At 36.3% G+C, this 57671-nt stretch carries 53 protein-coding genes, 2 tRNA genes and 1 pseudogene (1 of these 56 running past the window's edge); 33 read left to right on the top strand and 23 right to left on the bottom strand.

Translation table 11 applies throughout. The features are described from left to right. Positions 1-275: the 3' portion of a M15 family metallopeptidase gene (locus ACYIAM_RS08880; protein WP_483748000.1), read on the top strand. The gene continues 475 nt to the left of window position 1, outside the view; 275 of the gene's 750 nt are visible here — the last part of the coding sequence; its start codon lies beyond the left edge, outside the window; the stop codon is at positions 273-275. 10 nt (positions 276-285) lie between these two features. Here the strand turns inward: ACYIAM_RS08880 and ACYIAM_RS08875 are convergent, their stop codons facing one another. After that, on the bottom strand, positions 286-1584 hold the full coding sequence (locus ACYIAM_RS08875; protein WP_174796473.1) for an ATP-binding protein: 1299 nt from the start codon (positions 1582-1584) through the stop codon (positions 286-288). Between the two features lie 19 nt (positions 1585-1603). Continuing rightward, on the bottom strand, positions 1604-2284 hold the full coding sequence (locus tag ACYIAM_RS08870; RefSeq protein ID WP_065638031.1) for a response regulator transcription factor: 681 nt from the start codon (positions 2282-2284) through the stop codon (positions 1604-1606). An 816-nt stretch (positions 2285-3100) separates the two neighbouring features. Here ACYIAM_RS08870 and ACYIAM_RS08865 point away from each other — a divergent pair. From ACYIAM_RS08865 to asd, 3 genes are all read left to right on the top strand, one after another. Beyond that, a tRNA-His gene (locus tag ACYIAM_RS08865) sits at positions 3101-3176 on the top strand. A gap of 25 nt (positions 3177-3201) precedes the next feature. Beyond that, a tRNA-Pro gene (locus ACYIAM_RS08860) sits at positions 3202-3278 on the top strand. 1020 nt (positions 3279-4298) lie between these two features. Beyond that, complete coding sequence (asd, locus tag ACYIAM_RS08855) at positions 4299-5402, top strand: aspartate-semialdehyde dehydrogenase (RefSeq protein WP_483747999.1); 1104 nt, start codon at positions 4299-4301, stop codon at positions 5400-5402. Positions 5403-5459: 57 nt separating this feature from the next. Here the strand turns inward: asd and ACYIAM_RS08850 are convergent, their stop codons facing one another. Genes ACYIAM_RS08850 through nagB form a run of 3 tightly spaced genes read right to left on the bottom strand, consistent with a single transcriptional unit; the run spans position 5460 to position 8685 of the window. Then, positions 5460-6689 carry an ROK family protein gene (locus tag ACYIAM_RS08850; protein WP_483747998.1) on the bottom strand — a complete coding sequence of 410 codons (1230 nt, stop codon included), beginning with the start codon at positions 6687-6689 and terminating at the stop codon, positions 5460-5462. A gap of 35 nt (positions 6690-6724) precedes the next feature. After that, the gene (nagA, locus tag ACYIAM_RS08845; RefSeq protein ID WP_483747997.1) at positions 6725-7867 is read right to left on the bottom strand and encodes an N-acetylglucosamine-6-phosphate deacetylase; all 1143 of its coding nucleotides are present in this window, start codon (positions 7865-7867) and stop codon (positions 6725-6727) included. Positions 7868-7878: 11 nt separating this feature from the next. Next, positions 7879-8685 carry a glucosamine-6-phosphate deaminase gene (nagB, locus tag ACYIAM_RS08840; RefSeq protein ID WP_065637948.1) on the bottom strand — a complete coding sequence of 269 codons (807 nt, stop codon included), beginning with the start codon at positions 8683-8685 and terminating at the stop codon, positions 7879-7881. Between the two features lie 248 nt (positions 8686-8933). Here nagB and nagE point away from each other — a divergent pair, with 248 nt between their 5' ends. Then, entirely contained in the window at positions 8934-10427 is a 1494-nt protein-coding gene (gene nagE, locus ACYIAM_RS08835; protein WP_174796477.1) for an N-acetylglucosamine-specific PTS transporter subunit IIBC, read from the top strand. Between the two features lie 264 nt (positions 10428-10691). Here nagE and tusC read toward each other — a convergent pair whose 3' ends face one another. The 3 genes from tusC to fkpA are packed head-to-tail and all read right to left on the bottom strand — an operon-like array spanning position 10692 to position 12251. Then, positions 10692-11045 carry a sulfurtransferase complex subunit TusC gene (tusC, locus tag ACYIAM_RS08830; protein WP_483747996.1) on the bottom strand — a complete coding sequence of 118 codons (354 nt, stop codon included), beginning with the start codon at positions 11043-11045 and terminating at the stop codon, positions 10692-10694. A 14-nt stretch (positions 11046-11059) separates the two neighbouring features. After that, positions 11060-11428: a sulfurtransferase complex subunit TusD gene (tusD, locus tag ACYIAM_RS08825; RefSeq protein WP_202984942.1), complete on the bottom strand. Its 369-nt coding sequence runs from the start codon at positions 11426-11428 to the stop codon at positions 11060-11062. A 1-nt stretch (position 11429) separates the two neighbouring features. Continuing rightward, the gene (gene fkpA, locus ACYIAM_RS08820; RefSeq protein WP_483747995.1) at positions 11430-12251 is read right to left on the bottom strand and encodes an FKBP-type peptidyl-prolyl cis-trans isomerase; all 822 of its coding nucleotides are present in this window, start codon (positions 12249-12251) and stop codon (positions 11430-11432) included. A 230-nt stretch (positions 12252-12481) separates the two neighbouring features. Between fkpA and fabZ the strand changes: the two genes are divergently transcribed. Genes fabZ through rnhB form a run of 4 tightly spaced genes read left to right on the top strand, consistent with a single transcriptional unit; the run spans position 12482 to position 15489 of the window. After that, the gene (gene fabZ / locus ACYIAM_RS08815; protein WP_065637944.1) at positions 12482-12928 is read left to right on the top strand and encodes a 3-hydroxyacyl-ACP dehydratase FabZ; all 447 of its coding nucleotides are present in this window, start codon (positions 12482-12484) and stop codon (positions 12926-12928) included. 43 nt (positions 12929-12971) lie between these two features. Continuing rightward, positions 12972-13751 (top strand): acyl-ACP--UDP-N-acetylglucosamine O-acyltransferase, encoded by a 780-nt coding sequence (gene lpxA / locus ACYIAM_RS08810; protein ID WP_483747994.1) that lies wholly within the window; start codon positions 12972-12974, stop codon positions 13749-13751. Next, positions 13751-14905 carry a lipid-A-disaccharide synthase gene (gene lpxB, locus ACYIAM_RS08805; RefSeq protein WP_483747993.1) on the top strand — a complete coding sequence of 385 codons (1155 nt, stop codon included), beginning with the start codon at positions 13751-13753 and terminating at the stop codon, positions 14903-14905. The genes lpxA and lpxB overlap by 1 nt, the downstream gene beginning before the upstream one ends. Further along, positions 14899-15489 carry a ribonuclease HII gene (gene rnhB / locus ACYIAM_RS08800; protein WP_483748007.1) on the top strand — a complete coding sequence of 197 codons (591 nt, stop codon included), beginning with the start codon at positions 14899-14901 and terminating at the stop codon, positions 15487-15489. Before lpxB ends, rnhB begins: the two co-directional genes overlap by 7 nt. A 1-nt stretch (position 15490) precedes the next feature. On the opposite strand, the pseudogene ACYIAM_RS08795 reads toward rnhB, so the two are convergent. Further along, positions 15491-15982: pseudogene (locus ACYIAM_RS08795) on the bottom strand (YiiX family permuted papain-like enzyme); the annotation flags it as partial. Between the two features lie 186 nt (positions 15983-16168). Then, positions 16169-17458: an NAD(P)/FAD-dependent oxidoreductase gene (locus ACYIAM_RS08790; protein ID WP_483747992.1), complete on the bottom strand. Its 1290-nt coding sequence runs from the start codon at positions 17456-17458 to the stop codon at positions 16169-16171. 349 nt (positions 17459-17807) lie between these two features. On the opposite strand from ACYIAM_RS08790, the gene ACYIAM_RS08785 reads away from it, so the two are divergent. The 4 genes from ACYIAM_RS08785 to rraA all read left to right on the top strand — a co-directional run bounded on the left by ACYIAM_RS08785 (position 17808) and on the right by rraA (position 21902). Next, positions 17808-18779 carry an HlyD family secretion protein gene (locus tag ACYIAM_RS08785; protein WP_174796484.1) on the top strand — a complete coding sequence of 324 codons (972 nt, stop codon included), beginning with the start codon at positions 17808-17810 and terminating at the stop codon, positions 18777-18779. Beyond that, positions 18761-19900 (top strand): ABC transporter permease, encoded by a 1140-nt coding sequence (locus tag ACYIAM_RS08780; RefSeq protein WP_483747991.1) that lies wholly within the window; start codon positions 18761-18763, stop codon positions 19898-19900. Before ACYIAM_RS08785 ends, ACYIAM_RS08780 begins: the two co-directional genes overlap by 19 nt. Before the next feature lie 15 nt (positions 19901-19915). After that, the gene (locus ACYIAM_RS08775) at positions 19916-21055 is read left to right on the top strand and encodes an ABC transporter permease (RefSeq protein WP_483747990.1); all 1140 of its coding nucleotides are present in this window, start codon (positions 19916-19918) and stop codon (positions 21053-21055) included. A gap of 355 nt (positions 21056-21410) precedes the next feature. Further along, complete coding sequence (rraA, locus tag ACYIAM_RS08770) at positions 21411-21902, top strand: ribonuclease E activity regulator RraA (protein WP_174796591.1); 492 nt, start codon at positions 21411-21413, stop codon at positions 21900-21902. An 89-nt stretch (positions 21903-21991) separates the two neighbouring features. Here the strand turns inward: rraA and dprA are convergent, their stop codons facing one another. Then, complete coding sequence (gene dprA, locus ACYIAM_RS08765) at positions 21992-23098, bottom strand: DNA-processing protein DprA (RefSeq protein ID WP_483747989.1); 1107 nt, start codon at positions 23096-23098, stop codon at positions 21992-21994. Between the two features lie 155 nt (positions 23099-23253). Here dprA and def point away from each other — a divergent pair, with 155 nt between their 5' ends. Then, positions 23254-23766: a peptide deformylase gene (gene def / locus ACYIAM_RS08760; protein ID WP_483747988.1), complete on the top strand. Its 513-nt coding sequence runs from the start codon at positions 23254-23256 to the stop codon at positions 23764-23766. A 44-nt stretch (positions 23767-23810) separates the two neighbouring features. On the opposite strand, the gene grpE is transcribed toward def, so the two are convergent. Further along, on the bottom strand, positions 23811-24395 hold the full coding sequence (gene grpE, locus ACYIAM_RS08755) for a nucleotide exchange factor GrpE (RefSeq protein WP_483560375.1): 585 nt from the start codon (positions 24393-24395) through the stop codon (positions 23811-23813). A gap of 157 nt (positions 24396-24552) precedes the next feature. Here grpE and nadK point away from each other — a divergent pair, with 157 nt between their 5' ends. Then, the gene (gene nadK, locus ACYIAM_RS08750; protein ID WP_174796490.1) at positions 24553-25431 is read left to right on the top strand and encodes an NAD(+) kinase; all 879 of its coding nucleotides are present in this window, start codon (positions 24553-24555) and stop codon (positions 25429-25431) included. A 55-nt stretch (positions 25432-25486) separates the two neighbouring features. On the opposite strand, the gene ACYIAM_RS08745 is transcribed toward nadK, so the two are convergent. Together ACYIAM_RS08745 and argF are read right to left on the bottom strand one after the other, a co-directional pair. Then, the gene (locus tag ACYIAM_RS08745; protein WP_483747987.1) at positions 25487-25984 is read right to left on the bottom strand and encodes a phosphatidylglycerophosphatase A family protein; all 498 of its coding nucleotides are present in this window, start codon (positions 25982-25984) and stop codon (positions 25487-25489) included. A gap of 98 nt (positions 25985-26082) precedes the next feature. Next, the gene (gene argF / locus ACYIAM_RS08740) at positions 26083-27093 is read right to left on the bottom strand and encodes an ornithine carbamoyltransferase (protein ID WP_483747986.1); all 1011 of its coding nucleotides are present in this window, start codon (positions 27091-27093) and stop codon (positions 26083-26085) included. 270 nt (positions 27094-27363) lie between these two features. Between argF and carA the strand changes: the two genes are divergently transcribed. From carA to cas6f, 9 genes are all read left to right on the top strand, one after another. Then, on the top strand, positions 27364-28521 hold the full coding sequence (carA, locus tag ACYIAM_RS08735; RefSeq protein ID WP_483747985.1) for a glutamine-hydrolyzing carbamoyl-phosphate synthase small subunit: 1158 nt from the start codon (positions 27364-27366) through the stop codon (positions 28519-28521). A gap of 2 nt (positions 28522-28523) precedes the next feature. Continuing rightward, positions 28524-31736: a carbamoyl-phosphate synthase large subunit gene (gene carB, locus ACYIAM_RS08730; protein ID WP_483747984.1), complete on the top strand. Its 3213-nt coding sequence runs from the start codon at positions 28524-28526 to the stop codon at positions 31734-31736. A gap of 169 nt (positions 31737-31905) precedes the next feature. After that, on the top strand, positions 31906-32859 hold the full coding sequence (gene cas1f / locus ACYIAM_RS08725) for a type I-F CRISPR-associated endonuclease Cas1f (RefSeq protein WP_065637930.1): 954 nt from the start codon (positions 31906-31908) through the stop codon (positions 32857-32859). Continuing rightward, positions 32856-36179, top strand: coding sequence for a type I-F CRISPR-associated helicase Cas3f (cas3f, locus tag ACYIAM_RS08720; RefSeq protein WP_483747983.1), 3324 nt, complete (start codon positions 32856-32858; stop codon positions 36177-36179). Before cas1f ends, cas3f begins: the two co-directional genes overlap by 4 nt. Positions 36180-36564: 385 nt before the next feature. After that, positions 36565-36888, top strand: coding sequence for a hypothetical protein (locus ACYIAM_RS08715; RefSeq protein ID WP_174787115.1), 324 nt, complete (start codon positions 36565-36567; stop codon positions 36886-36888). 68 nt (positions 36889-36956) lie between these two features. Then, positions 36957-38336 (top strand): type I-F CRISPR-associated protein Csy1, encoded by a 1380-nt coding sequence (csy1, locus tag ACYIAM_RS08710; RefSeq protein ID WP_174787114.1) that lies wholly within the window; start codon positions 36957-36959, stop codon positions 38334-38336. Continuing rightward, positions 38336-39259 (top strand): type I-F CRISPR-associated protein Csy2, encoded by a 924-nt coding sequence (gene csy2 / locus ACYIAM_RS08705; RefSeq protein WP_483747982.1) that lies wholly within the window; start codon positions 38336-38338, stop codon positions 39257-39259. The genes csy1 and csy2 overlap by 1 nt, the downstream gene beginning before the upstream one ends. A 35-nt stretch (positions 39260-39294) precedes the next feature. Further along, complete coding sequence (csy3, locus tag ACYIAM_RS08700; protein ID WP_483747981.1) at positions 39295-40305, top strand: type I-F CRISPR-associated protein Csy3; 1011 nt, start codon at positions 39295-39297, stop codon at positions 40303-40305. A gap of 5 nt (positions 40306-40310) precedes the next feature. After that, on the top strand, positions 40311-40880 hold the full coding sequence (gene cas6f, locus ACYIAM_RS08695) for a type I-F CRISPR-associated endoribonuclease Cas6/Csy4 (RefSeq protein ID WP_174796500.1): 570 nt from the start codon (positions 40311-40313) through the stop codon (positions 40878-40880). Between the two features lie 718 nt (positions 40881-41598). Here the strand turns inward: cas6f and flhA are convergent. From flhA to flgA, 5 genes are all read right to left on the bottom strand, one after another. Next, positions 41599-43686, bottom strand: coding sequence for a flagellar biosynthesis protein FlhA (flhA, locus tag ACYIAM_RS08690; protein ID WP_483747980.1), 2088 nt, complete (start codon positions 43684-43686; stop codon positions 41599-41601). Positions 43687-43703: 17 nt separating this feature from the next. Further along, on the bottom strand, positions 43704-44834 hold the full coding sequence (flhB, locus tag ACYIAM_RS08685) for a flagellar biosynthesis protein FlhB (RefSeq protein WP_174796502.1): 1131 nt from the start codon (positions 44832-44834) through the stop codon (positions 43704-43706). A gap of 143 nt (positions 44835-44977) precedes the next feature. Beyond that, the gene (locus tag ACYIAM_RS08680) at positions 44978-45412 is read right to left on the bottom strand and encodes a flagella synthesis protein FlgN (RefSeq protein ID WP_160431467.1); all 435 of its coding nucleotides are present in this window, start codon (positions 45410-45412) and stop codon (positions 44978-44980) included. Between the two features lie 28 nt (positions 45413-45440). After that, the gene (flgM, locus tag ACYIAM_RS08675; protein WP_483747979.1) at positions 45441-45734 is read right to left on the bottom strand and encodes a flagellar biosynthesis anti-sigma factor FlgM; all 294 of its coding nucleotides are present in this window, start codon (positions 45732-45734) and stop codon (positions 45441-45443) included. 78 nt (positions 45735-45812) lie between these two features. Then, positions 45813-46472 carry a flagellar basal body P-ring formation chaperone FlgA gene (flgA, locus tag ACYIAM_RS08670; protein ID WP_483747978.1) on the bottom strand — a complete coding sequence of 220 codons (660 nt, stop codon included), beginning with the start codon at positions 46470-46472 and terminating at the stop codon, positions 45813-45815. Positions 46473-46624: 152 nt separating this feature from the next. On the opposite strand from flgA, the gene flgB reads away from it, so the two are divergent. Genes flgB through flgJ form a run of 9 tightly spaced genes read left to right on the top strand, consistent with a single transcriptional unit; the run spans position 46625 to position 53856 of the window. After that, positions 46625-47035, top strand: a complete 411-nt coding sequence (gene flgB, locus ACYIAM_RS08665) for a flagellar basal body rod protein FlgB (RefSeq protein WP_160431465.1) — start codon at positions 46625-46627, stop codon at positions 47033-47035. 5 nt (positions 47036-47040) lie between these two features. Next, positions 47041-47445, top strand: coding sequence for a flagellar basal body rod protein FlgC (gene flgC, locus ACYIAM_RS08660; RefSeq protein ID WP_085247568.1), 405 nt, complete (start codon positions 47041-47043; stop codon positions 47443-47445). A 13-nt stretch (positions 47446-47458) separates the two neighbouring features. After that, on the top strand, positions 47459-48175 hold the full coding sequence (locus ACYIAM_RS08655) for a flagellar hook assembly protein FlgD (protein ID WP_085247567.1): 717 nt from the start codon (positions 47459-47461) through the stop codon (positions 48173-48175). A gap of 16 nt (positions 48176-48191) precedes the next feature. Beyond that, positions 48192-49403 (top strand): flagellar hook protein FlgE, encoded by a 1212-nt coding sequence (gene flgE, locus ACYIAM_RS08650; RefSeq protein WP_174796509.1) that lies wholly within the window; start codon positions 48192-48194, stop codon positions 49401-49403. A gap of 14 nt (positions 49404-49417) precedes the next feature. Continuing rightward, on the top strand, positions 49418-50176 hold the full coding sequence (locus ACYIAM_RS08645; protein ID WP_483747977.1) for a flagellar basal body rod protein FlgF: 759 nt from the start codon (positions 49418-49420) through the stop codon (positions 50174-50176). Positions 50177-50205: 29 nt separating this feature from the next. Next, positions 50206-50988: a flagellar basal-body rod protein FlgG gene (gene flgG / locus ACYIAM_RS08640; protein ID WP_174796511.1), complete on the top strand. Its 783-nt coding sequence runs from the start codon at positions 50206-50208 to the stop codon at positions 50986-50988. 10 nt (positions 50989-50998) lie between these two features. Further along, positions 50999-51688: a flagellar basal body L-ring protein FlgH gene (locus ACYIAM_RS08635; protein ID WP_174796512.1), complete on the top strand. Its 690-nt coding sequence runs from the start codon at positions 50999-51001 to the stop codon at positions 51686-51688. 14 nt (positions 51689-51702) lie between these two features. Next, positions 51703-52809 carry a flagellar basal body P-ring protein FlgI gene (locus ACYIAM_RS08630; RefSeq protein WP_483748006.1) on the top strand — a complete coding sequence of 369 codons (1107 nt, stop codon included), beginning with the start codon at positions 51703-51705 and terminating at the stop codon, positions 52807-52809. Between the two features lie 12 nt (positions 52810-52821). Then, a complete protein-coding gene (gene flgJ / locus ACYIAM_RS08625; RefSeq protein WP_483747976.1) occupies positions 52822-53856 on the top strand; it encodes a flagellar assembly peptidoglycan hydrolase FlgJ in 1035 nt (344 codons plus the stop codon). Between the two features lie 174 nt (positions 53857-54030). On the opposite strand, the gene ACYIAM_RS08620 is transcribed toward flgJ, so the two are convergent. The 4 genes from ACYIAM_RS08620 to ACYIAM_RS08605 form a co-directional block, all read right to left on the bottom strand. Continuing rightward, positions 54031-55112 (bottom strand): IS3 family transposase gene (locus ACYIAM_RS08620; RefSeq protein WP_483747975.1). Its coding sequence is split into 2 segments (ribosomal slippage): positions 54031-54872 and positions 54872-55112, totalling 1083 coding nucleotides; the frame shifts between segments, so codons are not numbered across the junction. A gap of 57 nt (positions 55113-55169) precedes the next feature. Beyond that, positions 55170-55334: a hypothetical protein gene (locus ACYIAM_RS08615; RefSeq protein WP_483747974.1), complete on the bottom strand. Its 165-nt coding sequence runs from the start codon at positions 55332-55334 to the stop codon at positions 55170-55172. 117 nt (positions 55335-55451) lie between these two features. Further along, positions 55452-56453 (bottom strand): hypothetical protein, encoded by a 1002-nt coding sequence (locus ACYIAM_RS08610; RefSeq protein ID WP_483747973.1) that lies wholly within the window; start codon positions 56451-56453, stop codon positions 55452-55454. Positions 56454-56490: 37 nt separating this feature from the next. Continuing rightward, a partial coding sequence (locus tag ACYIAM_RS08605) for a M23 family metallopeptidase (protein ID WP_483747972.1) occupies positions 56491-57671 on the bottom strand: 1181 nt, incomplete at its 5' end.

Raw genomic sequence — 57671 nt, 5'->3', positions numbered from 1 at the left:
AAGGCGTAATTCTTTATAAGTGGCTTCAAGAAAATCTTCCCAAATATGGATTTTGCCAAGCATTTAATGATGGAAGAAAAGGAGGATATCAACCTGAAGAATGGCATTGGTCATACAAATCGATCGCTAGCCAATATATCGCACAATATAAAGCTATATTAGAAAGCGATCCAAATGCTATCATGAAAGCCTTAACTTTTACAGGTCACGATAAAATCAAGTTAGAAAACCTAGTTAAAGAGTATGTGTTAACGGTTAATACTGATTGTTATTAACATGTTTTTATTATTGAAGTTTTCTCCAATATGGCAAACTTATTGTTACAATAAGACCACCACCATCGCGATTAGTTGCTTGGATAGTACCGTTATGCATAATGACAGTCTTTCTGGCTATTGCTAACCCTAACCCATAACCTTTGCCTAATTGCGGAGACTGAATACGAACAAACGGTTCAAAAATACTGGATAGTTTATTAGCTTCAACACCAGGTCCACGATCTTTTACTTCAATTTGCAAATACTTGCCTGTTTCTTTTAATGAAACTTCTACTGCTTGTCCTGCCTGTGAAAAGCGAATAGCATTACGGATAATATTTTCAATAGCACGGCGTATTTGTTCTGAATTGCCTTTAACAATTGAATGAGTAATTGGTGATGAAATAAAATGTACATCAATTAACTGGTGATTCGCCTCATAGTTAGCATCATTGATAACTACACTTATTAAATCTTTTAAGTCAAAATATTCATCGGTGCGATTATTCATTTCGGCTCGAGAATAATTTAGAATCTCACCAATTAGCTGATCTAATCGTTGTGATTCTAACTCTATCCTAGCCAAAGCCGTATCAATGTTTTGTTTATTTTGTTGAGCAAGCCCAATTGCTAGCTGTAAACGAGCAAGTGGCGTTCTGAGCTCATGAGAGACGTCATGAAGGAGAGATTGGCGATCAGATATCAATATATTAAGTTGTTCAACCATCATATCAAAATCTTTACCGAGTTCACTCAACTCATCGCGGCGAGGTTTTAATTTATTGAATAATCGGACAGAAAGATCGCCTTGAGAGACCCTGAAAAAACCTTGTCTTAATAGTCTCATAGGTCTGGTTAAATTCCATGCTAAAAAAAGACTAAAGACAAGTCCAACACATATTCCCATTAACACTATTGGCATTGGCATATTGAACAATGTTTTTTTAGTATGATCGTCCTTATCTTCTTTAAATGAAACAGAATAAAGCGTTCCGTCAGGCGCTGCTGCCATACGTTGATAAACATATGTTGGCGTTTCTAATTCATCAGTCAGTATATTGACTTGCTCATTTATTGGGGAAACTAATTTTATTGATAATAAAGCCCTTTCTTGTTCGGGCAAATGCGCTATAAAATTAAGTGTTTCATCTTCACCTGCCACATGCAATAACTGAGCAATCATATCGACTTTTGTCGGCATATGATTGAGGAATCTTTGATTTTTATTTTCTACATAAATCGAAAATGCAATCCAAGTTAATTGGAAGGTGAGATAAAAAATAACCCAAAATATAATGAGTATTTTCCAAAATAATCGACGATTCATACTAAAAGCCTATTGGTCGTTAACGGATACGGTAACCGACCGCTCTAATTGTTTCAATCGTTACATCATTTTGTGCTATTTGATGTAATTTTTGACGAATATTACTAATATGAACATCGACACTGCGGTCGTAAAGTTCTCGTGCTCGACCAAGCCCGATTTCCGATAACTCTTCTTTAGTCACCACTCGCTCACTATGTTTTACCAATAAGACTAATAAATTAAACTCGGTTGATGTCAAATCAATGACTTGTCCATTCCAAGTACATAAGCGTTGTGGTAGATCTAAAGTTAAACCATTAAAATGATATTTTTTATCATCAACCATTTCAACTGAACGTTCATCAAAACGACGTAAAACAGCACGTAATCTGGCTAATAATTCTCGAGGATAACATGGTTTAGGGATATAATCATCCGCCCCTAATTCTAACCCCAATACACGATCAATATTGTCGCCTTTGGCTGTTAACATAATAACTGGCATATTACATTGTTGTCGTATGCTTTTAAGAACATCAATGCCATTAATATCGGGTAACATGACATCTAAAATTGCGGCACGATATTTTCCTGATAATGCTTCATCAATACCATCTTTACCTAAATAAACACTTTTGATATTAAAACCTTCATTAGTCAAATATTCGCTAAGCATTTGTGATAGTTCAATATCATCATCAATTAATAAAATATTTATCATAATCGCAATCGCCATTGTTATTTAATTTAGATTTTTACATTATTGCAATAATAAAAAAAAAGTCAGGTTCTTTTACTAAAATATTACATATTTTGAACGATCCCTGATGTTTTAATTTACTGTTATTAATAATGTAAAAAAGTTTTAGGTTAGCTATATGTTGTAGCATATGTTCTAACCCAAGAATATAAGTAGAATTGATTGTTTATTCTGCAATTACATCATTCAATTCTCTGCTAAGGTATAATAAAGTAATATGTTAATGTTTCATCATCAAATATCTACTTTATGGATAGAATATGGAGATAAAAAATAAAACCACAAGTAATTAGGAAAGAATAAATTTGCTGAAGTTTGACGTCTTACAGGCTTTAGGATTGACAAAACCAATATTGTTGTCTTTTCTGCTTCTGTTACCGCCAAATAGCTAAAACTGACCATTAAAAAATGCTTATGTTTTCCTAATTTAATAAAAAAGCATGCCCATTATCTTTAGAATCTAAGGTATATGTGAACAGCCATAGCTTACAGGCGTAGTTACTGATGTGCTAATGTTGAACTTAAAGTACCAAAACATTATGCTAAAAAGGGATTGCTAGCAACTCATTGATTTGGGCGTGTTAAAATTGCTAACAATAATCGATCCAACAAAGAAATCAGTATTTCAGCCAAAAGTGCCTTTACTAAAGAGTGAATTGAAAGTTGTCAAATTTTATACTTTTAGCGCTTCTTATATAATCAATCAGTGAGTTTTTTTAAAATTCTGCTGGACAATGTTATTTTTTATGCGTAATATTTCGTCCTGCTTCTATGGTGGCTATAGCTCAGTTGGTAGAGCCCTGGATTGTGATTCCAGTTGTCGTGGGTTCGAATCCCATTAGCCACCCCATTTATAGAACGCAAAGAGCATCTAACGGCGAGTAGCGCAGCTTGGTAGCGCAACTGGTTTGGGACCAGTGGGTCGGAGGTTCGAATCCTCTCTCGCCGACCAAATTTCAATAAAAAAGCCTACTTATCCAAGTGGGCTTTTTTATTATCTTCTATCAAAAATTCAGATAGCCTCCTCTTTTCATCATTGGTGTTGCTTATTATTCATTTCCCTGACTGTTTCGGTTATCAGCTAGTTGCAATTCGCTTTGCCTTAGTTTTTTATGCTAACGTATGTTTTGCTCTCGACACACATTTTTGACCGTTTTGCTTTTATTTTAGTCTTCTGCTTGTAAAAATTATTCTGGATTCTATACCGTTTCATCTTATTGGAATCAGATGGCAACTTATTTCTCCTTGCCAAAAAGAGGAGAAAGATGATCGCTATAGTATAAATAAAAATCATAGCAGCACATATTGTTGTCAAAAAATTTAGTTGTGACTTTAAACAACAATTGGGGAATTATGCCTTAACCAATGCCATCTCTATTGGCTCATAAAAGTACGTTTAGGAGTCCCAAGTTTAGACCATGATATTCTTGATGAGGAATATGTTGTTTTAGAAAGAATAGTAAGTCGGTTGTTGAAGCACTAGCATTACGCAGTCAAGCTGCGCGTAAATTTAAATACAAAACATAGATCTCATCCTATATTTGGTGTATTTGCTAATTTAAAGATGATAGTTAATTCTGTCACCAAATTTTATAATAAATGGTTCTATAAATAATTTAATCAGCAATAATGCTTATATCTTCATGTGTAGGAATTACCCAACCAAGAAATACGTTAGGTACATATAAGTTGTTACAAATAAATCAACTAGTAACCAAATCATTTCAATAAATATAAAATGAATCAAGTTGTTAAAGTAGTGAATGTATTATCTAGAAGTGGTATTTGGTTGCAGATGATGATTCATTTTTTCTGTTAGTTATTGTAATTGTTTTCTCTTTCAATATATAACACCATGTTATTATATCCCTGCCTACAAAAATAATTCTTATCTGACTTGTTTTATGGTGATATTTTGTTTTAATAGATAAAAATATCTCTTTATATAACCTCTAGGTATTGGGAATAAATTATGAAAAATGTTGGTTTTGTAGGTTGGCGTGGAATGGTGGGGTCTGTTCTTATGCAACGTATGGTTGAAGAACATGATTTTGATTATATCAATCCTGTTTTCTTTTCTACCTCTCAAGCAGGTCAAGTAGCTCCCACTTTTGGCGGTAAAACAGGCACATTGCAAAGTGCAGATAATATTGATGCATTAAAAGCGTTAGATATTATTGTTACTTGCCAAGGTGGCGATTATACCTCCGAGATTTATTCAAAATTACGTGCAACGGGTTGGCAAGGTTATTGGATCGATGCGGCATCAACATTACGTATGGAAGATGATGCAATCATTGTGCTCGATCCTGTGAACAAAGCTAACATTCATGCTGCTTTAGATAAAGGTATTAAAACTTTTGTTGGTGGTAACTGTACTGTGAGCTTAATGTTAATGTCTCTTGGTGGTTTATTTGCTGAAAACCTTATTGATTGGGTTTCGGTTTCAACTTATCAAGCTGCTTCAGGTGGTGGTGCGCGCCATATGCGTGAACTGCTTACTCAAATGGGGATGCTAAATGCTGAGGTTGCCAAAGAGTTACAAAATCCGCATTCTTCTATTTTAGATATTGAGAGAAAAGTGACCCAAAAAATGCGTGATGGTAGCTTACCAATCGATAATTTTGGTGTACCGTTAGCAGGAAGTTTAATTCCTTGGATCGATAAGGCGCTTGATAATGGTCAAAGCAAAGAGGAATGGAAAGGACAAGCTGAGACCAACAAAATCTTAGGTACCAGCCAAATTATTCCAGTTGATGGACTTTGTGTTCGTATTGGTGCACTACGTTGTCATAGCCAAGCTTTTACTATTAAGTTGAAAAAAGATATCAGTGTGTCTGAAATTGAAAAACTGCTTGCTGCTCATAATGATTGGGTAAAAGTCGTGCAGAATGATCGTGATATTTCCATGCGAGAGCTGACACCAGCCGCAGTAACAGGTACCTTAACCACACCAGTTGGTCGATTACGTAAACTTAATATGGGTAAAGATTATTTATCTGCCTTTACTGTTGGTGACCAATTATTATGGGGCGCGGCTGAACCATTACGAAGAATGTTACGCATTTTAGCCTAAATTAAACATAAAATGGCAAAGCCCGATTGGTCGGGCTTTATTATTTATTATGATCGATTACTGTTCTTTATCGTCCAACAATGTCATTAATAATGAGCCATTAAATAAAGCTTGCTGTACTAATGCAAATGCGCCAATCGCTGATCTATCGTTAAGTGATGAGCAAGTAATAGTCAGATTTTTTCGTAAACCTTCTAAGCTTTGAGTATTTAATGCGCTATTGACTGCATTTAATAGTATTTCTGGTGACCTGGTGAGTTCACCGGCTAATACGATTCGTTGTGGATTGAAGATGTTAACCATAATTGCAACTGCCCTGCCAAGGTTTTCACCCGCATCTTTGACTAGTTTTATCGCTAGCTCATCTCCTTGATTAGCATATTGACAGATATGGTTAATATCGCAGTGATCTATTGTTAATCTTGATCTATAGCCTTGCTCAATCATCTGTTTCGCTCGGTTTTCAATAGCTTTATTGACTACACGGTTTTCTAAACAACCAAAGTTACCACAATGGCATCGTTCGCCTAATGCATCAACTTGAATGTGACCAACTTCGCAAGCGCTTTGATTGTGATTTGTCAGCAATTGTTGATTAACAATAACGCCAGAGCCTACACCACGGTGTACACGGATTAAAATGGAGTCATCAACATGCTGTGTCGTTCCAAAATAACTTTCAGCTAATGCTAAGCTTTGGATATCATTCCCAACAAAAATAGATACATTGAATTGTTTTTGTAGTACTTCAGCTAGAGCCCACTCTTTCACTTGAATATGCGGTGTATAGCGGACAATGCCATTGACCGAATCAATTAAGCCCGGAAGTACAATGGATATTGCAATTAACTGCTTTATTTTTTTTCTATTTTTCTCAATGAATTCTTCAATTAATGTGATTAAATATGCTTGTACTTGCTGTTCGGTAAAATGAGTCAAAGGATATCTTTTGGAGATTAGGCATTTAGATCCTAAGTCAAAAAGTTCAATAGTGACATGAAAGCGGCTTAATTGCACCGCAATGGCTTGGTAATGTCCAAATTTAGCTTCAATGGAAACCGCAGGTCGACCACCTGTTGATTGCTGGGCATCAATTTCTTTAATTAGCTTATTTTTTAATAATTGCCGAGTAATTTTTGTGATACTGGCTGGTGCTAATTGACTAATTTCAGCCAGTTGTATACGAGAAATAGGAGCTTGCTGAACAATTAAACGGTAGATCATTGCATAGTTAAGTTGTTTAATTAGTTCAGCATTCCCAACTAAATTCAGATAATTAAATAACATATTATATCTCAATATTTTTATTAACTATCTGCATTCTAATGATGTATTTCTCCATTTACAATGGTTTTAGTGACCGTAAAATCACGATTAAAAATAACTAAGTTGGCAATTTTACCTTCAGTAATACTGCCAAGATCTTTATCTACACCGATTGCTTTGGCGGGATAAAGTGTTGCCATTCTTAATGCTTCATCTAAAGCAATACCTACATATTCGACGGCATTTTTTACCGCGTCGATCATGGTTAAGGACGAACCACCTAATGTGCCGTTTTCATCAACACATCGTCCATCTTTGTAATAAATGGTTTTACCCGCAAATACAGCTGATGATAAATTAGAGCCAGCAAGTAACATTGCATCGGTAACTAAAATTAAGTGATCTTGTTTGATTTTATGGCTGTTGCGGATATTTGCCCAGCTCACATGTTGACCATCGGCAATAATACCAACATAAACTTCTGGCTCATCATAAATTGCACCAACTACACCCGGTTCGCGTCCAGAAATATAAGGCATGGCATTAAATAGGTGTGTTCCTAAACGAATACCATCGTTAAATCCACGGCGACAATCATCATAGTGACCATTGGAATGGCCAACTGATACATGAATCCCAGCATTAACCAGCTGTTTGATAAAATGGCTGTCGACTCTTTCAGGAGCTAATGTGATAATTTTTATTACATCTGCATTTTCACAAAGAAAATCAATCATTTCTTGTGAAGGTTGACGAATAATATTTTCGTCGTGGATGCCTTTCTTCTCCGGACTGATATAAGGACCTTCAAGATGCAAACCAAGTGCTTGATTGGCATGCGTAGCTAAATATTCACGCATCACTTTAACCGCCTTTATCATAAATTCATCAGTTGATGTAATTAAAGTCGGTAAATAACTCGTACATCCATAAGTTAGATTTGTTGCTTGCATTGCTTCTAATGTTTCAATACTTAGGGCATCAAGCGTTTCATTAAATTGCACCCCACCACAGCCATTGACTTGGATATCAATAAATCCAGGTGCAACTATTGCACCTTGTAAATTTTCAATTTTGATATCTGGGGTTAGTTCGTCTTGTTTACAGATTTTAGCGATTTTGCCGCCGTTGATAATAACGGCGTGATTTTCAAGAATTTCATAACCTGTATAAATACGACAATTTGTTAATGCGTACATTGATTTATCCTTTATAAAACGGTCACTTTAAGATTATCAGCTTCCATTTGTTTAAAATATTTTAATGTTTTCACTTTAAGATCATCAGTACTTGGTTCATCACAAACAATGATTGAAGCTCGATGCATTTGTAGTGCAGTCACTGTCCAAAGATGATTAACACTACCTTCAACACCAGCTTGTAACGCTAAACTTTTGTTATGACCACAAACTAATAAAATCACTTCCTGAGCATCCATTAAAGTGGCAACACCGATAGTTAGCGCATGTTTTGGTACTTGATTAACATCATTATCAAAAAAGCGAGAATTAGCAATGCGTGTATCTTCAGTTAATGTTTTGATGCGAGTGCGAGAGCAAAGCGAAGATCCTGGTTCATTAAATGCGATATGTCCATCTTGACCAACACCACCTACAAAAATATTGATTTTGCCATAAGCTTTGATCTTCGCTTCATATTGACGACATTCTTCATCAATATCTGGCGCATTACCATTTAATATATGGATGTTGTTTTTATCAATATCAATATGATTAAAGAAATTTTCGTACATAAATGTGTGATAACTTTGCGGATGATCTTCTGGCAAACCAACATATTCATCCATATTAAACGTTACTACATGTTTAAAGCTAACATGACCGGCTTTATAATGTTTGATTAATTGTTGATACATGACTAACGGCGAGCTGCCGGTTGGTAGACCTAGTAAAAATGGTCGATCTGCTGTCGGTTTAAATTGGTTAATTTTATTCACAATACGCTGTGCAACCCAAGCACCGACTTCTTGTGCATTGTCTAAAGGAATAAGTCTCATGAGATATCACCTCTTTTGATATAATTAAATAAATTCTTTTTTTTTAAAAGTAAAATATGTTGGATTAATTGTACTATATTAAGACAATTAATCAAAAAATATAGTGATTTTTGTCACAAAAAAGTAATAATTAATTTGCGAAGTAAAATAATATAGAGTGAAATAAAGAAGTCTTACTTATCATCGTTTAAAAATGTAAAATTTTATGACATTTTTTATATGCCCTTAAAAATATATGAGGTTAACTTATGGGAATTTTAGCTTATATGCAACGTATCGGGCGCTCACTGATGGTGCCTGTCGCAGTACTACCCGCAGCCGCAATACTACTCGGAATAGGGTATTGGATCGACCCTAATGGTTGGGGACAAAATAATATTATTGCTGCGTTTTTAATTAAATCGGGTGGCGCAATTATTGATAATATGCCTATACTTTTTGCTATTGGTGTGGCTTACGGTATGTCTAAAGATAAAGATGGTGCAGCCGCACTTGCTGGTTTAGTCGGTTTTTTAGTGGTTACAACTTTACTTTCTCCTAGCTCGATTGCACTATTTAATGGTATTGATACAAAAGCAGATGACTGGCTAGGCCAAGTCCCTGCTGCATACAAAAAAATAAATAACCAATTTATCGGTATTCTTGTTGGTATTATTGCCGCCGAACTTTATAATCGTTTTAGTCAGGTTGAATTACATAAAGCGCTATCATTTTTCAGTGGAAAAAGACTGGTCCCTATTATTGTCTCAATAGTTATGTTGTTAGTATCCGCTGTTTTATATTTTATCTGGCCAACTATCTATGATGCACTTGTTGCGTTCGGTAAATATATTAAAGAATTAGGTTCTGTTGGTGCAGGTATTTATGGATTTTTCAATCGTTTACTTATTCCTGTCGGTTTACACCATGCTTTAAACTCAGTATTTTGGTTTGATGTTGCGGGTATCAATGATATTCCTAACTTCTTAGGTGGGCAAAAATCAATTGAAGATGGATTAGCAACAGTGGGTATTACTGGTCGTTACCAAGCTGGATTTTTCCCTGTTATGATGTTTGGTCTACCTGGCGCGGCATTAGCGATGTACCATACCGCGAAAAAAGGTAATAAAGATAAAACGGCCTCAATCATGTTAGCCGCTTCATTTGCTGCATTTTTTACCGGTGTTACTGAACCGTTAGAATTTGCGTTTATGTTTGTAGCACCAGTACTTTATGTTTTACATGCTGTTTTAGCTGGTATCTCACTTTATATTGCAGCTGCAATGCAATGGATTGCAGGGTTTGGCTTTAGTGCTGGCTTAGTTGATATGTTACTTTCCAGCCGTAATCCACTTGCTGTACATTGGTATATGCTTATACTTCAAGGTTTAGTGTTCTTTATTGTTTACTATGTTGCATTCCGTTTTGTGATTGTTAAATTTAACCTTAAAACACCAGGTCGTGAAGATGAAGATACCACAGTTTCATCAACCGAAAACACTCAGCAAAAACAAGCAATTGGTGATACAGCAAAACTTGCAGAGCAGTATTTAGTTGCTGTTGGTGGTAAAGAAAATCTAACCAATATTGATTCTTGTATTACACGTTTACGTTTAGGGGTGAATGATTCAGATCTTATTGATGAGCAAGCGGCCAAAGCGCTTGGTGCAATGGCAGTGATTAAGTTAGGTAAAACTGGCGCACAAATTATTGTTGGAACTCAAGCTGAAAAAATTGCTGATCAAATGAAGAAATTAGTTTAGTTATATAAAAGCTAAATCTAATGAAATTATAGCCCACTCTATTTAAGCATAGCAAAAAATGGAGTGGGTTATTTATTTGATTTAAACTTAACAAAACTTCATTAGTCTATCTATCAACGCTAGAATGCATCTTTTATGAAAATTGATTATTTTTTAAAAAACAACAAAATAAAAAGTTAAATAAAATTAATATTTATTTGAATGATTTTAGTTTAGAGATCAATCTTGTTGTTGTGGTGTGAGATTGTGTATTTCAATATAAAATTAGAAGCGCAATACTACATCTTGAATAGTTAATAATTGCATTAATGACTCATTATTAATGATTTTACTTGGGATATTACGAGGTATCTGTATTAGATTTCTTGATTTAAGTGAAGATTCGCATACATACACATCATCAACATCATAAAGTTCAAGCATATTAAAAGTCGCAATATAATCACGCATTAAAATTTGATCTGGTTGCTGATTAGGTAACAAATGAAATACACCATCATCGACAAAAAAAACAGAAATATGATTAATAGCTGAGGTCGCCAAGGCGATATCAAGTGCTTCTCGACCTTTGGCATTTCCATGCGGGGGCGTACTAATAATAATTGCCACTTTTTTCATTTGAATCCTTAACCTTAAAACTGAATAGTACGGTCTGTCATTGCAATTGACTCACTTAATTCACCAAGGCCAGTTAATTGAAAATGATCAGCTAGGTTATTTTCGATAATGCCACGACGCTGTGCTGCTGCTACACAAACCGTCAAAGTGAAAGCGTGTTTTTGAGATAATTCTTGCCACGCAGAAATTAAATCAAATTCATCGCTGGCTGGATCGGTATAGCGGTTGCCATTATAAACACCATCGGCATAAAAAAAGATGTTTTTAATCGTATGTGGCGTATTAGACAGTAAAACTTGTGCAAATTGATATGCGCAGTAAGCAGATTGGGTCCCATAAGCAGGACCCATAACAACAAGAGTATAACTTAATGAATCAAGCAAATTATTCAGCTGCGTGTTCTTGATTTTGAGCTGGTGTTGATTCTTGAGTATTGTCATTTTTATCGCCATCAATGCCAAGCAACTCAACTTCAAATACTAATGTTGATGCTGGTTGGATGCCTGCTTTATCTTGTTGTCCTGGAAGACTTTGATCACCATAAGCTAACTCTGGTGGCACAACCAGTTTGATCTTACCGCCAACGCCGATCAATTGAATTCCTTCAGTCCAACCTTTGATAACCGCATTAAGTGGAAAGGTTGCTGGCTCACCACGGTCATAAGAACTATCAAATTTACGCCCATCCGTCAATGTGCCTGAATAATGAACAATAACAGTATCTTGCTCAGTTGGATGACGGTCTGAACCTTCTTTAATGATTTGATAAAGTAATCCTGACTTGGTTTTTTGTACGCCATCTTGTTTAGCAAATTCTGTGCTGAATTTATCACCTGCTGCTGTATTTTCAGTTTTTTCCTTTTCAAAACGCGCTTTGCTTTCTTCTTGAATTCGTTTTCCAAATGCATCTAAGATGTTTTTAACATCATCTTTTGAAAGTTGCGATGCATCACGGAAAGTCTCATTAAAACCACTAATCAAATACTCTTGGTCTGGTTTGATTTCATTTTGTTCTAAGTTTGACTTCATGTACGTTGCAAATGATGAACCTAACGCATATGCTTCTTTTTGTGCATCAGTTGAAATTGTAACTTTATTTGCTACTGTTGTGGAACTATTAGTGTCAGCTGATTTTTTATCATCACACCCAGTTAATGCTAATACAATGGCACTGCTGACTAATGTCATTTTAATCAATGATTTCATTCTACTTCTCCAAGTTATAAACTTTTTAACTAATTATTTTCATTATTATATATGATTTGGTATGGGATAATATAGTATTTACAAATCATTTATTTAATTAAGTTATATTAACATAGCATCAATATAATGGAATAAATAAAACGCGCTATTTAAATCATCCTTGAGTGAAACAGGCTTCCTCAGTTATAATGTATAAAATTTATAGCAAATAATGTATAAGGATAGCTATTTTGACTACCGAACTTAATGCCCTTGATATTGAAGAAATCATCAGTTTATTGCCCCATCGTTATCCATTTTTAATGGTTGATCGCGTACTTAGTTACGAAAAAGGTAAAACATTAAAAGCGATCAAAAATGTTACTGTGAATGAACCATTCTTCCAAGGTCACTTTCCTAATAAACCGATTTTTCCTGGCGTATTAATTTTAGAAGCTATGGCACAAGCTACAGGAATTTTGGCATTTAAAAGCATTGAAGAATTGTCGCCAGGACAACTTTATTACTTCGCTTCAATTGACAAGGCACGTTTCAAGCGTCCTGTTGTGCCGGGTGATCAAATTGTATTAGACGTTGAGTATATTAAAGAACGTCGTGGCATTGCGCTATTCCACGGTGTTGCAACTGTTGATGGTAAGTTAGTTTGCGAAGCCGAAATGATGTGTGCTCGTAAATAACATTTGGTATTTTACATATTCCAAATTGTTTTAAGGAAATACTATGGCAACAGAAATACACCCAAGTTCAGTCATTGAAAAAGGTGCTAAAATTGGCGATAACGTCAAAATTGGTCCTTTTTGTTTTATTGGTGAAAATGTTGAAATTGGTGACGGAACATTTTTAAAATCGCACGTTGTCATCAATGGGCACACCAAAATTGGTAAAGATAACCAAATTTATCAATTTGTCTCAATTGGTGAAGTAAACCAAGATTTAAAATATCGTGGAGAGCCAACGCGTACCGAAATTGGCGATCGCAATATGATTCGCGAAAGTGTCACTATTCACCGTGGTACGGTTCAAGGTGGCGAGTTAACTCGTGTTGGTAGTGATAATTTATTGATGATTAATGCTCACGTTGCGCACGATTGTTATATTGGTAATCACTGTATTTTAGCAAATAACGCCACCTTAGGTGGACATGTTCAATTAGACGATTATGTCATTGTTGGTGGCATGACTGCTGTTCATCAATTTTGTGTGATTGGATCGCATGTTATGGTCGGTGGTTGTTCTGGCGTTGCGCAAGACGTTCCTCCTTATGTTATTGCCCAAGGCAATCATGCAACTCCTCATGGTGTAAATTATGAAGGCTTAAAGCGCAGAGGCTTTAGCAAAGATGCCTTACAGGCGATTCGCAATAGCTACAAAGTCCTTTATCGAAATGGCTTAACGTTGGACGAAGCTAAAGCTGAAATTGCAACCATTGCCGAACAATATCCTGAAGCCCAACTCTTTGTTGACTTTTTTGCACGTTCAACGCGTGGCATTATCCGTTAATGACCAATAAACCATTAACCATTGCCTTAGTCGCTGGAGAAACTTCTGGCGATATTCTTGGCTCGGGATTGATTCGTGCGCTAAAAAATCATCATCCCAACATTGAATTTGTTGGTATAGCAGGTCCTAAAATGCAAGCTGAAGGTTGTAGGGCTTGGTATGAAATGGATGAATTGTCGGTTATGGGCATTGTTGAAGTATTGGGGCGATTACGTCGTATTTTATCTATTCGCCGAGATATTAGTAAACGTCTTATTGAACTTAACCCCGATATATTTATTGGTATTGACGCACCTGATTTCAATCTTTCCCTAGAAGGTAAATTAAAACAAGCCGGTATTAAAACGATTCATTACGTTAGCCCCTCCGTTTGGGCTTGGAAGCAAAAACGAGTTTTCAAAATTAAACGTAATACCAATCTTATTTTAGCTTTTTTACCGTTTGAAAAAACCTTTTATGATAAATTTGATGTGCCTTGCCGCTTTATTGGTCATAAGATGGCTGATGATATTCCACTTAATCCAGATCAAATAGCTATGCGTCAACAATTAGATGTGCCACTAACTTGCCGTTGTTTAGCTTTATTACCCGGTAGTCGCCATGCAGAAGTAACATTATTATCGACTCCTTTTTTAGAAGCTGCGCAATTATTACGTCAACGTTATCCTGACTTACATATTGTTGTACCATTAGTGAATGAAAAAAGACGAAAAGAGTTTGAACAGATTAAAGCCGAAGTTACACCAAAACTAGACATACAATTATTAGATGGCCATGCCCGTGAAGCAATGATTGCTAGCGATGCGGCAATTTTAGCCTCTGGTACTGTGGCATTAGAATGTATGTTAGCTAAATGTCCTATGGTTGTAGGCTATAAAATGAAACCTTTCACATTTTGGCTTGCTAAAAAATTAATTAAAACTCCTTATGTCTCTTTACCTAACATTTTAGCTGGTAAAGCCCTAGTTCCAGAGTTATTACAGCAAGATTGCACACCTGAAAATATCGCGAACCACATTATTCCCTTGTTAGAGGGTGATAATACTGAGCTAAAACAGACATTTTTATCTTTGCATAAACAAATCCGTTGTAATGCCGATGAGCAAGCGGCTAAAGCAGTGCTTGATGTATTAGAGGATGCGCATTGTTGTTAGAATTTACCTATCCTGATGCCACATTAATTGCTGGTGTCGATGAAGTCGGACGCGGTCCACTTTGTGGCGATGTTGTTACTGCTGCTGTTATTTTAGATCCAAACAAGCCAATTAACGGCTTAACTGACTCTAAAAAATTGACTGAAAAAAAGCGCGAACAACTGTTTGACATAATCCAACAAGATGCTTTAGCGTGGAATATTGCTCGCGCTTCAGTGGATGAAATCGATAAATTAAATATATTACATGCCACTATGCTAGCAATGCAGCGTGCTGTATCTGGATTACCTATTAACCCCAATTTTGTATTAGTTGATGGTAATCGTTGTCCTGATTTTGGTATTCAAAGCCAAGCGGTCATTAAGGGCGATTTATTGGTAGCAGAGATTAGTGCTGCTTCAATTTTGGCTAAAGTTACACGTGATCGTGAGATGGTTGAGCTTGATAAGCTGTATCCACAATATGGCCTTGCTAAGCATAAAGGTTATCCAACTAAAGCGCATTTAGCGGCAATAAAAGAACATGGTATTAATCATTTATATCGTAAAAGTTTTGCACCAGTTAAGAGTTTAGCATTATTTTAATTCACCATTGTTTGTCAACCGTTGTCAGAAATGATGAATTGAAAATAGAAACTGGTGAAATGATTGTTTCTTGATAAGGAATTTTGTTTCCATAGCGTTCTTTTAATTTTTTCTTCACGGCCGGCGATGAAAGATTAAAATCTTTGATAGTTTGTAATTGACCAATTTTCAATTTAAGTGCTTTATCATAAATTTTCCAGATTAACTCAGAAAAATAGATATAATTATTATCCCAACCAAACCAGATATCATAAGGTTTGCCTTTAAAACTACTTGCGACTTGCTTTAATTTAGCAATTTCGTTATTGGATAAATTGTGATTTTTTAAACGTTTTATGATGTAATTTTTATTTTTACCACGCGCAATCCAACTATTGAGTGGTGTATAAACTACTTTATTAGCAGCTTCAAAAACATATGGCTTGCCATTTTTAATAAAAATAATTCCCATATGGCTGTATGGCGAGTTTGTTGCTTGTTCAATAGCTAGACTTTGTCTTGATTGTTAGGATTGAAAAATAATATCACTATCTTGAGGTTTATAACTAGCAATACTAATAAAGCTAACTAAAGACAGCATTAACAATATAATAAAACGCATTAAATTTCCATTTAACTATAAATTATAAAATAACCACTTATAAAATAGCGTTTTATAAGTGGTTATCCAAATGGGAAACTAGTCTTGATGAGTAAAGATAGACGTAAATTTATTTTTATACATCTCTTTACTAGCTTTAACAAATCGAATTGTTTTGAAAATACCCAACAAGCTTGCTTGATGCATACGATAGAGCAGGCGATGAATAGTTAAAGCAAAAAATCCTTTAACATTCATTTCTCGTTTGCCAGCAATTTTAACCACACCTTGTGCGGTATCATGCAGAGAAATAATCGTTCCATTATCGGTATAATTAAACGATTTCATTGATTTATTATTTAACATGTTAACAATATTTTCATAACAGATTTTTGCCATCTGATGTGCGGCTTGTGCTGTAGCGGGAGCAGCTCTTCCGCTATCTTGCATTGCGTAAGCACAATCACCAATAACAAAAATATTATCATCGCGTGTTGTTTGTAATGTTGGTTTAACCACAAGTTGATTAGAACGGCTTGATTCTAAACCAGCAATATCTTTTAGATAGTCAGGCGCTTTTACACCCGCAGTCCAGATCATAATATCGGCGTTAATGGTGTCTCCATCTTTAGGATAAAAGCCATCACTTTCAGCTTTAGTTATCATGGTCTTGGTTAACACATGAATGCCACGTTTTTGTAATGTTTCGGTAATACCTAATGCTGTTTTTTCAGGTAACGCAGGTAAAATACGATCAGTTGCTTCAATAACCGATACATCCAGCAAATCTGAACACATTTTATTTTTGCCACAAGCACCAAATGTTTCAACCATATGAGGTAATTCGGAAGCTAATTCAACACCAGTTGCACCACCACCAACAATAGCGATACGAATTTTATCTTCAGTTGTTGCTTCATGTTTATCAATAATTGAACAAAAACTAGCAAATTTTGCAATAAGTGTTTCACGTAAACGAATTGCAGCGTTTTGGTCATCTAAAAAGATACAATGTTCTTTAACACCTGGCGTACCAAAATCATTTGAAGTACTACCTATTGCTACAACTAAAATATCATATGGAATAGAAATAGATTCGTTATTTAAATTCTCAACAATAACTTGTTTTTCTTCACGGTTAAGATTAGTGAACGTACCTTGAGTAAATTGGAAGTTGTGTTGTTGCCCTTGCGAAGCATAATCAATTCTATCAGCTTGCTCATTTAAAACACCAGTAGCAACTTCATGTAATAAAGGTTTCCATAGGTGATAACTATTTTTATCAATCAGTGTAATGTCAGCTTGGTTGTCTTTTCCTAGTTTATCGCCAAGGTCTGTAGCTAGTTCCAAACCGCCGGCTCCACCACCAATAATTATTATTTTTTTCATAAATTTCAAACCTTATCGTAATTAATTGTAAATATCATACTAAATAAGTAGGTTTTTATCTATTTCTTTTAACGAATATCATTTATAAATAAAACCTATTAAAGTGATTTTTTACAATTATTAAAATTTATTTAAAACTCAAATGGAGTATAGTCGTATTTGTTATTGATCGTGTTGATATATTCTTTTTTTTAAACTAAAAATTTCTCTTTATTCATTAAAATAAAGCACTTTTCGTATAATTTATAATACAGTAATCGTTACAATTTATGTTTGAGGGATCTATAATGCATATCATCATCCTATACTATTTAGACCTTATCTAATCATTTCACGCTATATAAAATTTATGAATAAAAAAATTTTTATTATTATTGTGTTAATTGTTATTTTAATTTCAATGACAATTCTAATTCGATCACATAATAGCCAGCTTATATTACAAGGCGAGGTTGATGCACCTAATGTTAGTATTTCGTCAAAAGCGAAAGGGCGCGTGCAGGCGATACATGTCAATCGCGGTGATGATGTAAAGCCAAGCGATATATTAATAACGCTTGATAGTCCAGAGCTATTAGCACAAGTCAAAGCAGCGCAAGCGGCTTGCGATCAAGCACGAGCTCAAGTTGCGCTTTCTGAACATGGAACACGTGAAGAAAGCATTCGCTACTATGAAGCGTTACTGCAACAAGCTAAAGTTGCTTATGATAATGCATCCAAAGAATATGATCGTAATAAAGCGATTTCGGCCAAAGGTTATGTTTCTCAATCGATCTTAGATAATGCATTAAAAACGCGTGATGCAGCCTTTCAACAAGTTCAATCAGCACAAGCTAATTTAGATCAAGCCAAAAATGGTGATCGTATTGAACAACGTGAAATTTATGATGCTAAATTAAAAGAAGCGGAAGAGCAGCTTAAACAATTACAAATTCAATACGATGATTTACAAGTAAAAGCCCCTGTTGAAGGTGAGGTTGGTTCAATACCAGCCGAAGTTGGCGAGTTATTTAATGCTAATAGTCCATTATTGACCGTAATTCAGCTGCCAAAAGCGTACTTTATATTTAATCTTCGTGAAAACATTATGCCCAATATTCATAAAGGCGATCATGTTAAGCTTGAAGTGCCTGCTCTTGGTAATAAAGAAGTTGAAGCTGAAGTTCGTTATATCGCACCCATGGGTGATTATGCAACAAAACGTGCAACACGAGCTACCGGTGATTTTGATTTAAAAACCTTTGAAGTTAGACTTTATCCAACAACGCCTATTGCAGGTTTACGTGCAGGTATGAGCACACTATGGAAATTAGACAACTAATTTGGGATTTTTGGTACCGCTTCAAAGAAGCGTTTAATGCTGAAATACCTGTGATATTTAAGCGGTTTACTTTCCATTGGTTAATGTGGATTTTACCGCTAATTATTTTTATATTAATTAGCAGTATTTTTTATCGTGGTGTACTTTTTGATCTACCGGTTGGCTATATTGATAATGATAAAAGTGTTTTATCGCGTGAAATCGTGCGTGATCTTAATGCTGGAGCACATGCCAATCTGGTCAATTATGATAGCCAGCTTGCTGATGCTGAACGTGATTTGCAAAAAGCAAAAATTTATGCCATTTTTTATATTCCACCGAATTTTGAAGCAGATGTATTAGCTGGTCGACAGCCAACACCAATGCTTTATTATAATGCGTTATATTATAGTGCTGGATTATATTCTATTATGGATTATTCAGGCCTAATTGCGGCATTAAATACCCAATACCGTAGCACAATGGCAACTAGTATTGGGATACCGGTACCTAAGCTTGCAAAAGTAAACTTCAATTATGATGGATTGTTTAATGCCAGTGGTAACTCAATGTACTTTCAGCAATTTTCGGCTGTCGTGCATTTACTACAACTGTTTGTTGTCACAACAACGATTCATCTATTAGCACAATTACCAAAGCGAACTCGCCCTAATTATCCTTTTGTTTTAGGGAAATTAGCACCTTATACCATTTGGTTTACTATGCTGCTTATTTTCGAAATTGCGATGCTTGTTCTGTTTTCTCATGCTCGTGTATCAGGTTCGCCTTTTGCCATGGTGACGGTGGTATTTTTCTATGTGATTGCTGCACAAAGTATTGGTATTTTGCTATATACTTTTACTAAAACCCCTATTGATGCTTATACTTATATCGGTATTTTAGTTGGACTTGCGTTAACTTATTCTGGTGTTGTTGTGCCTGAACTGTCTATGCCTTGGATTGCAAGGTTTATTTCATCATTAGAACCATTAACTTATGCTCTTAATAAGCTGTTCGATCTGTTTTTACGTCACTCTAGTTATCTTTCAGTATTAAAAACCTGTGTTATTTTAATGGTCTACCCAATAATTATTACCGTGTTAGTGAGAAAACGTCTAGTAAGACGACTACATTCACAGTAAGAGGAAAAAACCAAGATGCTTAAAATATTTTGGTCTTCATTTATAAAAATATTTTTACTTTTATTAGTTAGACCAATGTGGTTGTTGCTACTATTGTCTGTCTCATTGATGAGTTTAGTTTACAGTAATGGCACTATTACCAGTTTGCCGGTTGCGATAATCGATCAAGATCATACGCCAACTAGCCGAAGTTTAATTCGTTCTTTAAATACCAGCTCAAAAATAGAGACCATTATATATGAGAGCTCTCTGCAAGCTTATGATGATATTAATGATCATCGACTTTTTGCGGTATTTACGATTCCAAGAGATTTTGAAAAGCGGTTATTAAATGGTGAAGAAGTGACCATACCTGCATATGGCGATGCTTCAAGTCGTTTAGCCAATGGTTTAATACAAGTCGATATAAAAGGGATCTATCAACAAATATTAACTCAATATAATACTCGGATAATGCGGAATAGTGGGTTTTCAGATAAACAGATCAATATTATTTTATCGCCAATAAATGGTCAAACTGAACCACTTTATAATCCTGGCGTCAGTTTTGCCGCTATTACCTTTCCGGGTTTATTAGTAATGTTATTGCAACACTCATTTTTAATTGCTTCAACACGCACTAATATTACATTAAACTCATTACCGCAAGGTAAACCACCTAAAATTGTCATATTGGGTAGCTTGTGTGGTCTTATACCGATCTGGTTATTTTTATCCATTGTACTATTTGGTTTATGGCCTTGGGTTCTTGGTTATCGACAGCTTGCAAATATACCTGAAATTCTAATTATGACATTTCCATTGTTACTTGGTGTGTTAGGCTTAAGTAAATTACTGACAGAGTGTTTACGTAAAACTGAAATGATTTATCTCACACTTGCATTTTTGACAACACCAGTGTTTTATCTATCAGGCACCATTTGGCCACTTGATGCCATGCCATTTGGGGTACAAATTGTTTCCAAAATGTTGCCATCAACTTGGGCAACTAATATGATTGCTGGTGTAAACCAAATGGGATTAGGCTTACTAGATAATTTATTTAATGTTTTTATGATTTTATTACTGGGGATCATATATGGTTCACTTGGCTTTTTTATTGCAGCATTACGGGAAGGTCGAGTAAGACGATTCTTAAAAAGGTATCGAGCGTAAAACCATAAAAGTAACATAATAAGTAAAACATAAAATGCAAAGATAATATAATGCTTTATATGTAAATACTTAATTTTGCCAATAAACCGTATGGCTATATTTGGAACGTGACCGATTTATACTAATGTTACTGCTATTTATTAAACATATTGATGCGGTTTTACAATTTAATAAATACAAAGGCGGATGCCTTTATTATTACAGATAGTCAAACTTGCTTTATTGACTAATTTACTTTATTGTTTGGGGATTATTTTGAGCTAGTTCACGTTTATTTAATTTTAATATCATTTTACTTAGTATTAGCGTTATACTAAACAAACTTACACACCTCACAGCAAAAGGAGACTTGATGATGGAGTTTGATACTTCAATTCTTTGCGATTATTACCCAGAAGATGTTAACGTAGTTGAACCGATATTTAGTAATTTTGGTGGCGTGACATCATTTTCAGGTCAAGCTGTAACAGTTAAATGTTTTGAAGATAACGGGTTACTATACGAAATTTTACAATCGGAAGGCTCAGGTAAAATTCTTGTCATTGATGGTGGTGGTTCTGTGCGTCGAGCATTAATTGACGCAGAGCTGATAGATATTGCCGTTCAAAATCAATGGGAAGGGATTATTGTCTATGGCGCCGTTCGCCAAGTTGATTATCTGGCCGAGGCCGATATTGGTATTCAAGCATTAGCCGCTATTCCGGTTGGCGCGGATGATCAGGGCGTTGGTGAAGTTGATATTCGTGTTAATTTTGGTGGCGTGACATTCTTTTCAGGTGATTTTGTCTATGCTGACAATACCGGTATTATCTTATCTGAAATTGCCCTCGAAATTGAAGATAAATAAACAAAGGTCTATACCGCCGGCGAGTATCGGCGGATTTTATACTTAAATGTCTACTTCCCTGAAACTATTTGACAAAAAACACTCTGTTTTTAAACCACTCGATGACGAATATAACCACCGGTTACCGTTTTAATTAATCCCTCTAGTTCCATATCTAATAATTTGCTTGTCACTTCCGAAATTGACATATTCACTTGCTGAGCAATAATATCAACTGGAATAGGTTGGTGATGAATTACAGCAAAAATGTCAGGGTATAAAATAGAATGACTTTGTTTTTCTTTCTGCTGATTATGCGAGCTATTTATTACTGATAAATAATTACAATAATGCTCTAAAATATCAGCCGGTTTAGAAACTAAGTAAGCCCCTTGTCTAATTAAATAGTGCGTTCCGCTACAGTTTTCATTATTAATATCACCTGGCAAAGCAAATACATCGCGATTTTGTTCAAGAGCATAGCGCGCTGTAATTAAAGAGCCACTTTTTTCTGATGCTTCAACCACAAAGGTGCCCAAACTTAACCCGCTAATAATTCGGTTTCGACGAGGAAAGTAAGCCGATCTAGCTTTTTCAAATGGTAAAAATTCGGACACAATTGCACCATTTTTTGCCAAAATATCATTTGCTAAGTTTAAATTTGATCTTGGTGCAATCTTTGCTAAACCACTACCTAACACTGCAATTGTACGACCCGATGCCTCAAGTGCACCACGATGACAAATTGCATCTAATCCCAGTGCCAAACCACTGGTTATGGTTAAACCATTAATTGCTAATTCGCTTGCAAAATATCGCCCCCATTGAGCTCCATATTCACTAAATTCACGGCTTCCAACCATAGCCAGTTGAGGAGAATGTAATAACTGTCGATTACCTAAAACAAACAGTAACAAAGGCGGAGAGCAGATTTGTTTGAGCAACAACGGATAATCACTATCACAATAGGCAATAAGATGTTTTTGTGAGCTGGGAAAATCTAACCATTCAAGTATTGGTTCAAAATGAAGATATGAAGTTTCATAAAAACGCGCTAATTGAACATCTAATAAGCCCAGCTTATCTAACAAAAAAGTCACATTTTGTATTTTATCAGGTAAATCATTTGCAAAAAGTTGTCCAATTTTTTTAAAAATAGCTTGTTTGCCATGTCCAAGCATTGAAATTCGCAATAAGAACTCATATTTACTCATCATAACCTTTTGCACTCATTTTAAATAATTTAACTATCTTGAATTGATAAGATAAATACTAGCAATAGCCAACAAGGACTATTCATCAGTATGATAAATGTTTACAATGAGCAATTGATTGAATAAACCCGAAATTTGAGGAGTAGATCGAATAATTTATGGCTATTTTACCGGTATTACGTTTTCCTGATGAGCGGCTTCGCAAAGTTGCTAAACCTGTTACCCAGTTCACACCAGAGTTACAAACGATCATTGATAATATGATCGAAACCATGTACGACGAAAACGGTATTGGGCTTGCTGCAACCCAAGTTGATGTACATGAACAAATTATTGTTATTGATGTATCAGAAGATAAAAGCCAAGTTTATGTGATCATCAATCCTGAAGTCATCAGTCAAGAAGGTGAGACCGGTATAGAAGAAGGCTGCCTATCAGTACCTGATTGTCGAGGTTTTGTACCAAGGGCTGAAAAAATCAGAATCAAAGCGCTTGATCGTCATGGTAATCCTTATGAAATTGACGCCGACGAGCTATTAGCTATCTGTATTCAGCACGAAATGGATCACTTAAAAGGTAAACTCTTTGTTGATTATCTTTCACCATTAAAACGTCAACGAATCGAGCAAAAAATGAAAAAGCTTACCCGCGAAGAGCAACGGAATAAATAAACTTAACCGCCAAAGTGGTTGGCGGTTAACTGATTTAAACTAAATTATTTAGCAACAATGACCATCGCAGGACGAATTAAACGACCATTTAAGGTATAACCTTTTTGAATGGTATTAACGATTTGGCCTGATTGATGTTCTGGTGATTCAACCATGCTTATCGCTTGGTGTACATCAGGATTTAATTGTGAATCTTCAGTATTAATCACTTCAATACCAAATTTTTTGACCGTATCTAAGAATGATTTTAATGTCAATTCTAACCCTTCAACAGTAGCTTTATGTTCAGGATTAGCTTTGTCTGTCGATTCTAAAGCGCGTTCTAGATTATCAATAACCGGTAATAATTCATTAGAGAATTTTTCTAGTGCAAATTTTCGTGCTTTATCAACATCTTGCTCAACACGTTTACGAACATTATCAATTTCAGCCCGTGCACGAATCATAGCTTCGCTTTCATTTTTTTTCGCCAATTGTAAGGCTTGCTCAAGCTCTGCAATGCGTGCATCTTTTGCGCTTAATTGTTCTTCAAGATTTGGCTGTGACGCTACTTCTTGTTCGATGGTATCTTCTGCTGGTGTGTCAATGCTAGTTTCATTTTCTGACGTATTTTTATCTTGTTCTGTCATAAGGTACTCCAAATAATGTAGTCGAAAACTTAGTGAATAACGGTTATTATGGGGACAATTTTTATGATTACAAGCTTATCAGTACATTGATATGTAATTTTTTGACCTGTCACGAAAAAATACATAGTGTTTATGTAACAAATTACAAGGATATTTTATGCAAACACCATTTAAATGCATTGGTCTAATTGGACTTCCGCGTAAGTTAGAAGCAATTGAAACCCATCAAGTGCTTTATGATTGGCTTGTTAAACTTGGTATTCGTGTGTTAGTGGAAGATCGCTTGGCGGAGCACATCCAATTCCCCGTTAGCCATTACGCCTCGTTAGAAACAATTGGCCAGCAAGCTGACCTAGCCATTGTTGTAGGGGGGGATGGCAATATGTTACGTTCCGCGCGTTATTTATCACCATATAAAATCAAAGTGATCGGTGTTAATCGTGGTAATTTAGGTTTTTTAACCGACATATCCCACGAACAAGTGATTGAGCAATTAAGCCCAGTGATTGCCGGCAAATATGACGATGATCCTCGTTTTTTACTTGAAGTTTCTATTTATGATAACGGCAATTTAATTAATTCAAGTTTTGCCGTGAACGAAATTGTTGTGACCCCCAATACGGTTGCCCACATGATTGACTATGATGTGTACATTAATGAACGCAATGCGTTTTCACAGCGAGCTGATGGGCTGATTATTGCAACACCGACAGGCTCTACCGCTTATTCACTATCGGCGGGTGGGCCAATTTTAGCACCTCATTTAGACGCATTAATTATTACACCAATGTTTCCGCATTCATTAGCTGTCAGACCATTGGTCATCAAGGGCGATGTGCCTATTCATCTTAAATTTCCAACGACAGCACTTGATTTAAATATCGCTTGTGATAGCCAAATTATTTTACCAGTCAAACCAACACAAGATGTGATTATTCGCCGATCTTCGTATGAATTTAATTTGATTCATACCAAAGATTATGATTACTTTAATAATCTTTCAACCAAATTAGGTTGGTCACAAAAGATGTTTTAGTCTTTTTTTGTCAAAAACTTTCAGGAAAGTATGCGTTTTAGTATAAAATTTCATCTTAAATAATCAATGTTATGGCATAAACGGTGAATGATGAAAAGATAGCTGCAATCACATCATCTACCATAATGCCAAATCCACCGGGTACACGTTTATCAAACCAGCGAATTGGCCAAGGTTTTGCCATGTCAAACACTCTAAATGCCACGAAAGCTATGGCAACCCAACTAACTGAAAGTTGCGGAATAAAAAATAGGGTTATCCACATGCCGACAAATTCATCCCAAACGATATGCCCTGAATCGTGAGTATGTGTATCATCCGAGGTTTTTTGACAAATAAAACAACCAAAAATAAAAGCCACTAAAATAAATATCCAGTATAAAGCTGGCTGTAAACCATAAAACAAAAGCCATAAGGGGATAGCCATTAATGAACCCATGGTTCCCGGCATAATAGATGACATGCCGCTACCCAATCCTACTGCTAAGAAATGAATGGGATTAGTCAGTTTTAGGTATTTTTTAAAATCTTTATTTCGCTCTTGTTTGGTCATGATTCAATATTCTTTTAGATAAAATTATGCCAACATTAAGTCGGCAAAAAGAAAGGCGCTTATTTTAGCAAAACACCTTTGTATTGATTGTGACAATATTATTCGTCTTTGGTTAATGTTGCAACCATTACCGCTTTAATGGTATGTAACCTGTTTTCGGCTTCGTCAAATACAATACTATGCTCAGACTCAAATACGCTATCTGTTACCTCAAGCCCATTGGTTAAGCCATATTGTGCTGCCATTTGTTTACCCACTGTCGTATTCATATCATGAAAAGCTGGCAAGCAATGCATAAATTTGACATTTGGATTATTGGTAAGTTTGATTACATTGTCATTCACTTGATAAGGCGTTAACAATTTAACTCGCTCATCCCAAACTTCCTTAGGCTCACCCATTGATACCCATACATCAGTATATAAAAAGTCGACGTCTTTAACGCCCAAAGTCACATCTTCAGTTAAGATAATTTTGGCACCTGTCATTTTGGCAATATCTTGGCACTTTTGCACAAGTTCGGCTTTCGGCTGACAAGCTTTTGGTGCAACTAATCGAATTTCCATCCCCATTAACGCTGCACCTTCCATTAATGAATTTCCCATATTATTCCGAGCATCGCCTAAATAGGCAAATTTAATACTACTTAATGGGCGATGTCCTATATGCTCTTTCATTGTCATAAAATCGGCTAATATTTGGGTTGGATGTGCTTCGGTCGTTAAGCCATTCCAGACTGGCACACCTGCATATTTTGCTAACGTTTCAACAATTTCTTGACCATAACCACGATATTCAATTCCATCATACATTCGACCTAGCACGCGCGCGGTATCTGCAATTGACTCTTTATGCCCAATTTGGCTACCACTAGGTCCTAAATAGGTGACATTCGCACCTTGATCAAATGCACCAACCTCAAAAGCACAACGAGTACGGGTGGAGTCTTTCTCAAAAATTAACGCGATATTTTTACCAATTAAATGTTGTTGTTCTTGCCCTTGTTGTTTGGCTTGTTTTAATTCAATGGCAAGATTAATTAATTGATTGATTTCGGTAGGGGTAAAGTCGAGTAATCGTAAAAAATGACGCTGATAAAAACCGTGCATGATATTGCTCCTAATAACCGTAATTATTCAAAAGATTCTATTTGAATAATTATGCAAATTCAAGTTAAACATAATAATCATTCCAATATTTTGTTTTTACGTTGAGAATGTCTCAAAAATTAGACATGCTTATTAAAGCAATTTTTGTAATATTGCTTTTTTTGTACAAAAAAGTGTAATAAAATGACCAATTATTGTATCTTTATAGATAAGTAAATTTGAATTTATATTCAAAAATAACGATAATTTATTCAAAAGGTCTTTTTTATCATGCAAACTTATGCCCTCCTTATGTTACAAGATGGTTCACAATTTATCGGAAAGTCAGTTGGTGCTGAGGGGCACACTGTTGGTGAAGTAGTATTTAACACCTCAATGACCGGCTATCAAGAAATCCTTACCGATCCCTCTTACTGCGAACAATTGGTTACACTGACCTATCCTCATATTGGTAATGTCGGAACAAATGATGATGATGCCGAATCCAGCCAAGTTTATGCAAAAGGGTTGATTATTCGTGATTTGCCATTATTAGCCAGCAATTACCGAAGCGAACTCGATCTTTCCAGCTATTTAAAAAAGCATAATGTTATTGCCATTGCCGATATTGATACGCGGCGCTTAACGCGTATTTTGCGTGAAAAAGGAGCACAGCATGGTGTTATCATAACATCAATGGATAAAAAGACCTTACTTGAAAAAGCCGAAATAGCCAAACAACAGGCAATAAATTTTAAAGGATTAAGTGGGCTTGATTTAGCTAAAGAAGTGACCTGTTCAACAAGTTATATTTGGACTCAAGGCATATGGACAAGGCAACAACAGCCCAATCCAATACCAGAAAACCAATTACCATACCATGTTGTTGCTTATGATTTTGGCGTAAAACGCAATATCCTGCGCATGTTAGTTGAGCGTGGTTGTAAATTAACTGTCGTACCAGCCAAAACGACAGCAGAAGAAGTCCTTGCATTAAAGCCCGATGGCATATTTTTATCTAATGGCCCAGGTGATCCAGCCCCTTGCCGTTATGCAATTGAGGCTATTAAGCAGTTTTTAAATACTGACATTCCTATCTTTGGCATCTGCTTAGGTCATCAACTTTTAGCGCTGGCATGTGGGGCAAAAACGATTAAAATGAAGTTTGGTCACCATGGCGGAAATCACCCCGTTAAAGATCTTGAAAATAATCTGGTGATGATCACCGCCCAAAATCATGGTTTTGCGGTAGATGAAACAAGTTTACCTGCTCATCTAAGAGCCACTCATAAATCACTATTTGATGGTTCACTGCAAGGTATTCATCACAATTACAAACCAGCTTTTAGTTTTCAAGGTCACCCAGAAGCCAGTCCTGGGCCACATGATGCCGCACCTCTTTTTGATCACTTTATTGACTTAATTAAAATTTATAAGCAGGAGCAATAATTATGGCTAAGCGAACAGATATCAACAGTATATTAATTATTGGCGCAGGCCCAATTGTTATTGGTCAAGCATGTGAATTTGATTATTCGGGTGCACAGGCCTGTAAGGCGCTACGTGAAGAAGGCTATCGCGTTATTTTAGTTAACTCCAATCCTGCCACTATCATGACGGATCCCGAAATGGCCGATGCTACTTATATCGAGCCAATTCATTGGACATGTGTTCGCAAGATTATTGAACAAGAAAGACCCGATGCTATTTTACCGACTATGGGCGGGCAAACAGCGCTAAATTGTGCATTAGAGCTCGAAAAACAAGGCGTATTAAAAGAGTTTAATGTCGAAATGATTGGCGCAACAGCTGATGCTATAGATAAAGCCGAAGATCGCAAACGGTTTGATGAAGCTATGAAAAAAATTGGTCTTGATACTGCACGATCGGGTATTGCGCATTCGCTTAAAGAAGCTTATGCCGTTCTTGAGCAGGTTGGTTTTCCTTGTATTATTCGCCCGTCTTTTACCATGGGGGGAACAGGGGGCGGAATTGCGTATAACACAGAAGAATTTGAAGAAATCTGTACCCGTGGGTTCGATCTTTCACCGACTAATGAACTGCTCATCGATGAATCATTGATAGGCTGGAAAGAGTACGAAATGGAAGTGGTGCGAGACAAAAATGACAATTGCATTATTGTTTGCTCAATTGAAAACTTCGATCCAATGGGTATTCACACCGGTGATTCAATTACCGTTGCGCCAGCACAAACCTTGACGGATAAAGAGTATCAAATCATGCGTAATGCATCAATTGCCGTACTGCGTGAAATTGGCGTTGAAACCGGTGGCTCCAATGTACAATTCTCGGTCGATCCTAAAACAGGGCGATTAATTGTTATTGAGATGAATCCGCGAGTATCACGTTCATCAGCGTTAGCTTCTAAAGCTACTGGCTTTCCAATTGCTAAAATCGCTGCTAAGTTGGCAGTTGGTTATACACTCGATGAATTATCGAATGATATTACAGGCGGTAAAACACCTGCCTCATTTGAACCGTCAATTGATTATGTGGTCACTAAAATTCCACGCTTTAATTTTGAAAAGTTTGCTGGTTGTAACGATCGTTTAACCACGCAAATGAAATCGGTTGGTGAAGTCATGGCTATTGGGCGTACCTTTCAAGAATCATTACAAAAAGCATTGCGAGGGCTTGAGGTTGGCGCTTCAGGATTTGATGCTAAAATTGATGATTATACCGATGAAAAAAATATCACCAAAATTCGTTATGAACTCCAAGAAGCGGGCGCCGATCGTATTTGGTATATTGCCGATGCCTTTAGGGCTAGATTGAGTTTAGATGAGATTTTTACATTAACCAATATAGATCGTTGGTTTTTAATGCAAATTGAAGATCTGGTTAATTTTGAAAACAAGCTAAAAGAGCAGTCACTTGCACAGCTCGATCAAGAAACATTATGGCAATTAAAACGTAAAGGTTTTTCAGATTTACGCATTGCCAAACTACTTAATACCACCGAGCAATCGGTTCGCGATTTACGTTATCAATATCATATTCATCCCGTTTATAAACGGGTAGATACCTGTGCGGCTGAATTTGCAACGGATACTGCTTACCTTTATTCAACCTATGAGCAAGAGTGTGAAGCCAATCCTCAATTTAACCGTAAAAAAATTATGATCCTAGGTGGTGGTCCTAATCGAATTGGTCAAGGTATTGAGTTTGATTATTGCTGTGTGCATGCGGCATTAGCTCTGTGTGAGGATGGTTATGAAACCATTATGGTTAACTGTAACCCAGAAACTGTGTCAACCGATTATGATACTTCTGATCGCCTCTATTTTGAGCCAGTCACGCTTGAAGATGTGCTTGAGATTGCGCATGTTGAAAAGCCAAATGGTGTTATTGTGCAATATGGTGGACAAACACCACTAAAACTCGCCCGTGCACTTGAAGCCGCAGGTCTACCGATTATTGGTACCTCACCTGACGCTATCGATAAAGCCGAAGATCGTAAACACTTTCAAGAAGTTGTCGATAAACTGAAATTAAAACAACCTGTCAACGCAACAGTGACCGATATTAATGAGGCAGTCATCAAAGCAGAAAAAATAGGTTATCCATTGGTGGTTAGACCATCTTATGTATTAGGAGGTCGCGCAATGGAAATTGTTTATAGTGAACAAGATTTACGCCGTTATTTTAAAACAGCCGTAAGCGAATCAAATAATGCGCCTGTTTTACTCGATCACTTTTTAGATGATGCCATTGAAGTTGATATTGATGTGATTGCTGATGGCGAACAAATTGTGATTGGTGGCATTATGGAACATATTGAACAAGCAGGCATTCACTCTGGTGATTCCGCTTGCTCACTGCCAACTCACACCTTAAGTGCAGAGATTTTAGATAAACTAAGGCAGCAGGCCAAACAATTGGCACTTGAACTTAATGTAAAAGGCTTAATGAATGGACAATTTGCTATTAAAGATAACCAAATTTATTTGATTGAAATTAATCCTCGTGCAGCACGTACCGTACCGTTTGTCTCAAAAGCAACAGGTTTACCACTGGCTAAAATTGCCGCTCGCGTGATGACAGGGCAATCGCTTGCTAAGCAAAATGTGACTAAAGAGGTGATTCCAGCTTATTATTCGGTAAAAGAAGTGGTATTGCCATTTAATAAATTCAGTGGTGTTGATCCAATCTTAGGTCCAGAAATGCGCTCAACGGGGGAAGTGATGGGAATCGGTAAAACCTTTGCTGAAGCCTTTGCTAAAGCGCAACTTGGTAGCCTATCGAATATGAAAAAATCAGGAAAAGCATTATTATCGGTTCGTGATCAGGATAAAACAAGGCTGTTAGAAGTCGCTAAGCGATTAATTGCGCATGGATTTAGTATTGACGCAACTATCGGCACGGCAAAAGTGTTACAACAAGCAGATATACCATGCCAAATTGTAAAAAAAGAAAACGAAGGGCGACCGAATATCCATGATCACATAAAAAATGGCGAGTACAGCTATATTCTTAATACCACCTCTGGACGAGCAGCCATTGAAGCGTCAAAAATATTGCGTCGAAGTGCTATTCAATATAAGGTACATTACGATACCACCATCAATGCTGCCTATGCCACAACGGCAGCACTTAATTACGATCCGGCACAAACTGTAACGCCATTACAGCAACTTTATTGATAAACAAAAAGACCAAGACGAGCAATGCTCGTCTTTAAAAATTCCTGCCGCAATATGATAACTTTGCAATTACCCAATAGTTTGTAATAAACAATAAAATTGCTCGTTTTTAATATAAAATAATGTTAATTTATTTGCTATATTTCAATTAATTTAATCAGTTATCATCATGGATATGATTCATTCTTCTGATCTAAAAACGATCATGCATTCCAAGCGAGCCAATATTTATTATTTAGAGCATTGTCGTGTTTTGGTTAATGGTGGACGAGTTGAGTATGTGACTGAGCAAGGTCAACAGTCGTTATATTGGAATATCCCAATAGCAAATACCACCTGTATTTTATTAGGTACGGGAACATCATTAACGCAAGCGGCAGTACGAGAGCTTTCTCGGGCAGGTGTTATGATTGGCTTTTGTGGCGGAGGCGGAACGCCCCTTTTTTCATCAACCGAATCTGAATTTGCTTGCCAGTTTTTCTCGCCACAAAGTGAATATCGTCCGACAGAATATCTACAAAGTTGGTGTCAATTTTGGTTTGATGACAAACGTCGATTACAAGCAGCTAAATTATTACAACAAACACGGCTTAATATTATTAGTGAATGTTGGCCGCAATTTGATTGGGATGTTGATACAACGCAGTTAGCGCATATTCTTACTGATGCAACACAACAATTTACCGATGTTGATAATAGCCAAGCACTTTTAGCTGCAGAAGGGCGAATTAGCAAACGTCTTTATGGCATGGCAAATCAATTAACCTTACAAGATGACAAATTTAAACGAGAACAAGGCACACGAGGCAAAAGTCATGATCCCGCTAATCAGTTTTTAGATCATGGTAACTATTTAGCCTATGGCCTTGGCGCAACGGCTTGTTGGGTGTTAGGTCTCCCTCATGGGCTGGCTATTTTACACGGAAAAACTCGCCGAGGTGGCTTAGTGTTTGATGCGGCAGATATTATTAAAGATGGCATTGTGTTACCTCAAGCCTTTTTATCAGCCAAACAAGGGGATAGTGAAAAAGAATTTCGTATGGCATGTATTGCGCAATTTGCTCAATTAGGTGCACTTGATAGGATTATTGATACTTTAAAACAGATAGCAGATCAAATATGAATATTTTACTTGTTAGCCAATGCAAAAAGAATGCATTAACTGAAACGCGTCGCATTATTGATCAGTTCGCTGAGCGTTGTGGTGAACGAACATGGCAAAGCCCAATGACCGAAGCAGGGCTACAAACGCTTTATAAATTATTACGTAAAACTGCACGAAAAAATACTGCTGTTGCATGTTACTGGACACATGGCAAAAATTTAACTGATCTTTTGTGGATTGTGGGCGATCGCAGTCAGTTTAATCAAGAGGGACGAGTCCCAACTAATCGTACTAAACGTAATATTTTACGCAGTGACAGCGAAAATTGTTGGCAATATGCAACCACCATTCAATTAATTACAACCATAGCGGCACTACTTCATGATTTAGGTAAAGCAACGATTGGTTTTCAATCTAAATTACGAGCAGAAACGGCTGTGGCGGCTGATCCTTATCGACATGAATGGATTTCGTTGCAATTATTTTTATTAATGATTCAAGACTGCACCACCAACGAAGCCTTATTTGATCGATTAGCGCATTTTGATCAATATCGACAACAGAATCCTAATTGGTACCAGCAGCTTACCAAAGTTGAAAAAAATGATCTTACGCAGTTACCATTATTGGCACAATGGATTGCGTGGCTCATTGTATCGCATCATAGAATGCCGTTTTTACCGGATTCATTAACGGGGGATATTAAAAATTTACAGAAAATAGATTTTGATATATCTGGTTTAACTATCCGAAGTTTTTATAAAACATTTAAGGCAATTGACAAATGGGTTAAAAATAGTCATAGTCAACACACTTCACCCAACGATTTTTGGCAGCTTAAAAGCGATATTACCTTAAGTCAGCCTTGGCTGAAAAAACTAAGCCGTTATGCAGCCAAAGCTCTAAATCATGTTCCCTTAATGCAATTGTCTAATATTGACGAGTTTTTATTGCATATTTCGCGTTTAAGCTTAATGGTGGCTGATCATAACTACTCAAGTTTATCTTTATCAAATAACGAAGCCGAAAAAAATAAAGCAATCTTAATTGCCAATACCAATTACCTGAAAAAAGCGAAGCAACGTTTAGATGATCATTTAATCGGTGTTGCTAATTTTTCAGCCCGCTTTGCTCGTTTATTACCTAAAATAATCACGGAATTACCCGCAATCAATCAACATAAACCTTTTACCAAACGAACAACTATAAAACGATTTCAATGGCAAAATCATGCTTTTGATTTAGCGAAAAGTTATCAACCCATATCTGATGAATGCGGCTTTTTTGGCGTGAATATGGCATCGACTGGCTGCGGTAAAACCTTAGCCAATGGGCGGATTATGTATGCGCTTTCAAATCCAAAACGGGGCGTGCGTTTTACCATTGCATTGGGATTACGTGTTTTAACGTTGCAAACAGGTAAAGCATTAAGAGAAAGATTACACTTAAGTGATGAACATCTGGCGATTTTAGTTGGTGGGCGAGCCACAAAAACCTTGTTTGAGCTAAGTAATGAAGAAATACAGCAAAACGATTCTCCAACAAATTCAGAAAACCAAGGTAGTGAATCTATCGAATCGTTACTTGATGAATATATTGATGTAGCAGAAAGTGGTATTGCTGATTGTGAATTAGGCACTATTATTGAAGACAGTAAAGCACGGCAATTGCTTTATGCGCCTATTGTGACATGCACTATTGACCATATTATTCAAGCTAGCGAATGTAGCCGAGGCGGTAAATATATTGCACCAACGTTAAGATTGTTAACCTCAGATTTGATTTTAGATGAGCCAGATGATTTTGATCAACACGACTTGCCTGCACTAGCGCGTTTAGTGCATTTAGCTGGATTGTTTGGGAGCAAAGTACTACTGTCATCGGCGACTTTAACACCAGATTTAATTGCCGGATTATTTGACGCTTACCAAGCAGGGCGAAAAATTTGGAATCAAAATAATAAATATGCCGATAATACCATTGTATGTGGCTGGTTTGATGAATATGAACAGTCGATATCACAAATTGCAGATACTAAAACGTTTTGCGATCACCATCAACAATTTGTAGCAATGCGCATTCATCAATTAGCACAAAGTGCAATCCGCCGTAAAGGGCATATTTTGGATCTACTAAATTACCAAGAAAATAAAACAGAAAACTCAAAAATCAATTATGGTGTGCTAGCTAAACAATTATTAGATCAAGCTTATCAATTTCACCAAAATTATCATCAAATTGATAAAAAATCACAAAAAAAGGTAAGTATCGGTTTAATGCGTTTTGCCCATACAGAAGATGTTATTTCACTTACACAACAAATTTATGCACAAACGAAGTTACCTAATGATACTGCTTTTCATATCGTGGTTTATCATGCTCGGCAACTGCTGTTATTACGTAGCCAATTAGAAGAAAAGCTCGATAGAATTTTAAATCGCAGTGATGAACAGGCACTATTTAGCCAACCGGAAATTCTCCAAGCGATAAAAAGTAGCAAGAAAGAAAACCATATCTTTATTGTAATAGGTACGCCAGTCACCGAAGTCGGGCGTGATCACGATTATGATTGGGCAATTGTAGAACCATCATCCATGCGATCTATTATTCAGTTAGTTGGACGAGTATGGCGTCACCGGCCACAAAAAATTGCACAAAAGGCCAATGTGGCCATATTAGGATCGAATTTAAAAGCAATTGAATCTAATTATCGTACAGATCAAGCCTGTTTTACTAAACCAGGTTTTGAAGAAAAGCCATTATTCTTGCTGAAAACCCATAAAACAAATGAACTAATTCCTGAGCATCAGTTAGTAAATATTGATGCGGTTCCACGTATTCAGTCTAGCCCAGAAGATGGGCTGATTCTTGCCGAACTAGAACATAAGGTCATGGCAGATCTGTTTGCGATTAATGCCCGTAAAAGTAATTATGTGACCAGCTATTGGCAACAAGGCTTAGCCCATCACCATTGTGTGCATTTACAGGCGATTTCGCCATTTAGAGGGAATGATAAGACACAAGATGAATATATTTGCCAACTCGACGATGATGGCGATTATCAATTTAGCTATGCAGATATCGCATGGCAAACACCAGATGAGCGCTGCGAAGATACACAAAATAGTATAATTGAATATAAAAACTGGTCATTTGCTAATCCTAACATCCAACCTTGGTTGGTTAATAGTGTCGAGCAAGCCATAGCAAAAATAGCCGAATATTTCCCAAATAAAACGCCATATCGATTAGCGAATGAATTTTGTAGCGTAAACTTATATCGTAATTACAGTTGGTATTTTCATCCTTGCTTTGGATTTTATAAAAAGAAAGGATAAAAGAATCTTGTTTTTATACTGAAACACATAGTTACCTGAAACTTTTTGACAAAATATCGTCAGGTGAATAATGGTTGCTAGTAAAAGGTAGGGAATTCTTTTATACTTGATGGCACTGCTGTGTAAGCAGTTTAGAAACATTAAATTTTTGTTTTAATTTAATAGTTCCACCGCCGCATAGGCGGTTTTTATTTGCCAATAACGCTTAATTTATAAAAATAACATTCCCATTATATTTTACTTTTAATTTATTATTGATCTATTCGCTTTTTTCGTATATATTTGTTTCGTGATTTACTCACAAATATTAAGAAGCTCTTATCCGATGTTTACGTCATTTGATAAGAGCATATTTCAACCTAGGCATAAATGAAGGAGAAATACTATGTCTAATAATAAATATTTTGTTATACCTCGTCAAATTTCTTTTGATAAAGAATTACTAAATCAAGTGCAAAAATTTGTTATTGATTCGCCTGCTGCTAATGATGAATTAATTGTTGGATTACCTACGCAATCTAAATATTATTCAATTCGAGATCTAATGAAAATTCTAAATATTTCGACAATTAAAGAAATTAAATATTTGGTTAAGAAATTAAAGCTTGAACAAGATAATTATAGATATCTTAATTCCAATAAAGAATGGGTGTATAACAGTAATGCTTTAAATATATTGAATTTATACTTAAAATTTAAAGCAGCATAGCATTAAATTAAAGGCTTATATTTAATGATATAAGCCTTTTTAATTTCGAAAAAATATAAGGAGGGCCAATGAACAATATTTCTTGGCAAGATATAAGAAAGGTAATTTTAGACTTTCTACAACAACGGCTTGCCAATAATAGTAATTATAAAAGTGAAACCGCTAAGCTAGAAAAAGCAAAAGAAGCGGGTGATTTAGTTGCAGTTAATGAAGCTCAGCAAAAGTTAGATGAGTTAGCCAAGCGATTTGATTTTGAAACGTGGATGGAAGATGCAGCTATTCGTCGTATTTCATGGCTTCTTATTGCTACCCATATAGCTAAAGGAGTTCACCCGAGCTCGAAGGCTTGTAACGCAAATTACAATACACAGATAAAGCCTAATAATCTGAATAATTTAGTATCATCTGCTACAGTGAACACTTTGCCTTTTGATGCCAGTGGTGCTGCGGCTTTAGATATATTTGGGCTTTTAAACCAAGTCGTTAAAAATGATATAACAATTTTACAGCTTATTATTAATAATCACCCTGCTGTTCAAGAAGCTTTATCTGATGATAAAAATAAATCTACTCTTTATTTGGAAAATTTTCAGCAGTTACTTAGAGATAATTGGAGTGATGCGCAGGCTTCGGAACTTAATAAGCAAATTTTCTGGCCGAATAGTGAAGAAACTTATTTGTCACAGCATGAAAATAATTACCGCTTATTGATTCCACTACATCCTAGTGCTTTGTGCCATTTGGTTTATCAGAAGGTGCAAACCCGATTTTCGGAAGAAAATAAAAATGCACGAGAATTACGTAAAAAAAAGGATGTTGAGTATCAATCTTATTTTTCTTTTCATGATTTAGCCGTTGTTAAACTGGGTGGCAGTAATGCTCAAAATGCAAGCCAACTTATTGGTAGTCAAATGGGGCGTAATTTTTTGTTACCTTCCATGCCACCTAAATTTCAAAAACCTCAGTTTCCATCAATTACAAATTTTCAAGAAACCATTTTTAATAGTTCATTTCAATATTATTGTCGATATGGTTTTAAGTTATTATTTGATACTGTTGAAGCAAAAAAAAATATTTTTGTTGTGAGAAACAATAGAAAAGAGGCTTTTTTTGTCATCTTAACATTAATTCTTAAGTTCGTTGCGCATATCCAAATGACCAAAAGGGCTGGTTGGAGTAGGGAATCCTCACTAAATCTAACTCAACAACTTTGGCTTGATCCAAAACGAGTCATGTTGGATGGCGAAACCGATTTTAAAATAAGATATGAACAAAGCGATTGGCAACAAGAATTAGAAAAGCAATTTGCTTTTTGGATTCAAACTATTTTAAAAGAAAAATTTAAAAATTTTAAACAGCAATTTGCTGATCCTGAATTTAGCGAATGGCGCCGTGAATTTAATGCAGCGGTAAAAGCAAGTCAACGTAAAAGGGAGGGGATATTTTAATGGCATCATTACGTTATTATTTATTATTTGATCATGTCAAAATCCATAATGCCAATGCGATTTCTAGCCCATTAACGTATGGATTCCCAGCTATTTCGGGGTTTCTAGGCGCTATTCATGCTTTAAGTCGTAAAATTGAATCAGAAAATCCTATTTACTTAGATGGCGTGTTAATTGCATGTCATGAATGTGATGTACAAGTTTATCGACCAAACAACTATGCGGATTATACTTTTCGATTAACACGCAATCCACTAGCTAAAAATGGTAGTACTCGTTCAATTATTGAAGAAGGGCGAGTTCATCTAGATGTTTCATTACTTGTTGAGGTAAAAATTGAAGATCGTGAAACATTAGATGATGCAGATGAACAGCAAGCATTCATCCAACAGATGAAACAAAAACTTTACCAGCAACGAGTTGCTGGTGGGCACGTTGTCGATATCGAATCAGTCGCACTATATTCTGCATCAGAATCAAATAAAAACTTAATCAATGCACTATTACCCGCATTTGTTTTAGTTGAAGCACCACAAGATTTACAAGATATCACTGCTGAATTACAGCAACAAGATCCTAATGCTACAGCGCTTGATGCCTTGGTTGAAACTGCAATGTTACATCATCATCCACAAGAAAAAGATCACTGGCAAACCACATCGGTTAAACAAGGTCGCGGTTGGCTTGTGCCTTTACATTTGGGCTATCAAGCTATTTCACCGCTATTTTCAGCGGGTAAGGTTGAACATGCGCGCAGTAATGAGCATGCCACGCAATTTGTGGAGTGTATTTATGGGCTTGGTAAATGGGTCTTTCCTTTACGCTTGGAAGAGAATTTATCACAGGCTTTTTGGCGTTATAAATGCAGTGAATTGCAATCTAATGATGCAGAAATTTATATTATCAATCAAGAAACCAATTAAGTAAATTTAGAAAATTATAGAATAAGGAATACATTATGAGTAAAGATAAAATCACCACCGCCAGCGTACTTGCTTTTGAACGTAGTTTTGATATTTCTGATGCGATTTTTGCACAGCAAGATAATACGGATTCCAATAAATTATCTCCTGTTACAGTCACTGAAAAATCAGTCCGAGGCACTATTTCAAATCGTCTTAAAAATGCAGTTGCGAACGATCCAACCAAATTAGATGCTGAAATACAAAAGCCAAATTTACAAACAGTTGATGTTGCTGCGTTAGATGCCGATAAAGATACTTTGGTTGTGACATGGAGCTGTAAAGTGTTGCCATTTTTAGGTAAACCTTCCGTGTGTAATGATATCGAATATCAAAAAGAACTAGAAAAAACAACGCAGGATTATATTCAAACGCAAGGAATGATAGCTCTAGCTAAGCGTTATGCCATTAATATCTTAAATGGCCGTTGGTTATGGCGTAATCGTATGACCGCGGAGCACATTAGCCTTTCAGTTACTCGAAAAAATGATAAAAAACCATTCATTGAAGTCAGTGATGTTAAACAATATCAGCTTAATGCATTTGATTATGATGATAAATCGGTAAATGATCTTGCTAAACTGATTGAAGCAGGATTATCCGGTAAAGAGTTTGTGATTTTTAACGTTGAAGCCAAACTGAAAATGGGCTTAGGTCAAGAAGTCTATCCGTCACAAGAATTAATCCTAGATACCGGCAAAACAAAAAGTAAAGTATTGTATGAGAAGAACAAACAAGCCGCCATGCATTCACAAAAAGTCAGTAATGCTATCCGAACCATCGATACTTGGTATGAAGATAATGCACAATTTCCAATAGCGATAGAACCGTATGGCTCGGTTACTTCAATGGGGCATGCTTTCCGCCAACCAAAACAAAAATTAGATTTTTATACCTTATTTGATAATTGGGTTTTAAAAGGTGAAAAACCATCGCTTGATCAGCAACATTATGTAATTGCGGTATTAATTCGTGGTGGTGTATTTGGTGCCAGCGGTAAGGAGTAAATAAGATGCACTCACATTATTTAGAGTTGCGAGCGATTTCGCAAATTGAGATAACCGAAGTGGATGTGATGAATCAAGTGATGCAATCACTACACCAAATTTTGGTCAATCACCAAGGAAATATCGCAATTAGCTTTCCTTGTTACCATGTGCACCGAACATTAGGCGGAGTGATACGCCTATTGGGCTCCGAGCAGGAACTGCAAAATCTTAAAGCAGATATACAGCAAAAATCATCAATTAGCGATTATGCTTTATTGATGCCTATCACTACAGTACCGACGACGATAAAAGGCTATTTACGTTTTAGCCGTGTTAACCCTAAAGGTCAGAGTGCATTAAGGCGTGCCGAAAAACGATTAACAGCACAAGGTAAATGGACGCCTGAAGTAAAAAATAAAATGATTGAAAAGTGGGGAAGCGTTCATTTGCAATATCCACACCTTCATTTGAATAGTAAAAGTACAGGGCAAAAATTTATTTTGTGGATAAAACAAGAAAAATGCCCAGAGCCAGTACAAGGCACATTTAATAGCTATGGACTAAGCCAAACCGCAACAGTCCCCGATTTTTAGATTTCTAACCCTTTTTTTGAGGGTGATTTTAATATATTGATTATTATTGATATTAAAATAGACTCAAAAAAAGGGTAAAAATTGGGTAAAGTGCAATATGCTCTTTTACAATAAGGAACTATTGAGATAAAATTCTACTTCAATGCCGTATAGGCAGTTTAAAAATTGTTCAGATTTAAATGGCATCATTGTTGTAATTTCAATAATCATTAAGTGCCACAATATAACCCTTTCAATGTGGTTTAACCGTATTATAAAAGTAAATAAATCGCTTAAACTTTTGTTTTCTTTTTTTGAATATTTGTTGATTATGCTAGATTTCAATTAAAGTGTGTATCGCTCTTTTCAGCTTTTCTAATCTTGAAACGGTATAGAATCCTGAATATCTTTTACAAAAATATAACCTAAAAAGTAAATAGTTCAACTTTAGCTAAACGTTTAATTCCATAACGGATGGCCTTATAATATTTGCACTGGTTAAGGGGGACGAGCAGCTTTAATCGGGCTTTCTTTAGCACGTTATAAAATGGTCGAACAACTGACCATACAACGTTTAGCTAAATCAGTGACGGTTAGTTTTGTTTATGATAGCAGCGCCATATCCCTTGTCTGTGATATGGCGTTAGTTTGCTTTTTTATGGATATTTATTATCGTAGTGTCTTAAATTACTGTAAATAACGGAAATAATTACTACGCATTATTAGCATAATAAGATCACTATTCAGCCCCAATTTGCGAAGTCATTTTTATCTCTCGATTATCGGCGATTTCTAAATTCGATAGCACCGCTAATTGAGGAAAGTTAGACCTTAAAAATTGCGATAACATCGGTCTTAATGCATGATTTACTAATAATACCGGTGGTGCGCCGATGGCATCTTGTTGATTAATAGCTTGTCTGATCTGTTCAATAATGTGTTCGGCAAGTCCCGGTTCAAAATTGCTGGTATTTTGCAGCGCTTGTAATAACAAACGTTCTAAATTGATATTTAATCCTATGACATTAATTGGATCAGAGCCTGGGAACCATTGTTGTGTAATAACTCTACCTAAAGCTATTCTTACCATACTAAGTAGCTGATAAGCATCATTTTGAGTTGGCGCATGTTCACAGATCGTTTCAATAATGGTTCGCATATCTCGAATTGACACTTTTTCGGCGATTAAATTTTGCAGTATTTTATGAAAGGTGGTTAATGTCACAACGCCTGGAATAAAGTCTTCTACTAATTTTGGAATATCCTGTTTTATTCTGTCGAGCAGTTCTTGGGTTTCTAAGCGTCCTAATAAGTCGCTTGCGAATTGTTGTAATAAATGGTTGAAGTGTGTTGCGATCATCGTACTGGTATCTACAACGGTATATCCTAATATTTGCGCATTTTCTTTATCGTTTTCATCTATCCATATGGCAGGTAGCCCAAAAGCCGGCTCGGTTGTTGCAATGCCCTCAATGGTTTCTGTCACATTACCGGGATTAATGGCTAACCATTTATTATTCACAATTTCGCCTTTGCCGATTTCGCCACCTTTGATAAATATTTTATATTGATAAGGCGCTAACGAGAGATTATCTCTTATATGCACCTGAGGAGGTAAAAATCCCAGTGTTTGCGCAAATTTTTTACGTAAGCTACGGATCCGCCCTAACAACTCACCGTTTTGAGTTTGATCGACCATTGGAATTAATCCATAACCCACTTCCATTGCTAATATATCTTCAATATTGACATCAGACCATGTCGCTTCAATATTGGCCGGTGTGGTTGCTTGCACATTAGCTTGTTTGGGCGTGGCTGCCTGTTCTGTTTTTTTCTGTTTAGTTAGCCACCAAGAGAGAATGGATAAAATGGCAGTAAAAAGTAAAAAAACTAAATTTGGCATGCCCGGAATTAGCCCAAGTAAACCAATTACGACAGCGGTTAAAATTAATACTTGCGGATTATTAAAAAGCTGAGTAATCATTTGATTACTAATATTATCTTGCGATGTCACTCGCGTAACGATAACTCCCGCAGCCGTTGAAATAATCAGTGACGGTATTTGCGCAACCAAGCCATCACCAATGGTCAGTAACACATAGGTTTTACTTGCATCAGATAGCGCCATATCATGTTGTACAACCCCAACGAGCAAGCCGCCAACAATGGTAATGGCCATGATTAATAATCCGGCAATTGCATCACCACGTACAAATTTACTAGCACCATCCATCGAACCATAAAAATCCGCTTCTTGAGAAACTTCGGCTCGGCGTGCTTTGGCTTCATCTTCACCAATTAAGCCGGCATTGAGGTCGGCGTCAATGGCCATTTGTTTTCCTGGCATGCCATCTAATGCAAAGCGAGCTCCCACTTCGGCTATTCTACCTGCCCCCTTAGTGATGACCATAAAGTTGATGATAACCAAAATGATAAATACGACGATACCAATAGCAAAATTACCGCCAACTAAAAAGTGTCCAAAAGCTTCAATTACCCGTCCAGCCGCAGCGCTGCCGGTGTGTCCTTTTAATAAAACGACTCGTGTAGAGGCAACGTTTAATGATAATCTTAATAAAGTTGCAAATAATAAAACGGTTGGAAATGCTGCAAAATCGAGCACTCGTTTAGTGAATAATGCCACTATCAGGATAATAATTGATAAAGCAATATTAAACGTAAAAAATAGATCCAAAATAAAGGCAGGGAGGGGTAATACCATCATTGAAAGAATCAGTAAGATGAGCATTGGGCCAGCTAAAATTTGATAATGACCATTTTTTAACGTATTAAGTGATAATAAAGTATGTAGTTTAGATTTAATCATAAAATGAGTAATTGCCTTTATTGATTTACAGATAATGACTCTGGAATGGGTAAATTATTAGGTACGGTTGGTTTATTGCCACCATATTTATGCCAATGTTTTAATTGATATACCCAAGCTAAAATTTGAGCAACTGCGGTATATAGCTCTGTTGGAATCGTTTCACCTATTTCACCATGACGATATAAAGCTCGAGCTAAAGGCGGTGCTTCTAATAGAGGTATATTATATTCACTGGCAATTTCTCTAATGCGTAGCGCAATGTTATCTGTTCCTTTTGCCAGTAATTTGGGGGCAATCATGGTTTTTTCATCATATTGTAAGGCAACGGCATAATGGGTTGGATTGGTTACAATGACATTTGCTTTTGGCACATCTTTCATCATTCGACGTCTGGCAATAGCTTGTTGCATTTGGCGAATACGTCCTTTAATTTGCGGGTTTCCCTCTTGCTCTTTAAACTCATCTTTAATTTCTTGTTTTGACATTTTCAGTTTTTTCAAATTGCTCCATATTTGATAAAAAATATCAAACCCCACCATGGGTATTAATGATATAACGCTTAGTATTGCGCAAAGGATCACTAACTGTATTGCTTTAGCTAATGCATTATTTAAATACATATGGGGTAACGCAAGCAGGTCATAAAAATGGTGCATTAAAAACCATGTTGATGCGATAGAAATTAAAATAACTTTAAGTATACTTTTTAGTAACTCAGAAAAAATTTTAGTACTAAATAATCTGCCAAAGCCCTCGATAGGATTTAATTTTTTAAAATTGGGTTTAATTGATTGCAGGCTAAATAGTAATCCTCCCACACAAAGTGGTGCGAATATGGCAACTATAACTAAACCGAAAAAAATTGGCACAATTGACCAAAAGCCATGGGTTAACAAATTAACTAAATTGAAAACGATCAACTTATCATTGCCTGTTTTATACGAAAACGTCATCGCTGTTTTTATGATTATGATTAATTGGTTAACTAAATGTGAACCCATTAATCCAAATAAAGAGATGCCTATTAATAAGATTATCAACGAAGTTAATTCGCGAGATCGAGGGATCTGCCCCTTTTCCCTAGCTTTTTTTATTTTGCTATCGGTGGGATGTTCGCTTTTATCTAGATCATTATCGTCAGCCATGATGGAACCAAATAAAACTTCATCGTTTAATTAGAGTTTACCTGCTAACAGTATGACCTAATTACTCACGAATTATTGGCTTAATAAGAGGGCATTTTTGGCGGTATTTATCGCCTTTACCATCAACAAATATTAATTCTCTGTTAAACTTTGGCTCGTTTTGATGAGATTACATCGGCTTGTTGGTAGCCATTATTGGTATAAACAACAGGACTGTTTATGCCTTTAAGATAGTTAATTGATTGCTGGGTAATATTCATGCGATTTTGGATGATTAATCCATTATCACGATTTATATTAGCTAATAATTTTGTTGTGTCTGTGATAGATAGCCAATGCGCTGCAATGGTTGGATTGTCGTTATAGGGGGGATGAATACCTAATTGTTTACTTAATGTTACGCGTTTTTCATCCAGTAACTTTAATTGAATCAATAACTGGCTTTTTTTATTAATAATTTCATTTAACTGATTTGTTGAACTATTATCAATTAATATTTGTTGTTCTGTTTGTAGAATTCCTGAGAGTGTTTGTAACATTTCGGTTATTTGGTTTAGGATGTCATCGAGCTCTAACATTTATATATCCCTGTAATTCTGACTTATTCTAAATATGTTGCAGTAATTGATTAATTAATTTGTCTGCAATTTTATGGGTATCAATAACTAATGTGCCGTTGGTAATGGCTTGTTTTATTTTTTCAATTTTTTCTATATCAATATCTTTATCGGTTGAATGCAACAGATTCATTGAGTTTTGAGTGATACTCACGGTAGTGCTTGCATTAGTACTATTTTGGGTTGGTACAGATGCTGTTTGATTTTTTTGTTGTTCATTCACTACATCACGGTTAAGTAGTCCTGATATGCTTGTCACGGATTTTGTTGCATCGATACTCATAAAATACCTTTAATCAAATTGACGATTTAAGTGATTTGTTTAGTTTTATTATCGGCAATAATAAAAAAATCATTAATATTATTTGTTGAAAATAATAACCCCTTGGTGAGTCAATGTTCCTTCAACAATATTGTTAGAATTTAGTTTAACTCTAATGTTATCATTTAATACACCATTGCTAAGAGTCTTGCCATTCGTTTCTATTTGATAACCTTCACCATTAATTATCACTTTGGTTATTTGTCCTGCTTTTATCAGCCAATTTTTTTGAAGCATTGTGGTTTTGATTGACTCATCAAGATTAATATTGCGTAAAGCTATATGATTAAGTACGTCAGCTTCATTTAAAATGACAGCGGAAGGTAGCTTATCTAACCAACCTGATTGTATACGTATGTGATCTTTGTTGATGATAGTACCAGCGCTTATTGCTTGCTTAGCTACAATATAGTTCCCCATCACAGCCACATTAATCTGGATAAATTTTTTCTGATTATCACATTGAGCACAAATGGTCATGTTGCCCCACTGTTTTTTTTTATTTAATAACGAAAGTATAGGCGTATCGCAACTTAATTGTGGTTTGGCGGTCAGGTAAGTAATCGAAATATCATCTACTTTATGGCTAAATTGCTGAGAGATTAAATTGTAAATCTGCTTATCAAAAGAACTTGCCACAACAGGATACCCGCTAAATAGTATAAAAATAGCGAGTATTAATTTTGCGATTTTAATCATGTTTATCTGTTTCAAATTATGCATAAACTGATTGTACTTTATGATTGCATAAAACAAATCTTGAAATAAGGGCAATTTTTATCGTTATTTGCTCAATGACTTTTTTTTTATTCGCTTAAAATCCTCACTATCAAAAAAAGTGAGATGATTTTATGTTTGATAAATTGGATACATGGGTTAATTTTCACCAGCAAGCATTAAATATACGAGAAATGCGACAAAATATATTAGCCGCAAATATTGCAAACAGCGATACGCCTAACTATCAGGCGCGAGATATTGATTTTAATGCTGAGTTAAGTAAGGCGCTTAATAAGCACAGTAACATTAATCACGTTGGACTTAATATTACCTCAGATCATCATATTCAGGTAAAAGCGCCTGTCACACTTAATCAAAATGTACTTTATCGTATTCCGTATCAGGCATCAGCTGATGGTAATACGGTAGAAATGGATCAAGAGCGTACAGCCTTTATTGACAATAGCATTCATTACCAAAGTAATTTAACGTTTTTAGGTGAGCAATTTAAAAATGTTATGTCGGTATTACAGCAAGGATAATAAAGATGAGTTTTTCAATTTTTGCAATTTCAGGGTCAGCATTAATGGCGCAAACCCAACGCATGAATGTCAGTGCCAGTAATTTAGCTAATGCAGATAGCGTAACAAGTACCTCTGGAGAAGCTTATCGAGCCAAGCAAGTTATTTTTCAAGTGGATGATAATGGTCAAACCAATTCAATTGCGGGCGTTAAAGTATCGCAAGTGATTGAAGATCCCACGCCAATGAATTTGGTTTATCAACCCCATCATCCGTTGGCTGATGCTAAAGGCTATATTCAAAAACCGAATGTTGATGTGGTTGCCGAAATGGTCAATACGATTTCAGCTTCACGTAGTTATCAGGCGAATGTCGAAGTGATTAATACGGCAAAAAGTTTAATGCTAAAAACACTGACATTAGGCCAGTAATAAGGAGAAGCTTATGGGAGTGAGTAATGTTGCTGTTTCAGCATCAGGGGTAAAAAATCCGCAAACGATTCAAAAAAATTCATCAGATGGTAATTCAAGTAGGGAGCTGCAAGATAATTTTTTAACACTACTTATTGCTCAGATGAAAAACCAAGATCCGACCAATCCAATGGATAATAGTCAGTTAACATCACAACTGGCACAAATTAATACCTTAGCTGGTATCGAAAGACTAAATACAACATTGGGAATGGTTTCAGGTCAGATTGATGACAGCTTATCAGTTAATGCGAGCAACATGATCGGCAAGGGTGTCATGGTGCCTGGCGATAAAATTTTAGTAGCTACCTCTGAACTAGAAAGCTCAGATGCAGGTAAAGAAACGGTTACTACTCCATTTGGCTTTGAGTTAGTGCGAGATGCCGATTCAGTGATTATCACCATTCAAGATGCAAATGGTAATGTGGTGCGAGAAGTTGATTTGGGCGCAATCCCTGCTGGCGTAAGTTCCTTTACTTGGGATGGTGTGCTAAATGATGGGACAATTGCGCCTGATGGCAGTTATACCTTTTCAGTCAATGCAAGTTCAGATGGGCAAAAAGTATCATCCACATCATTAGCTTATTCAGTGGTCTATGGTGTTATCAATAGTAAAGTTAATAATAAAGTATTACTCGATTTAGGAATACTTGGTTCAATTGGTATTGACGAAGTACGTCAAATTCTTTAAAGAGGATAAAATTCAGATGGGATTTTCTCAAGCAGTGAGTGGCATGAATGCTGCATCAAAGCAGTTAGATGTGATCGGTAATAATATTGCCAACTCAGCAACGGTGGGTTTTAAAAGCGCCAGCATTTCATTTGCCGATATCTATGCCGGTTCAAAAGTCGGTATGGGGGTAAAAGTAGCTGCGGTTATGCAAAATTTTAATGATGGAACCGCCACAACCACAAACAACAGTCTAGATGTGGCTATCTCAGGTAATGGTTTTTTTCGTTTAGTGGATAGTAATGGGCAAGCTTTCTATACTCGTAACGGGCAATTTCAATTAGATGCTGAGCGAAATATTATTTCTGCTGATGGTCTTTATCTGACTGGTTATCTTGCAACTGGAACGCCACCTCAAGTGCAGCAAGGTGCAGCACCGGGTCCATTAAAAATTTCGCAAGAAATGTTAAATGCATCAGCGACAACCAAGGCTTCTTTGCAAACAAACTTAAATGCCAATAGTAAAGTTCCTGCCAAACAACCAGTCAATGCCCTTGATGCAGATACATTTAATTATTCTACAACCATTACCACTTATGACTCGCTTGGTAATCAACGTAATATTCAGCTCTTTTATGTCAAAACGGGTGATAATCAATGGGATGTTCATTATCTTGATAGCAGTGACCCTAATGCAAGTTTACAAAAAGTGGGGCAAATGGAGTTTGATTCTTCCGGTAAATTAATTAGTGATCCTGAAATGACCATTAATATTAATGGCTTAAATGGATCTGCTGACAATACCTTTACTTTATCATTAGCCAATAGCTCTCAGCAAAATATGGGTAAAGAAGTAGGTAGTATTAAAACGCCAATTGTTAATGGTTATGCACCGGGTAATTTAGTGGGTTATAGCATTAATGATGATGGTTCTATTTATGGCGTTTATTCTAACCAACAAACGATGTTATTAGGTCAAATTGCCATGGCTGATTTTGCCAATGTTAACGGTCTAGAATCGGCAGGAAATAATAATTGGCGTTCGACAATTAAGTCTGGCACAGAAGTATTGGGTGTGGCAAATTCCGGTACATTTGGGGCGTTAGCCAGTGGTGCACTTGAATCTTCAAATGTTGATATGAGCCAAGAGTTAGTGAATATGATTGTTGCTCAGCGCAATTACCAATCTAATTCGCAAACCATTAAAACGCAGGACCAAATTCTAAATACTTTAGTTAATTTGCGCTAATTTAAAGGTTATTTATGGATCGTGTTATTTATACAGCGATGTCGGCAGCAAGTCAGACGTTAAACCGGCAGTCAGTGACGACTAATAACCTAGCTAATGTCTCCACCGCAGGGTTTCGTGCCCAGCTAACGGCAATGAAAGCGGTTCCTATTGTGGGAACCAAGAATATGCCGACACGGACTATGGTAACAGCAACAACGCCTACTTTTGACTCAACCATGGGTGCATTTAACTACACGGGTAGAAATTTGGATGTTGCTTTGGCAGAAGATCACTGGTTGGCGGTGCAATTAGCGGATGGTAGCGAAGCTTACACGCGTAATGGTGCTATCCAAATTGACGAAAATGGTACGCTTAACATACAAGGCTATCCATTAATTGGTGATAGTGGCGTTTTAACTGTGCCTCAACGATCAAAAATCAGTATTAGTAGCGATGGAACACTTTCTGCATTGGGTGCTGGCAATAAACCAACTACCATTGCCCAAGTGGGTAAAATAAAAAAAGTGCATCTTGAGCGTAACGAGATTGTCCGTGGTGATAGTGGTTTTTTTCAACTAACAGACCAAGCACGTAATGAACGCGGTGCTGTCATGCCAGATAACCCTAAAGCAAAACTAATGTCAGGTGTATTAGAAGGGAGTAATGTAAATCCTGTCACTGCTATGGTGGATTTAATTAGCCATGCTCGCCAGTTTGAAATGCAGATGAAAGAAATTATAACCGCAGATGAAAATGCACAAAAAGCGAACCAAATTTTGTCGCTGACTTAAATTTATCAATATATTAAGTAGGAAAGACTATGATTAAATCATTATGGATTGCCAAAACGGGCTTAACCGCACAACAAATGAATATGGATATCATTTCAAATAATTTAGCGAATGTGAGTACCAGTGGGTTTAAAAGACAAAGAGCGGTATTTGAAGATTTATTGTATCAAACGGTTCGTCAACCAGGCGCTCAGTCTTCCGAGCAAACTACATTGCCGTCAGGCTTACAAATTGGTACTGGTGTTCGTCCTGTTGCAACAGAGCGAATTCATAGCCAAGGCAATTTAGAGGCAACAGATAACAGCAGTGATATTGCCATTAACGGGCAAGGTTTTTTCCAAGTTTTATTGCCTGATGGTACACAAGCTTATACACGCAGTGGCGCTTTTCAAGTCAATCAAAATGGTCAATTAGTGACTGCGGCGGGATATGAAATTCAACCAGTCATTACTATTCCATCCAATGCAATCAAAATGACAGTCGCGCGTGATGGTGTAGTGAATGTGACATTAGCGAATCAATCAACACAAGTTCAAGTTGGTCAACTCACTTTACATACTTTTATTAACGATGCAGGTCTGGAAAGCATGGGCGAAAACCTTTATTTAGAAACCGAAAGTTCAGGCACACCGACCGAAAACACACCTGGATTAAATGGTGCAGGATTGCTATATCAAGGCTATACCGAAACGTCTAATGTCAATGTTGCTGAAGAACTGGTGAATATGATTCAAGTACAACGTGCTTACGAAATTAATAGCAAGGCGATTTCAACATCTGATCAAATGCTACAACGGTTAAATCAACTTTAAAATTGACAATATGATAAGTGTATTGAGATATTTTTATATTCCAATTGCCTTCTTTTTGTTTAGTTGTGCGCAATTACCCAAACAAGCTTTAGTTGAAGGTGAAACGAGCATTGTTCCGCAAATGCCAACAATTGTAAATACCAGCGGTTCTATTTATCAAGCCGCTCAGCCAAGCAGTTTTGGGTATCAACCCATGTTTGAAGATCGCCGTCCGCGTAATATTGGTGATGTATTAACCATTGTTTTACAAGAAAACGTTAGTGCCAGCAAAAGCTCATCTGTGAATGCAGGGCGCAATGGGTCGGTGAATTTAGGTATAAAAAAGTTGCCTACGTTTCTTGATGGGTTAGTTGGCAGGGGCAAAGCTGAAACAGATATTGCGGGTGGCAATGATTTTAAAGGTACGGGTGGTGCTAATGCTAAAAACACGTTTAGTGGTACTATCACAGTTACCGTTCAAGATGTCATGATTAATGGTAATTTAAAAGTGATTGGAGAAAAACAGATTGCGATTAATCAAGGCACCGAATTTATCCGCTTTTCAGGTGTGGTAAACCCAAGAACAATAAGCGGTAATAATACCGTTATTTCAACACAAGTTGCTGACGCTCGCATTGAATATGTCGGTAATGGGTATATTGACGAAGCACAAACAATGGGCTGGTTACAACGCCTATTTTTAAATCTTTCACCATTTTAACGAGTCTGATTATGATAAGAAAATTGCGCCGATTTTTTGGCTTTATCTTTATGATGATATTGGTTATACCTAATGGACATGCTGAACGTATCCGCGATTTAGTGACCATTCAAGGTGTAAGAGACAATGCTTTAGTTGGTTATGGTATTGTTGTTGGGCTGGATGGCACCGGCGATCAAACCTCACAAACACCGTTTACTATTCAAAGTATTACCAATATGTTATCGCAATTAGGTATCACTGTACCATCAGGCAGTAATATGCAATTAAAAAATGTTGCAGCAGTAATGGTAACCGCTAAATTACCCTCTTATTCGCGTGTAGGGCAACAACTTGATGTCGTTGTGTCTTCGCTAGGTAATGCAAAAAGTTTGCGTGGTGGCACATTAATCATGACACCACTAAAAGGTGTCGATAATCAAGTTTACGCTGTTGCTCAAGGTAACCTTTTTGTAGGAGGAGCGGGCGCAAGTAGTAAAGGAAGTAGCGTCAGTGTTAATCAAACAGCGGGTGCAACCATTCCGAATGGCGCAACGATTGAACGTGAGTTAGCTACTCGTTTAGATGAACAAGATATTATCCATTTGCATCTTAACCAATTTGACTTTACTCGTGCTTTAAAAATCTCGGATGCGATTAATAAATTAGAAAAAAATAGTGCAGTAGCCTTGGATGGCACAACGGTTTCTTTAAAAATGCCAAAAGAAAGCCACGCACGTGTACAATTTTTATCTAAAATACAAAATTTAGAAATAGGTCGCACGCCAATTTCTGCCAAAGTTGTTATCAATACGCGAACAGGCGTTGTTGTGATGAATCAAAAAGTGCAGCTAGATAATTGTGCTGTAGCGCATGGTAATTTATCTGTAGTGGTGAATAATAAATTAAAAGTCAGTCAACCCAATACACCATTAGCCGGTGGCACAACAGTGGTAACACCTGATACACAAGTAAGTATTGAGCAAGAAGGTGGGGCATTACATAATTTAGCCGCAGGCGCTGACTTAAAACGTGTTATTAAATCACTGAACTTATTAGGTGCAAACCCGACCGAATTAATGTCGATTCTTGAGGCACTAAAATCAGCGGGTTGTTTACATGCTACGCTTGAAACTATTTAAAGAATATTGCTTATGAATACTAAAATTGGTCAATCATTCAACCGTTTTGCCTATGATTTATCGGGTCTTAACCAACTAAAGCGTAGTGCAATAAATGGTTCATCTGAAGGTGTTAAACAAGTTGCTAAGCAATTTGAATCATTATTTATTAATATGATGATGCAATCAATGCGTAAGGCTGTACCTGAAAGTGGTTTATTTGGTCAGTCTGCTTCACAGCTATTTACTTCAATGTTTGATCAACAAATTGCACAGCAGGCAGCGGGTAAAGGGTTTGGATTAGCCCAGATGCTCACCAAACAGTTAACTAACAAGGTTTCATCATCAATTAATATTAACTCACAAGCTAATTCATCACAGGCTAATTCAAATAAAACTGAGCAAAATCTTCATTTAGCTCAGTCTTTATTTAGTAATGCACCCTCTAATTTATCGCCTCAAGCATGGGGGCAAATGCTTTACCAAAGTCATAAAGCAAATCAAACCAATCCAACTAATCAATTATCTTTAAATGCACCAATAAAAGAGGGTAAAGATGATCATATCGTTAAATTTGTAAAAGATTGGTTAGAGCCAGCTAAGCAGGCAGCTAAACATTCAGGTATTGCTTATGAAGTGATTATTGCACAAGCTGCATTAGAAACAGGCTGGGGACAAAAACAGATCAAAACCACTAATAATCAAGTAAGCCACAATTATTTTGGTATCAAAGCCAACGCGTCATGGCAAGGGGATTCTACTCGCTTAATCACACAAGAATGGGTTAATAATAAAATGACTAAAATTGAGGATAATTTTAGAGTCTATAATAGTAAACAACAAGCGTTAACCGACTATCTTAATTTATTAACCAAAAATCCACGTTATCGTGCTGTTGTTAACGCACCAGATGCCAGAACAGCTGCCAAAGAATTACAAGCAGCACATTATGCAACTGATCCAAATTATAGTGATAAACTTATACAGATCATCAATCGTATCGAACAAATTACCCAAAATAATCAACCAACAATGGTATCAGGGTTTAGGAAAATTGCGTTTAATTGATGCCTAGGATGACTAGGCATTAAATACTGTAACTCCCCCTTAAAATAGTACAGCAAAAGAGTATAAAATTTTCTTGATTAACCCACAGAGGATTTACCATGAAAAAAATGACTGGACATCAAATTGTATCTATTTTGTAAATATCCCAAACTTAGTACACACTCACGTAGAAAATCATGCTGCTTGTTTTAGTGTTTTATACTCAATCGGTGTCATGTTATTTAGTGCTTCATGCGGTCTTTCGGTGTTATAACTGGTTAGCCATTCTTCGGTTATTCTCCTTGCTTGCGCTAAGTTGTTAAAAAGATATAAATCGAGTACTTCAGTACGATAGGTACGATTAAATCGTTCAATATAACCATTTTGATATGGGCTACTGGGCTGGATATAATCAATGTTTATACCATGTAACTTTGCCCAGTTTATAAAGGTTTTTCCTGTAAATTCTGGCCCATTATCGACTCGTATTTTTAATGGATACCCATGATATTCGGCCAGTTTATCTAAGTAACGGGTAACTCTCCCTGCCGGTAAGCTTACCGCAATATCAATGCCTAGCGCCTCACGATTAAAGTCATCGATGACATTGAATGTCCTAAAGCGACGCTGATTACGACTACTGTCACTCATAAAATCCATTGACCAACATTCACCTTGTTTATTGGGTACTAATAACCTTTCCGGGCATCGTGGAGGAATGCGTTTTTTACGCTTTACCCTGAGATTAAGCTTTAATTCACAATACACCCGATACACCCGTTTATGATTCCATTTATAGCCGAGCTTTCTGATACGTTTAAAACATTTGGGAAAGCCCCAGCGTAAATGCTTGTCAGTGATAGTACTTAATACTGATATAATCACCGAATCATCCGGTAATTTAGGTTGATAATAGTAAGCACAGCGACTTAAGCCAACAATGGCACAACTCATAGCAATAGTAACTGAATAATTTTGTTGTAGTTGCTGTGCCCACGTTTTACGTGCCTTTGTGGGCACTAAAGCTTTTTTATAATTTCTTCCTGAAGCTGGGATTTTAAGCTCAGTTCGGCAAACATCTGCTTAAGCTTGCGGTTTTCGGCCTCCAGCTCCTTTAAGCGTTTGATATCCGAAGTTTCCATTCCGCCGTATTTTTCCCGCCATTTATAGTAAGTTGAATTACCCATGCCATATTTACGGCATAGTTCTTTAACGGGAATACCCGCTTCAGCTTCTTTTAAAATAGCGACGATTTGATGTTCAGTCATTTTTTTCATAATTAAATCCCCTTTACTTTTATCATAGAGAATTTTCTACTTTTTTGCTGTACTATTTTAGGGGATAGTTACATTACGTTTCTTTTCCTGTGGAGAAAGGGTGTCATCTAATGATAATGGAAAAGCATGCCAATAACTTGCGCTTGAAGTAAGTTGCCCCTCTTCGCCATTAAGGTGTAAGACGTTACTGGCGGCTATCCAGTACGGCTTGTTTTCAATCATAAAGCGAATAGTGAAAAAACCGTCATCATTCGCAGGCTCAGAATAAACACTCGGTAACGTCGTATCTTGTCCCTTTCCGCCAAGAATGAGTTCAGCTACATAATTAGCTCCGTGCCATTAATAATCATCATAATCATTAGTATCAATATAATTTCGACAATCTTTTATTTCTTTGGGTTTGCACGCCCTTTGTTTTTTATATTCAAATTGGTTACTTTCTTTGTTTAGATGGTGTCCCGATTTATACAGGCATTCGGTTTTGACCCGTTTATAGCGATTATTGCCTATGTATTTAAAATCATCGATTAGCGATATTTCGTCATTGTCTTTTTTACCTGGGCAGGTTTTGTAGCTAGTGGCGGCTTTTTCTTCATCATCAAAGCGAAAACCATTACCATCGAGATTTAATTTAACAAATTGTTGTTGGGTTTTGTCATAAGCGTAGTAATCTGCTATTTGATTAGGACCATAATTTCTATTTTTACTCAGATGAAAATCATTATTATCACCATCAAAATTAAAATCAGTTCCAGTAGCCATAATACTAACATAAGAATTAAACTTACATCCTTGTATACCGGTAATAGTTTGAATAAGGCGACCATCATGTTTACTATAGATATTAATCCCCACAATCTCTACTTCTTCCTTTTTTTTCTTAGATATTATCACCTTAAAATAAAAGTCTTCAGAACTTTCTTGTTGTAAAAATTCAATATTATTAAACTCTGCTTCACTCAATGGATGTTGCTCATTATATTTTTTATATTCAAATGTTTTTTGTAAATTTACCTTATCACCATTAAGGGTATAGCCTGTTAATTGTTGATAAGTTTCTGGTCCATAATTAAAAGTATGACTGTCAACATTTTCAATCACTATGTTATCTGGTGAATTTACATTATTAGATTTAAGTGTAGGCGGATAACTACTCTCTCTTATATAATCAAAATTCTTAACCTGATAATCTTTATTATCAATATAAACAGCAAAATCATCGCCAAAATAAAATTCAGCTTTATTTTGACCAATGGTGCCTGTGTAAATACGATATAATTCTGCTTGGCTAATTGTCGGTATTGATAATATTATAAGTAAAATAAGCTTGATATAATTCATTTCATTATTCCTTAATTTATTTCTATTTTGTGCTTTGCTATTTTGCTTTCGGTTTTTCTCTCTTCTCTTTTACTTTTGTCTGTTCATCTTCAACTATTGTTTGTAAATTAACGAAGAAGGCTGGATTAATTTTGTAGGCTAATCTATCCTTTTGTAGATTGCCTGTATGAGTTCGATTGCCATTTTTCTTCATAGCGATTTCAAAATGTAAATGAGGGTTACAAAGTCCTTTAGCATTACCGGTATCACCTGTATAGCCTATCAAATCGCCCGATTTAACCTTATCCCCGACTTTTAAGTCAGCATGTTTATCACTTAAATGACAATAACGTAAGAAAAAATGGTCAGCATTAATATTAAAATTATCGGCTTGGACTATCTCTTTTTTGTCTTTGTCAGTAAATTCAAGCGTATAGTCATTTCTTGATGCGCGTAAATCATCACCTTTAACTTTAATGACCAGCACATTGCCATATCCACCTTCTTCTTTATATTGGACTATTTCACCATCTAAACAGGCATAACAAGGGGTATTTATATCCGCAAATAAATCTAATCCAGTATGAGCTTTAGCTCCCTGATTTCTTACATAACCAAAAGCACCATTCCACTTATTAGGATTATGGTTTGAACTATAACACGTTCGTTGTGGGTATTCTAAAGGCTCATGCCAAAGTTTTGTCGGTTCAATATTAAAATAATCCATCATCGCTACCGGATGAATAAACCATGCCTTGCCATCTGCCGATAGATTGGTCAGTTTAGGGGTATTTGCTTCTGTGTTTGCTGTCGGGGTTTGGGCTTGTGCCTGTGCCACTTGTTTCCACCACAGTGATGGTTTAATGCGCTGCGCTTTTTCTAGTTGCCAGTTTGATTTGACATGTTTATGCGCCTCGTCCACCACGTCTAAGGCAAAATCACGTAGGTAAGGTTCGGTGATGCCAAGCTCATCTAATCCCGCTTCGATAAGCGCTTTTTGTTGTTGTTTTTCTTCTTCAAATAGCTCATCAACTTCGTTCCATTTGCTTAATGCTTCATCGGCATACCATTCGCTTTCATATTTCACCAGTAAATGCCCTATCAACTCCGCTGTCCAGCTTCGGCGTAATCCTTCCTTTAAATCCTTATCCGTAAAAGTCGGCGGCGGTAGGTCTTTTTTCCGTTGGATTGAATAAATCAGTGTGCCCGTTAAGATTTGGTGTAATGCCCGCATCGCTG

The organism is Gilliamella sp. X-60 (genome assembly GCF_057063585.1).
Note: the sequence above shows the minus strand (reverse complement) of the source record. Positions and strands in the feature narration are given on the sequence as shown.

Bases quoted from the DNA above. Each gene is read 5' to 3' on its own strand.
- ACYIAM_RS08875 (WP_174796473.1), bottom strand. From the start codon at position 1,584: ATGAATCGTCGATTATTTTGGAAAATACTCATTATATTTTGGGTTATT.
- asd (WP_483747999.1), top strand. From the start codon at position 4,299: ATGAAAAATGTTGGTTTTGTAGGTTGGCGTGGAATGGTGGGGTCTGTT.
- ACYIAM_RS08850 (WP_483747998.1), bottom strand. From the start codon at position 6,689: ATGTTATTTAATTATCTGAATTTAGTTGGGAATGCTGAACTAATTAAA.
- nagA (WP_483747997.1), bottom strand. From the start codon at position 7,867: ATGTACGCATTAACAAATTGTCGTATTTATACAGGTTATGAAATTCTT.
- nagB (WP_065637948.1), bottom strand. From the start codon at position 8,685: ATGAGACTTATTCCTTTAGACAATGCACAAGAAGTCGGTGCTTGGGTT.
- nagE (WP_174796477.1), top strand. From the start codon at position 8,934: ATGGGAATTTTAGCTTATATGCAACGTATCGGGCGCTCACTGATGGTG.
- tusC (WP_483747996.1), bottom strand. From the start codon at position 11,045: ATGAAAAAAGTGGCAATTATTATTAGTACGCCCCCGCATGGAAATGCC.
- fkpA (WP_483747995.1), bottom strand. From the start codon at position 12,251: ATGAAATCATTGATTAAAATGACATTAGTCAGCAGTGCCATTGTATTA.
- lpxA (WP_483747994.1), top strand. From the start codon at position 12,972: ATGGCAACAGAAATACACCCAAGTTCAGTCATTGAAAAAGGTGCTAAA.
- lpxB (WP_483747993.1), top strand. From the start codon at position 13,751: ATGACCAATAAACCATTAACCATTGCCTTAGTCGCTGGAGAAACTTCT.
- ACYIAM_RS08790 (WP_483747992.1), bottom strand. From the start codon at position 17,458: ATGAAAAAAATAATAATTATTGGTGGTGGAGCCGGCGGTTTGGAACTA.
- ACYIAM_RS08785 (WP_174796484.1), top strand. From the start codon at position 17,808: ATGAATAAAAAAATTTTTATTATTATTGTGTTAATTGTTATTTTAATT.
- ACYIAM_RS08780 (WP_483747991.1), top strand. From the start codon at position 18,761: ATGGAAATTAGACAACTAATTTGGGATTTTTGGTACCGCTTCAAAGAA.
- ACYIAM_RS08775 (WP_483747990.1), top strand. From the start codon at position 19,916: ATGCTTAAAATATTTTGGTCTTCATTTATAAAAATATTTTTACTTTTA.
- rraA (WP_174796591.1), top strand. From the start codon at position 21,411: ATGGAGTTTGATACTTCAATTCTTTGCGATTATTACCCAGAAGATGTT.
- dprA (WP_483747989.1), bottom strand. From the start codon at position 23,098: ATGATGAGTAAATATGAGTTCTTATTGCGAATTTCAATGCTTGGACAT.
- def (WP_483747988.1), top strand. From the start codon at position 23,254: ATGGCTATTTTACCGGTATTACGTTTTCCTGATGAGCGGCTTCGCAAA.
- grpE (WP_483560375.1), bottom strand. From the start codon at position 24,395: ATGACAGAACAAGATAAAAATACGTCAGAAAATGAAACTAGCATTGAC.
- nadK (WP_174796490.1), top strand. From the start codon at position 24,553: ATGCAAACACCATTTAAATGCATTGGTCTAATTGGACTTCCGCGTAAG.
- ACYIAM_RS08745 (WP_483747987.1), bottom strand. From the start codon at position 25,984: ATGACCAAACAAGAGCGAAATAAAGATTTTAAAAAATACCTAAAACTG.
- argF (WP_483747986.1), bottom strand. From the start codon at position 27,093: ATGCACGGTTTTTATCAGCGTCATTTTTTACGATTACTCGACTTTACC.
- carA (WP_483747985.1), top strand. From the start codon at position 27,364: ATGCAAACTTATGCCCTCCTTATGTTACAAGATGGTTCACAATTTATC.
- carB (WP_483747984.1), top strand. From the start codon at position 28,524: ATGGCTAAGCGAACAGATATCAACAGTATATTAATTATTGGCGCAGGC.
- cas1f (WP_065637930.1), top strand. From the start codon at position 31,906: ATGGATATGATTCATTCTTCTGATCTAAAAACGATCATGCATTCCAAG.
- cas3f (WP_483747983.1), top strand. From the start codon at position 32,856: ATGAATATTTTACTTGTTAGCCAATGCAAAAAGAATGCATTAACTGAA.
- ACYIAM_RS08715 (WP_174787115.1), top strand. From the start codon at position 36,565: ATGTCTAATAATAAATATTTTGTTATACCTCGTCAAATTTCTTTTGAT.
- csy1 (WP_174787114.1), top strand. From the start codon at position 36,957: ATGAACAATATTTCTTGGCAAGATATAAGAAAGGTAATTTTAGACTTT.
- csy2 (WP_483747982.1), top strand. From the start codon at position 38,336: ATGGCATCATTACGTTATTATTTATTATTTGATCATGTCAAAATCCAT.
- csy3 (WP_483747981.1), top strand. From the start codon at position 39,295: ATGAGTAAAGATAAAATCACCACCGCCAGCGTACTTGCTTTTGAACGT.
- cas6f (WP_174796500.1), top strand. From the start codon at position 40,311: ATGCACTCACATTATTTAGAGTTGCGAGCGATTTCGCAAATTGAGATA.
- flhA (WP_483747980.1), bottom strand. From the start codon at position 43,686: ATGATTAAATCTAAACTACATACTTTATTATCACTTAATACGTTAAAA.
- flhB (WP_174796502.1), bottom strand. From the start codon at position 44,834: ATGGCTGACGATAATGATCTAGATAAAAGCGAACATCCCACCGATAGC.
- ACYIAM_RS08680 (WP_160431467.1), bottom strand. From the start codon at position 45,412: ATGTTAGAGCTCGATGACATCCTAAACCAAATAACCGAAATGTTACAA.
- flgM (WP_483747979.1), bottom strand. From the start codon at position 45,734: ATGAGTATCGATGCAACAAAATCCGTGACAAGCATATCAGGACTACTT.
- flgA (WP_483747978.1), bottom strand. From the start codon at position 46,472: ATGATTAAAATCGCAAAATTAATACTCGCTATTTTTATACTATTTAGC.
- flgB (WP_160431465.1), top strand. From the start codon at position 46,625: ATGTTTGATAAATTGGATACATGGGTTAATTTTCACCAGCAAGCATTA.
- flgC (WP_085247568.1), top strand. From the start codon at position 47,041: ATGAGTTTTTCAATTTTTGCAATTTCAGGGTCAGCATTAATGGCGCAA.
- ACYIAM_RS08655 (WP_085247567.1), top strand. From the start codon at position 47,459: ATGGGAGTGAGTAATGTTGCTGTTTCAGCATCAGGGGTAAAAAATCCG.
- flgE (WP_174796509.1), top strand. From the start codon at position 48,192: ATGGGATTTTCTCAAGCAGTGAGTGGCATGAATGCTGCATCAAAGCAG.
- ACYIAM_RS08645 (WP_483747977.1), top strand. From the start codon at position 49,418: ATGGATCGTGTTATTTATACAGCGATGTCGGCAGCAAGTCAGACGTTA.
- flgG (WP_174796511.1), top strand. From the start codon at position 50,206: ATGATTAAATCATTATGGATTGCCAAAACGGGCTTAACCGCACAACAA.
- ACYIAM_RS08635 (WP_174796512.1), top strand. From the start codon at position 50,999: ATGATAAGTGTATTGAGATATTTTTATATTCCAATTGCCTTCTTTTTG.
- flgJ (WP_483747976.1), top strand. From the start codon at position 52,822: ATGAATACTAAAATTGGTCAATCATTCAACCGTTTTGCCTATGATTTA.
- ACYIAM_RS08615 (WP_483747974.1), bottom strand. From the start codon at position 55,334: ATGATTGAAAACAAGCCGTACTGGATAGCCGCCAGTAACGTCTTACAC.
- ACYIAM_RS08610 (WP_483747973.1), bottom strand. From the start codon at position 56,453: ATGAATTATATCAAGCTTATTTTACTTATAATATTATCAATACCGACA.